The organism is Streptomyces sp. NPDC087906 (assembly GCF_055584925.1).
In genome coordinates, this window is the sequence record NZ_JBVJLC010000008.1 from 141,276 (window position 1) to 195,934 (window position 54,659).

Consider the following 54,659-nt stretch of genomic DNA (forward strand, 5'->3'; position numbering starts at 1 on the left):
GACGGTCCACCGCATGAGCTCAACTCCCTTGTCACAGTGAACTATCCAGCATGTCACTCTGACGAGAATCCGTCCTCCTGGTTGGGGCAGTCGAGCTGCTGCACATGGTGACCCATGACCTGCGGCCGGGCATAAAAGACCGCACCCGGTCCGTCGTGGCCGCCGTGTTCGGCGGCCTGCGGGCCGGGTGCGGGGGTGCCAAGAGGGGGCGCCCAAGTCACGCCTTCTTGGTCTCCCAGAAGATCTTGTCGATCTGGGCGATGTAGTCCAGCGCCTTCTGGCCCGTCGCCGGGTCCGTCGAGGCCTTCGCCGCCGACAGGGCCTTCAGGGTGTCGTTGACGAGCTGGTGCAGCTCCGGGTACTTCTCGAAGTGCGGGGGCTTGAAGTAGTCGCTCCACAGCACCGAGACATGGTGCTTGGCGAGCTCGGCTCGCTGCTCCTTGATGACGGTGGCGCGGGCCTGGAAGTGGGCGTCGTCGTTGCCCGCCATCTTCTCCTGGACGGCCTTGACCGACTCGGCCTCGATGCGGGCCTGGGCCGGGTCGTAGACGCCGCAGGGGAGGTCGCAGTGGGCGCTGACCTTCACCTTCGGGGCAAACAGTCGGGAGAGCATTGAGCTGTCCTTCCTCGTGATCGTCTTCTCAGGTGGGACATTACTCCGTGAGAAGCCTGTTTTCGCGAGTGCCCCCGTGGGCTTAGGACAAAAGTCCGGCGTGAATATGAGACCTGTGGCGGAACATACGGTCGGACCGGGAGGTGCCGCATGACGGAGTCGGGGCGGGAGTCGGGGCGGGAGCCGAGAGTGCCGTTGGGGATCGCGGAGGTGACGGGTCCTTCGATGTACCCGACGCTCAAACACGGCGATCAGCTCCTGGTGCACTACCGGGCGCCCGTGAAGGCGGGCGACGTGGCGGTGCTCAAACACCCGTTGCAGCAGGACCTGCTCATCGTAAAACGGCTGATCGAGCGGCGCGAGGGCGGCTGGTGGGTGCTGGGGGACAACCCGGGCGCCGAGGGCGACAGCAGGCTGTTCGGGACGGTCCCCGAGGAGCTGCTGCTGGGGCGGGTACGGGGCCGGTACCGGCCGCGCGGCGAGGATCAGCGCTCGGTGCGCGGGGCGGTCTCCTGGCTGGTCTCCTCGGTGCGCCCGGTGCTCGCCGACCGCTCCGTCTCCAGGCGCTTGCGGGCCCGGTAGGCGGCGACGTTGGCGCGGGTCGCGCAGCGGTCCGAACAGTAGCGCCGCGAGCGGTTGGTCGACGTGTCGAGGTAGGCGTTGCGGCACGGCGCCGCCTCGCACAGGCCGAGCCGGTCGACGCCGTGCTCGGTCAGATGGAAGGCGAGCCCCATCGCGGCCGTCGCGGCGTACCCGGCGGTCGCGTTCGAGGGGTGCTCGGCGAGGTGCATGTGCCAGTCGGGGAGGCCCTCCTCGTCGAGGAGTTCGTGGCCGGAGATCTGCGGGCTGACCGGGAATTCCAGCAGCAGCGAGTTCAGCAGGTCGACGGCCCGGGTGGGCTCACCCGTGTCGGCGGCGGTGAAGACCGCGCGCAGCCGTGCCCTGACCGACCGGAAGCGGGTGATGTCCGCCTCCGTCGCGCGGCGGGCGAGCTGGGTGCTCGCGCCGAAGAGTGCGCGGACGTCCTCGACCGAGGTCAGGGTGTCCGTGCCACGGGCCGGCTCCTCGGTGTTGACCAGGCGTACCGCGTAGTCCGAGTAAGAGGCCAGTTCCACTTGTAGTCCTTACGGCTGCGTTCTAGAGTCGGGAGGGCCGACCGTAATGGCCGACTGACGTTCCAGGGTATTACTCAGGGGAGGGTTTATGACGGAGGCGACGACCGGCACCGACTGGCGGGCCTGGCAGCAGAGCTGGGACCAGCAGCAGGAGTGGTACATGCCCGACCGCGAGGAGCGGTTCCGGGTCATGCTCGACATGGTCGAAGCGGTGGTGGGCCCGCGGCCCCGGGTGCTCGACCTCGCCTGCGGTACGGGCAGCATCTCGGACCGGCTGCTGCGCAGGTTCCCCGAGGCGACCAGCACCGGCGTCGACCTCGACCCGGCCCTGCTCGCCATCGCCCGCGGATACTTCGCCGGCGACGAGCGGGTCAGCTTCGTGACCGCCGACCTGAAGGACCCCGGCTGGCCGGCCCTGCTGCCGTACGGGACGTACGACGCCGTCCTCACCGCCACCGCCCTGCACTGGTTCCACACGGAGCCGCTGACCACGCTGTACGGGCAGCTCGCCGGGCTCGTACGGGACGGCGGAGTCCTCATGAACGCCGACCACATGACCGACACCACCACCCCCGGGATCAACGCGGCCGAACGCGCCCACCGGCACGCCGCCATGGACCGCGCCAGGTCGGCGGGCGCGCTCGACTGGGCGCAGTGGTGGGACCTCGCGGCCAAGGACCCCGTACTCGCCGGACCCACCGCCGAGCGGTTCCGGATCTACGGGGAGCACGCCGAAGGTGACACACCGTCGGCCGACTGGCACGCGCGTACGCTGCGCGCGGCCGGCTTCGCCGAGGCGAGGCCCGTCTGGTCCTCGCCCGCCGACTCCCTCGTACTGGCGCTCAAGTAGCCGGCCGAGCGGCGCGGGACGGGTGGTACGGGCGTCCCTGCCCGTACCACCCGCGTTCGTGGCACCTACAGCACCTTCGACAGGAACGACTGCGTCCTGGCATGCTGCGGATTGCCCAGCACATCGCGCGGATGACCCGTCTCGACGACGATGCCGTCGTCCATGAACACCAGCGCGTCCCCGACCTCGCGCGCGAAACCCATCTCGTGGGTGACCACGACCATCGTCATGCCGTCGGCCGCGAGGTCGCGCATCACGTCCAGGACATCACCCACCAGCTCCGGGTCGAGCGCCGACGTCGGCTCGTCGAACAGCATCAGCTTCGGTTCCATCGCCAACGCCCGCGCGATGGCCACCCGTTGCTGCTGACCGCCGGAGAGCTGCGCGGGATAGTTGTCCGCCTTGTCGGACAGACCGACCCGGTCGAGCAGTTGCGCCGCACGCGCGCGGGCCGACGACTTCGACTCGCCGCGCACCTGCATCGGCGCCTCCATGACGTTCTCGACCGCCGTCATGTGCGGGAACAGGTTGAAGCGCTGGAAGACCATGCCGATGTCCCGGCGCTTCCTGGCGACTTCGCTGTCCTTCAGCTCGTAGAGCTTCTCGCCCTTCTGCCGGTAGCCGACCAACTCCCCGTCGACGTACAGCCGTCCGGCGTTGATCTGCTCCAGGTGGTTGATGCACCGCAGGAACGTCGACTTGCCCGACCCCGAGGGGCCGATCACGCAGAACACCTCGCGCGGCGCGACCTCCAGGTCGATGCCCTTGAGTATGTGGGCCGTGCCGAAGGACTTGTGGACGCCCTCCGCCTTCACCATGGCAGTCATCAGGCACTCCTCGGGCTGCGCAGGGAGGCCATGTTCGCCTTGACCTTCTGCCACGGGGTGGCAGCGAGACTGCGGCTCGTGCCGCGGGCGTACCGGCGCTCCAGATAGAACTGACCGACACTGAAGACACTGGTCATCGCGATGTACCAGATCGAGGCGACGAAGAGCATCTCCATCACCGCGTACGACGTGGACCCGATGCTCGACGTCGCGCGCAGCAGATCCGGATAGGTCACGGCGACCACCAGGGACGAGGTCTTCAGCATGTTGATGAACTCGTTGCCCGTCGGCGGGATGATGACCCGCAGCGCCTGCGGCAGCACCACCCGGCGCATCGTCTTGGCCTGGGTCATCCCGAGCGCGTGCGACGCCTCCGTCTGCCCCTCGTCGACCGACTGGATGCCGGCCCGGCAGATCTCCGCCATGTACGCGGCCTCGTTGAGGCCGAGCCCCAGCAGGGCGCACATGAACGGGGTCATGACGTCCGTCATCTCGTTCTTGTAGATGAACGGGATGTTCAGGATGGGGAAGATCAGCGCCAGGTTGAACCACAGCAGGAGCTGCACGTAGACCGGCGTCCCGCGGAAGAACCAGATGTACAGCCACGCGACGCCGCTGGTCACCGGATTCTTCGACATCCGCATCACGGACAGGATCACGCCGAGGACCACACCGAGCACCATGGACAGCACGGTGATCAGCAGGGTGCGGCCCGCGCCCTTCATGACACTGCTGTCGAAGAGCTTGTCCGAGACGGCGTGCCACTGGACGTTGCCCTGCGCGAACGCGTAGACCAGCGCCACCAGCAGGGCGACCACGATCACCCCGCTGAGCAGCCGCCCCCAATGCCGTACGGGAATGGCCTTGATGGCCCCCGCCGGGATCGCCGCCGCGCCCCCGGTGTCGGGCGCGGCGCTCCCGCTGTCGGGCGCGGCGCCGGCCGGTATCTTCTCGATCTTGTCACTCACCACGGCTGCCCCTCAGTACCGCGCCGACTCACTTGCCGCCGTTGATGGCAGCGGCGTCGATCGCGCCGGTCTGGGCGCCCCACTTGTCGAGGACCGCCTTGTACGAGCCGTCCTTGATGATCGCGTCGACAGCGAGCTTCAGCGCATCCCTGAGCTGGGTGTTCTTCTTGCTGACCGCGATGCCGAACGGTCCGGCGTCGTACTGCTCGCCGACGATCTCGAACGCGTTGCCGTTGTCGGCCTTGCGGGTCAGGTCGAGGGCGACCGGGTAGTCGTTGACACCGGCCACGGCGCCACCGGACTTCACCCGGGTCTGCGCCTCCGTGTCGTTCTCGAAGGGCTCGATGTTGATGGCCTTCTTGCCGCCGTCCTTACACGCCTTGGACTGCGTGTTCAGGGCCTCCTCGTACGTGGTGCCCTTCTGCACGGCGGCGGTCTTGCCGCACAGGTCCTCGATGGACTTGATGCCCTCGGGGTTGCCCTTCTTCACGTACACGGCGGTACCGGCGATGAAGTAGTCGACGAAGTCCACGCCCTCGCCGAGCTTCTTGCCCTTGTCGTCCAGGCCTTCCTGGCGCTGCTTGTTGTCGGTGATCGACGACATCGCGATGTGGTAGCGGCCCGAGTTCAGGGCGCTGATCAGACCGTCGAACGAACCGGACGTGAAGTCGAAGCGCACACCGAGCTGCTTGCCCAGTGCGGCGGCTATGTCCGGGTCGACACCGATGATCTTGCCGCCGGCCTCGGACTCCATCGGGGCGTACTCGGCGTTGGTGCCGACCTTGATGACACCGGCGTCCTGGATGTCCTTGGGCAGCTTGCTGAAGAGCGGCGCGGTCTTCGCCGTGCTGTCGGCGCCCTTGGAGCTCTTGTCGCCGGCGCTGTCGGTCTGGTCACCACAGGCGGTCAGGAGCAAGGCGCCCGCGACCGCTACGGCGCCGACCGCGACGATCCGGGACTTCGCTGCGGACGTACGGCGAGTGCTGCTTGCGGTCATGATCGGGGACCTCCGGCGGTCAGGGAGCGCTGGCAAGTGAACGGGCACGTACTTTCGGGTTTCGCGACCGTGTGTGATTACCGGCATCTTGCCATTCGGACTGGTCCATTCAGGGGCGCAGCCATGTCAAAATCGGGTAACGGGTCACCCCCGTCCCCCGCCGGCCGGCGCGTCACCACCGGACCATCTGCCGGGATGCCTTCCACCGGCCGGAGAATCTCCGGTTCCGCCAGCCCTTCGCGCGTGCGCGGGCCGGACCGTCCGGTAAGAAGGACGTTCACACCCCCTCATCCGGGGCTCAGGGCGCGTGTGCGGCGCGCCCGCGCGTGGTTGCGCGATGCCTGACGCAGCGACGCGGTGCCCACCCACCCCTCCTCAACCAGGAGTGGCCACCCTCAACTGATGAAGACCTAAGGGGTACGACCATGGCAGCGGAGATCGTCAATCCTCGCAGCGAGACCGATACGGCCGAAAGCGCTCCCGACGAGCCCTTCGATCCGGCCTTCGCGCTGCACCGCGGCGGCAAGATGGCCATCACGGCCACCGTCCCCGTGCGCGACAAGGATGACCTGTCCCTCGCTTACACGCCCGGCGTCGCGAAGGTGTGCACCGCGATCGCCGAGAATCCCGAACTCGTCCACGACTACACCTGGAAGTCCCAGGTCGTCGCCGTCGTCACGGACGGCACCGCCGTCCTCGGCCTCGGCGACATCGGCCCGGAGGCCTCGCTCCCCGTCATGGAGGGCAAGGCCATCCTCTTCAAGCAGTTCGGCGGGGTCGACGCGGTGCCGATCGCGCTCGCCACCACCGACACCGACGAGATCATCGAGACCGTCGTCCGGCTCGCGCCCTCGTTCGGCGGCGTGAACCTCGAAGACATCTCGGCGCCCCGCTGCTTCGAGATCGAGCGGCGGCTCCAGGACCGGCTCGACATCCCCGTCTTCCACGACGACCAGCACGGCACCGCCGTCGTCACCCTCGCCGCCCTGCGCAACGCGGCGCGGCTCACCGGGCGCGGCATCGGCGAACTGCGCGCCGTCATCTCCGGCGCGGGCGCCGCGGGCGTCGCCATCGCCAAGTTCCTGCTGGCCGCCGGGATCGGCGACGTGGCGGTCGCCGACCGCAAGGGCATCGTGAGCACGGACCGCGACGACCTGACCGACGTCAAGCACGAGATCGCCGCGCTCACCAACAAGGCGCGGCTCAGCGGCTCCCTGGAGGCCGCGCTGGCCGGCGCCGACGTCTTCATCGGCGTCTCCGGCGGTACGGTCCCGGAGCCGGCGGTCGCCTCGATGGCGCCCGGCGCCTTCGTCTTCGCCATGGCCAACCCGAACCCCGAGGTCCACCCCGACGTGGCGCACCGGTACGCGGCCGTCGTGGCGACCGGCCGCAGCGACTACCCCAACCAGATCAACAACGTGCTCGCCTTCCCCGGCATCTTCGCGGGCGCGCTCCAGGTGCGCGCCTCGCGCATCACCGAGGGCATGAAGATCGCGGCGGCCGAGGCGCTGGCGGACGTCGTCGGCGACGAACTCGCCGCGGACTACGTGATCCCGTCGCCGTTCGACGAGCGCGTCGCCCCGGCCGTGACGGCGGCGGTGGCCGCGGCGGCCCGCGCGGAGGGTGTGGCGCGGCGCTGAGGCGGCTGGCGCCGCTGACCGTTCTGGCGCCGTCCGTGCCCCCCACCGGGGCGCGGGCGGCGCTATCGTCATGGTCATGTTCGCCGCCTACGCCGCACGCATCGACCGCGACCAGCCCCTCAACGGCCTTGAACTGGGGGAGCGTCCGGCCCCCGAGAAGCGCCCCGGCTGGACGACCGTGACCGTAAGAGCCGCCTCCCTCAACCACCACGACCTGTGGTCGCTGCGCGGGGTGGGCCTCGCCGAGGACAAACTCCCGATGATCCTCGGCTGCGACGCCGCGGGCATCGACGAGGACGGCAACGAGGTCGTCGTCTACTCCGTCGTCGGCGCGACGGGCCACGGCGTGGGGCCGCGCGAGCCCCGCTCGATCCTCACCGAGCGCTACCAGGGCACGTTCGCCGAGCAGGTCACCGTCCCGGCCTGGAACGTCCTGCCGAAACCCCCCGAGCTGAGCTTCGAGGAAGCCGCCTGCCTGCCCACGGCCTGGCTGACCGCCTACCGCATGCTCTTCACCAACGCCGGTGTCCGGCCGGGCGATTCGGTCCTGGTCCAGGGCGCGGGCGGCGGCGTCGCCACAGCCGCGATCGTGCTCGGCAGCGCGGCGGGTCTGCGCGTCTACGCCACGAGCCGCTCCGAGTCGAAGCGCGCCCGCGCGGTCGAACTGGGCGCGCTGGACGCGTTCGAGCCGGGCGCGCGGCTGCCGCAGCGGGTCGACGCGGTCATCGAAACGGTGGGCGCGGCGACGTGGTCCCACTCGGTCAAGTCGCTCAAGCCGGGCGGCACGCTGGTCATCTCGGGCGCGACGAGCGGCGACAGCCCGTCGCGCGCGGAGCTGACGCGCGTCTTCTTCCTTGAGCTGAAGATCGTCGGCTCGACGATGGGCTCGAAGGACGAGCTGGAGGACCTGCTGTCGTTCTGCGCGACGACGGGGGTGCGGCCGGTGATCGACGGGGTGCTGCCGCTGGACGGGGCGCGCGAGGGGTTCGAGAGGCTGGAGCGGGGAGACGTGTTCGGCAAGATCGTCCTGACGACGTAGCGCGGTGTCGCCGTCCGGCGGGGGTTGTGGGTTTTGGCTGCGGTGCGTTTGCGTGTGCCGGGTTTTGGTTGCGGTCCGCTTGTGTGGTGCCGGTGTCCGGGGCCTCCGGAGGGGGGTGTCCGGACTGCTCGATCGCTAGAACTCCTACGCTTTACGTCCGGACACCCCCCTCCTGCGGCCCCGGCCCCCTCCCGCCGGTGGGCCCCCAGCCCGACGTCCGCGTGGACGCGGCTTGCGGGGCCCGTGCGGCCGGGGGCCGCGTCCCTGTCGTGGGCGCCCGGTCCCTTCCCGCCGGTGGCCGGGCACACCCGATCCGTGGCGCGGGCTGAAGGGGGTCGTGCAGGGGTGGTGTCCGGAGCGTAAAGCGTGATTTGTGGCGCATCTTGGCGGTCGCTCTGAGTCCGGGCGCACGCGCCGTAAATCGTGCAGCGCAGGACACGACCCCGGAACGGCTCCCGGCGACAACCGCAACCACGACCGGCAACCCTGACCGCGCCGGACGGCGACACCGCCCCCGGCGACAACCGCAACCCAGACCGGTCACCCCGAACCGCGCCGGACGGCGACACCGCAGCGCAGGACACGACCCCGGAACGGCCCCCGGCGACAACCGCAACCCAGACCGGTCACCCCGAACCGCGCCGGACGGCGACACCGCCCCCGGCGACCACCGCAACCAAGACCGGCCACCCTGACCGCGCCGGACGGCGACACCGTCGGACGGCGACACCGTCGGACGGGGTTACCCGGACGTTCCTACCCTCAGCAGCGCCGTGATGTGGGCCGCCGCCGTTGACAAGTGCCTGCGCGCCTCGCCCAGTTGCGTCTCCGTCACGCCGTTGTCCCGCGCCGCGTCGCGGATGTCGTCGCGGAAGCGGTCCAGCAGGCGGTCCAGGTCGCGGGCCGGGTCGCCCGTTTCCGGGGTGTCCTTCGCCCACTCCGGGCCGGCCGGCGACTCCGGCGCGGGGCGCGGGGCCGGGCCCGGGGGCCAGCTCATGCCGCTCAGTTGGCCCGCCAGTTCCGACAGGCCCTCCCTGACCCCCGTCGGCCAGTCGCCGCGCGCGAAGTGGCCCTGGACCTGGTCCTGGACCTGCTTGGCGATGCGCTGCATCTCCTCGCGCGCTGACTCCTGCGCCTCCTTCGCCTGGCGGCGCGCCTGCTGGGCGTCCTCGCGGGCCCTGCGCGATTCGTCCTTCGCGCGGCGGGCCTGCTCCTTCCAGCCCTGCTTGGCGGCGCGCCAGGACTCCGCGTCGTCCGGGGGCGACTGGCGGCGCGATTCGGACGCCGCCGCGCGCATCTCGTTGCGCAACTGGCCCGCCGCGCCCCGTACGTCGGCGCGGATCTCCGCGGCCAGTTCGGAGACCGAGTCGCGGATCTCCAGCTCCAGGTCGGCGAGTTCGCCGCTGCGGCCCGCCAACTCCTCGCGGCCCGCCTCGGTGATCGAGTAGACCTTGCGGCCGCCCTCGGTCGCGTGGGTGACCAGGCCCTCGGTCTCCAGCTTGGCGAGGCGGGGGTAGACGGTGCCTGCGGACGGCGCGTACAGGCCCTGGAAGCGTTCCTCCAGGAGGCGGATCACCTCGTAGCCGTGGCGCGGGGCCTCGTCGAGCAGCTTGAGCAGGTAGAGCCGCAGTCGCCCGTGGGCGAAGACAGGAGGCATGTCAGTGCTCCTTCGTTTCGGAAGCCGCCGGTCCGTCGGCGGTCGCCGCCGCCGGCCTCCGCAGCAGCGCGATCGAGCCGGAGACCGTGGTCGCCTTGAGCGTGCCGGTTCCGGCGCCGAGGTTGCCGGTGATCTTCTTGGCGCCCCACATGCCGCTGACGCGCAGGTCGTCGAAGGCGTTGGAGACCGAGCCGCTGGCGGTGTTCGCCTCGACCTTGGCGTCCGCGGGATGCGGCAGCCGGATCGCGACCTCGCCGGAGACCGTGGTGAGCTTGATGTCGGTGGGTTTGCCCGCGGGGTCGAGGTCGATGACCATGTCGCCGCTGACCGAGTCGGCCCGTACGGACGATCCGGCGCCCTCGACGAACGTCAGGTCGCCGGAGACCGAGTGGTACTGGAGGTCGCCGGTGACGGCCTGGGCCTCCAGGTTGCCGGTGACCGTGTCGGCGCGTACCGGCCCGGCGAGGCCGACGAGGGTCGTGTCGCCGTTGACGCCGCGGACGTCGGTGCGGCCCCGCATGCCGGAGACCATCGCGCCGGCGCCGACCACGCCGACCTCGACGTCCGCCGTCGCGGGGACGGTGAGCGAGACGACCGCGCTGCGGTGCCTGCCCTTCGGGTCGAGCCAGTCGAGGAACCCCTTCCAGGGCAGGTCCTCGTACGTGACGGTGAGCGCGGAGCCGCTGCGGGTCACGATCAGCGGCGGGCCCTCGATCTGCGAGATCTCCAGCCGGGCACCGCCCTGCGCGGCCAGCGTCGCCTCGTCGGCACCGACGACGTTGACCGTGCCGTTGACGATGCGCACGCTCAGCGAGGCCACCGGCTCCTCGAACGTGAGCTTTCGCGGCTCGGCGACGCGCCATGTCGATTCCGCCATTGCTGACCTCCCCAGTCACGACGCAACATATCGCGTCTTCTGAAAGACACGATATATCGCGGATGGGGGAAGTCAAGGCACGGCTTACTCGTCCTCGTCGTCCAGCCGGGCCAGCCAGGTCGCCAGCCGCTCCACGGGGACCTCGAAGTCGGGGTTGAGGTCGACGAACGTACGGAGCTGGTCGGCGAGCCAGTCGAAGGTGACCTCCTCCTCGCCGCGCCGCTTCGCCAGCTCCTCGATGCCACGGTCGGTGAAATACACGTCAGGCTCCTGGGGGTACGGGCACGGGGCCCGGCCCGCAGACGCTGCGGACCGGGCCCCGTGTGATGTCGGTTCAACCTGCGAGGGGACGCTACGCGTCGAAGACCTCGTTCACGAGCTGCTGCTGCTCCGTCTTGTGACGGTTGGCCGAGCCGACCGCGGGGGACGAGGAGTGCGGCCGCGAGATGCGGCGCAGCCGCTCGCCGTGCGGGACGTCCGCGCCGACGGCCAGGTCCAGGTGGTCGATCAGGTTGAGCGCGATGAACGGCCACGCGCCCTGGTTCGCCGGCTCCTCCTGGGCCCACAGGTACTTCTCGGCGTTCGGGAACTTGGCGATCTCCGCCTGGAGTTCCTTGCCCGGCAGCGGGTACAGCCGCTCAAGGCGGATGATCGCCGTGTCCGTGACGCCGCGCTGCTGGCGCTCCGCGTCCAGGTCGTAGTAGACCTTGCCGGCCGTGAAGACGACCTTGCGGACCGCCGACGGGTCCACGCTGTCGTCGCCGATGACCGGGCGGAACCCGCCGGTGGTGAACTCCTCCGCCTTCGACGCCGCCGCCTTCAGACGCAGCATCGACTTCGGGGTGAAGACGATGAGCGGCTTGTGGTGCGGGTTGTGGACCTGCCAGCGCAGCAGGTGGAAGTAGTTCGACGGCAGGGTCGGCATCGCGACCGTCATGTTGTTCTGCGCGCACATCTGCAGGAAGCGCTCGGGGCGCGCGGACGAGTGGTCCGGGCCCTGGCCCTCGTAGCCGTGCGGCAGCAGCAGGGTGACGCCGGACGTCTGGCCCCACTTCTGCTCGGCGGCCGAGATGTACTCGTCGACGATGGTCTGGGCGCCGTTGACGAAGTCGCCGAACTGGGCCTCCCACATGACCAGCGACTCGGGCCTGGCCAGCGAGTAGCCGTACTCGAAGCCCATCGCCGCGTACTCGCTGAGCAGCGAGTCGTAGACGTTGTAGTGCGCCTGGTCCTCGGACAGGTACAGCAGCGGCGTGTAGTCGTTGCCGGTGTCCTGGTCGACCAGGACCGCGTGCCGCTGGCCGAACGTGCCGCGCCGGGTGTCCTGGCCCGACAGCCGGACGGGGGTGCCCTCCATCAGCAGCGAGCCGATGGCGAGCGTCTCGCCCATGCCCCAGTCGATCGTGCCGTCCTCGACGGAGGCCGCGCGGCGCACCATCTGCGGCATCAGCCGCGGGTGGACGGTCACGCCGTCGGGGATGTTGACCTGGGACTCGGCGATCCGCTTGACGACCTCCTGGGAGACCGCCGTGGTCACCGAGACGGGGAACTCGGCCTGCGCGTCCGGGACATGCGTCGGACCCGGCTGCGAGGTGGCCTCGCGGACCTCCGCGAAGACCTTCTCCAACTGGCCCTGGAAGTCCTGGAGCGCCTGCTCCGCCTCTTCCAGCGTGATGTCGCCCCTGCCGATGAGCGATTCGGTGTAGAGCTTGCGCACCGAGCGCTTCTTGTCGATCAGGTTGTACATCTGCGGGTTGGTGAACTTCGGGTTGTCGCCCTCGTTGTGACCGCGGCGGCGGTAGCAGATGAGGTCGATCACGACGTCCTTGTTGAACGTCTGGCGGAACTCGAAGGCGAGCCGCGCGACGCGGACCACGGCCTCCGGGTCGTCACCGTTCACATGGATGATCGGCGCCTCGATCATGCGGGCGACGTCGGTCGCGTACATGGAGGAGCGCGCGGACTCGGGCGCGGCGGTGAAGCCGACCTGGTTGTTGATCACGACATGGACCGTGCCGCCGGTGCGGTAGCCGCGGAGCTGCGACATGTTGAGCGTCTCGGCCACGACGCCCTGGCCCGCGAAGGCCGCGTCGCCGTGCAGCGCGACGGGCAGCACGGTGAAGTCCGTGCCGGCCTTGTTGATGATGTCCTGCTTGGCGCGGGCGATGCCCTCGATGACCGGGTCGACCGTCTCCAGGTGGGACGGGTTCGCCGCCAGCGAGACCTTGATCTGCTCGCCGTCGAGCCCGGTGAAGGTGCCCTCGGCGCCCAGGTGGTACTTGACGTCGCCGGAGCCGTGCATCGACTTGGGGTCGAGGTTGCCCTCGAACTCCCGGAAGATCTGCGCGTACGACTTGCCCACGATGTTCGCGAGGACGTTGAGCCGGCCGCGGTGCGCCATGCCGATGACGACCTCGTCGAGCCGCGACTCGGCCGCCGCGTCGATGACCGCGTCGAGCAGCGGGATGACGGACTCGCCGCCCTCCAGCGAGAAGCGCTTCTGGCCGACGTACTTGGTCTGCAGGAACGTCTCGAACGCCTCGGCCGCGTTGAGCCGGCGCAGGATCCTGAGCTGCTCCTCGCGCTCCGGCTTGGTGCCGGGGCGCTCCACGCGGTCCTGGATCCACTTGCGCTGCTTCGGGTCCTGGATGTGCATGAACTCGATGCCCGTGGTGCGGCAGTACGAGTCGCGCAGCACGCCGAGGATGTCGCGGAGCTTCATCATCGACTTGCCGGCGAAACCGCCGACCGCGAAGTCGCGCTCCAGGTCCCACAGCGTCAGGCCGTGCTCGGTGACGTCCAGGTCGGGGTGCTTGCGCTGGCGGTACTCCAACGGGTCGGTGTCGGCCATGACATGGCCGCGCACCCGGTAGGAGTGGATCAGCTCGAAGACCCGGGCGGCCTTGGTGACGTCGTCGTCGTGCGAGGCGTCGATGTCCTTGAGCCAGCGGACCGGCTCGTAGGGGATGCGCAGCGACTCGAAGATCTCGTCGAAGAAGCCGTTCTCACCGAGCAGGAGCTGGCTGAGGATCCGCAGGAACTCGCCGGACGCCGCACCCTGGATGACCCGGTGGTCGTACGTCGAGGTCAGCGTCATGACCTTGGAGATGCCCAGCTTGTTCAGGGTGTCCTGGGACGTGCCCTGGAACTCCGCCGGGTACTCCATGGCGCCCACGCCGAGGATCATGCTCTGACCGGCCATCAGGCGCGGCACGGAGTGGACCGTGCCGATACCGCCGGGGTTGGTCAGCGACGCCGTGACGCCGGAGAAGTCGTCCATCGTCAGCTTGTTGGCGCGGGCCCGCCGGACGATGTCCTCGTACGCCTGCCAGAACTCGAAGAAGTTGAGCGTCTCGGCCTTCTTGATGGCCGCGACGACCAACTGGCGGTCGCCGTTGGCCTTCACCAGGTCGATGGCGAGGCCGAGGTTCACATGGTCGGGCTTGACCAGGGTCGGCTTGCCGTCCTTCTCCACGTACGAGTGGTTCATCGACGGCATGGCCTTGAGGGCCTGCACCATCGCGTACCCGATGAGGTGCGTGAAGGAGATCTTGCCGCCCCGCGCCCGCTTCAGGTGGTTGTTGATGACGATGCGGTTGTCGAAGAGCAGCTTCACCGGCACCGCGCGCACGGACGTGGCCGTGGGCAGCTCCAGCGACACCTTCATGTTCTTGGCGACGGCGGCGGCCGGACCACGCAGCGTCACATACTCGGGCCCCGCCGCCGCTTCGGTGTCCTTGCTCGCCGCTCCGCCGTTCGAAGCGGCCTTGGCCGCCGCCGGCTTGGCGACGGGCTCGGCCGGCTTGGCCGGAGCGGGCGCCGTGGCTACGGGCTTCGCGGGAGCGGCCGCCTGGGCGGGAGCCGCGGGCTGCGCCGGGGCCGCGGGTGCGGCGGGCGGAGCGGGTGCGGCTGCCGCCGGCTGGGCCGGGGCGGGCGCCGGTGCCTGCGCCGCGGGCGCGGCGGTCACCGCAGCCCCCGCGGCTGCGGTCTCCGCCGGCTTGTCCGCCGCGCCGGACGAACCCGGCTTGTAGTCGGCGAAGAAGTCCCACCAGGCACGGTCGACTGAGTTCGGGTCGTGGAGGTACTGCTGGTAGATCTCGTCGACGAGCCACTCATTGGGCCCGAAGGCAGCGGCAGGGTTCTTCCCCTGCCCGTCTGCGTCGGTCGAGATGCTCGGGTTACTGGTGGACTGAGACGACACGGCGTGAACCGCCCTCTTCCGCTTCACAAAAAGTAATGGACAGCGGGAATCAAGGCTACGCCTACCGGGCGCGCAGGTGCAGGCCGGGCGTGCCATCGTCGTGCAAGTCACATCCGACAGCGGGTTTCAGCGTATGAAATGGCGGGAAACAAACCCGGTTCACCTTCACCGGGACTGTCCGGAGCCCCCGATTGCGGAGAGTGGCCAGGCTCATGGGCCGCCCGTCCCCGACTCCGTATCCGAAGATCGTGCGCTTTCCTTACGAATTGTACGTCAACCGGGTGTTCTGCGGGACTCCCGGAAGAGTGACCCGTATCCGGCAGCCGCGCGCCGATTCGGCCACTCCGATGCGGCCGCCGTGCAGATCCACCGCCCAGCGGGCGATCGCGAGACCGAGACCCGTACCGCCGTCCGTACCGGGTCCCGGGGCCGGGGTGTTGCCCCGGTTGAACCGCTCGAAGACCCGGCTGCGCTCCGGCTCGGGGATGCCGGGACCCTCGTCCAGCACCTCCAGGTCCAGCGACTCGGGCTGCGGGCCGCGCCGGGCCCGTACCGTCACCCGGCCGTGCGCCGGGCTGTGCTTGACAGCGTTGTCGATCAAGTTGGCCACGACCTGGTGCAGCCGCTCGGCGTCCGCGTGCGCGGTCAGCTCGGGCGGCGAGACGTCCAGATGCAGATGCACGTCCGTACGGGTGTGGTTGCCGGACCCGGAGCTGAGGCCGCGCTGCGAGGCCGCCAGATTGGCCTCCTTGAGCACGCCCGACAGATACGGCCACACCTCGAAGCGGCGGGCCCGCAGCGGCACCACGCCGTTGTCGAGCCGCGACAGGTCCAGCAGGGTCTCCACGAGCCGGCCGAGCCGCTCCGTCTGGCTCAGCGCCGTACGCATCGTCTCCGGGTCGGCGGCCGACACCCCGTCCACGACGTTCTCCAGCACGGCGCGCAACGCCGCGATGGGGGTGCGCAGTTCGTGCGAGACGTTGGCGACCAGCTCCTTGCGGTGCCGGTCGACCGCCTCCAGGTCGTCCGCCATGCGGTTGATCGTGGAGGCCAGGTCGCCCAGCTCGTCCCGCCGGTCGGCGCCGCTGACCCTGCGGGTGTACTCGCCGTGCGAGATGCCCTTCGCGACGGTGTTCATCTCGTCCAGCGGCGCGGTCAGGCCGTGCGCCACGAACTGGGTGATGAGCAGCGTCGCGATCACCGAGAAGACAGTGATGAACCGCAGCTCGGTCTTGGTGCGCAGGGCCACCATCAGCAGCCCCGTCGTGATGAAGACGGAGACCACGACGAGGGTGCCGAGCTTGGCCTTGATGGAGAACGGGCGCAGATTCCTGCTGGGCGGGCGTCTGCTCGGCAGGTTCATGGCGCCGGGGTCTCCAGGGCGTACCCGACGCCGTGCACCGTACGGATCCGCTCGGCGCCGATCTTCCGGCGCAGCGCCTTGATGTGGCTGTCGACGGTACGGGTGCCCGAGGCGTCCGCCCAGTCCCACACCTCGGCGAGCAACTGCTCGCGGGAGAGGACGGCGCGCGGGGTGTTCGCCAGGCAGACCAGCAGGTCGAACTCGGTCGGCGTCAGATGGACGTCCTCGCCGCGCACCCGCACCCGGCGCTGCGCGTGGTCGATCTCCAGCTCGCCCAGGCGCAGGATCCCGCTGCGCGGGGTCACGGCGGCCAGCGCTGCCCGCTCGACGCGGCGCAGCAGCACATGCACCCGGGCGGCCAGCTCCCGCATGGAGAACGGCTTGGTCATGTAGTCGTCGGCGCCGACCCCGAGACCCACCAGCATGTCGGTCTCGTCGTCACGCGCCGTCAGCATCAATACCGGCACCGGGCGCTGGGCCTGCACCCGGCGGCAGACCTCCAGGCCGTCGAAGCCGGGCAGCATGATGTCGAGGACCATCAGATCCGGCTGCCACGCCTCGGCTGCGTCGACGGCCGCCGGGCCGTCGAGCGCCGTCTGGACCATGAACCCCTCGGCCCGCAGCCGCGCCGCGATGGCGTCGACGATCGTCGCGTCGTCCTCCACGACCAGGACCCGGCGCTGGGCGCCGGGCGTCGCCGCGACCCCGTTCTGGCTGGTGTGTGTCTGCTCCATCGCCCCGCCCCTGCTACGTGTTCGCTGTCCGTGCTGCTCGTACCGCGGTCATTCGTGTGCTGGTCTTCGTGTGCTGGTCTTTGTGCTGTGGTCTTTGTGCTGTGGTCGTCGTGCTGTGGTCTTCGCCGCGGTGTGCGCGCCGCGCTCCTCGTACCGCCGGTGTCACCGTCCGCGCGCGTCCGCACACCGTCGGAAGGAACCCTGTGTGGGGAGCAGCGTAGAGGCAGCGAAGGGGTCTCGGCTACGCAGTGCGAACCCCGAGGTGGACCACGTCGGGCACTCCCCGGGCAACCTGGATCTCTTGGGTGGTTACCCCGTTGAATCCGGCATTCCGCAACGCATCGCCAAAGGTCGGAGAGGGTTGCGCGGACCAGACGGCGAGCACGCCGCCCGGGTTCAGCAGCGCCCGGCAGGCGGCCAGTCCCGCCTGTGTGTATAGGCTTTCGTTGCTCTCGGTCACGGTCCAGTCCGGGCCGTTGTCGATGTCCAGGCAGAGCGCGTCGTAGCGGTCCGTCGTGGTGTGCACGTGCTCCACCAGGTCGGTGTGAAGGATCACAGTCCGCGGGTCGACCAGCGCGGCGCCGGAGATCCTGGCCAGCGGCCCGCCGTGGTGCCAGGCGATGACGGCGCGCTCCCGCTCGACCACCGCGATCCGGCCCCAGTGCGGATCGGCCGCCGCGTGCGCGAGCGAGAAGCCGACGCCGAGGCCGCCGATGAGGACCGACGGCATACTGTTGCGCCGCTCCTCGCTCAGCGCGCCGAGCGCGGCGTCGATCAGCAGCCGCTCGGAGCGCCCGTCCGACGTGTCCATCAGGAACGTCCCGTTGGCGATGATCTCCAGCCGGTCGCCGTGCCGCCGCAGCACGACCTCGCCGTACGGCCCGTCCCTGCGGTCCAGCGTGACGGGCACGGCGTCGGGATCGGGAAGGGTGTCGGGCACGGTACGGATCCCTTGTTCGGTCGTCGGAAGCGACATGCTCCCCGCCATCCTGGTACATCCCGGCGCGCCGTCGGCGGCCGGGACGATCCGGTACCCGTGCTTGTGCCCCGCTTACGCGCCGTCAGCGCTTGTCGGGGCGGGCGCCGCGCCACGCGTACAGCGCGGCGCCGCAGACGTACGTCCCGCACGCCGCCAGCCAGGCACCCGGCTGCGGTCCCGGCTGCATCGGCCAGGCCCAGAGCGTGGCGACACCGCCGTGCGTACGGGGCGCCGACAGATAGGTCCCGCTGAGGTAGACGGTCGTCGGCAGCCAGCTCAGCCGCGCCCCCAGCAGCGCCGCCGACCCGGCCGCGATGCCGGTCGCGCCCAGTACGTTGCGGACCATCGCCTGCGCCCCGAACACGTCGGTACCGCCCGGCACGGCCGCCGCCAGGCCGCCGGCGGCCAGTGCCGTCAGTGCCAGCAGATGGGCCAGCCTGCGCGGCCACCAGGCCCGTACCGCCGTCCGGTCCAGCTCGTCGCTGGGGGAGTACAGCCCGGTCCCGACGATCCCGGCCGCCAGCATCGGCGCGAGCGTGACGACCGGGATACGGGCGGTGTCGCCGTACCGCCGGGCCGCCTGGAGTTCGTACGCCGCCCAGCCGGCCAGCAGCGCCGCCGCGACCAGCGAGGCGGCGCCCGCCGGCAGCGCACGGGAGCGCAGGTACAGCGCACGGCTCATGGGACGGGCACCTGGGCCGGGTCGCAGCGGTCGGCGGCGAGATAGCGGGTGAGGTAGGTGCGGGTCTGCGCGGCGTCCATCGCTTCCAGCCGTTTCAGGTAGGGCCTCGCGCTCCGCCCCCAGGGGGACGTCGCGAACCTGCGGCGTGGCACGAGCCATTGCAGGACGGCCGTCTCGATGTCGGCGGCGCGCTCGTTCAGCGGCGTGTCGACCGTCTTCGACGGGCAGTCCGCGCTGCTCAGAAGCGCGCCCGCAGCCCCCTCGGCGAACTGCTCCGAGTGGGTCAGCCGTCCCCGTACGGTGTCGTCGATCAGGTCCGGCAGCTCCACATCACCGGGACGTCGCGGGACGGGGTAGTGCACCCAGCGCTCGGGCGCACCCGGCACCCCGCGCAGCTTGGCGTCGACCCCGGCGAGCGCCTGCCGCATCTCGGGCAGCATGTTCCGGTCGACCGCAGGCACGCAGAGCCGTGGCACCCCGTCGTCGCAGACGGGCCGGACGGCCGCCGGATCGTCCCGCCACAAGCCGTCGCCGGTCGTCGCGATCGGTACGGCCGCCGCGACGGCGAGCGCGAGCGGGAGCAGTGCGGTGAGTCGGCGCCGCGCGGCGAACGCCAGCAGCGCGGTGGCCGCCAGCCCGCCCGTCCACAAGCTGCTGGCCGGACCGAACCACCACAGGGGCTCCTGCAACGAGGAGTCGTACTCAAGGGCAGGATCCAGCCAACGGGCGCTCGACCGCACGTACCCCGGAATGCCCAGTGCGACATAGGTGAGGACAGCGAGCACGGGTGCGACGAGCCGCCAGGGCAGCAGCCGGCCGATGACGAAACCGAGCGTGCCGAGTGAGCCGATCGCCACGGCGTCGGCCGCGATCAGCGACACGTACGGATGCCCGCCGCCGGTGTACGGCCAGGTGGCGGTCAGACAGCAGGCCGCCGCTACGAGATAGCCGGCGGCCGGCCACAGCGCGGCGGGGGCGGCAGCGACGAGGGTCTGCCGCAGCCTGCTCCTCGGAAAGGTGGCGCGCAGCTTGTCCGTGCCGCGCCGGTGCTCCCTGCCGCCCTGCCAGCAGCCGGCCGCGACGGCCAGCGGTCCGCCCAGCAGCAGACCCGCGACGCGCAGCAGATCGGTGGTCTCCGCCCAGTGCTGCTGCCACTGGTCCGCCTTGCTGTACATGGTGACGCCGACGAGGACGGCGAGGGCGACCCCGGTCCATGGCCCGGTGCCGCGCAGCAGCTCAGGACGGAGTACGCGGGTCACGCCGCCGGTCTCCCGGCCTGCGGCCGGAGCTGCCACGGGGGCTGTCACGAGACTCATCGCACGCCCGCCCGGTGGGTCCGCAGCGCCGCCGTATAGCCGCGCTCGATCGGGTTGGCGTCGCGTTCGTCGGCGCCGGTCGGGTCTGCGCCGCTGCCCTCGGCACCGGCGGCGGTCAGTTCCGCCGTGGTGCCCCGGAAGGCGACCCGGCCCGACTCCAGCAGCGTCACTTCCGAGCAGGCGGCGGCGACGTCCTCCACCAGATGCGTCGAGACGATCACCGTGGCCGCGCTGCCCACTTCGCGCAGCAGCGCCCTGAACTCCACGCGCTGCTCCGGGTCGAGACCCGCCGTCGGCTCGTCGAGCAGCAGCAGATCCGGGTCGTTGACGATCGCCTGCGCGATGCCGACGCGGCGCACCATGCCGCCCGACAGCGTCTTGATCTTCGCGTCGGCGCGCGCGCCGAGTCCCACCCGCTCCACGGCGCGCTCGACCGCCTCGGCCACCCCGTGCGCGGGCATCTCTTTCAGCCACGCCACGTACGAGACGAACTCCCGCACGGTGAAGCCCGGGTAGTAGCCGAACTCCTGCGGCAGATAGCCGAGCCGCCGCCGGAGCGCCGAGCGGGCCCGCCGGTCCGCCACGTCGTGCCCCAGCAGCTCCACGTGTCCCTCGGCCGCCGCCGAGACCGTGGCGAGCACCCGGATCAGGGACGTCTTGCCCGCGCCGTTCGGACCGAGCAGCCCGTGCACCCCCGTGCCGAAGCCGAGCGTCACGGCGTCGAGGGCGACCGTCCTTCGGTGTCTGACCGTGAGCCCCCGCACGGCGACCGTCTGTTCCGCCACTGTCCGCTGTCCCTTTTCTTCCATCTTTCGTGACCGGTCTCTCGTGTCTCGTTCCGTCATGAGGACCCCGCCCAGTCGTACGCCTGCCGCCGCAGCGCCAGCAGTCCCGCGCAGAGCAGGGCCGCCACCGCCCAGCCGCCCTGCGCCGCCGCGCCCGCCAGGAGCTGCGACAACTGCTCGGCGAGCGCGCGGGTCGGCGGCAGCGGTAGGTCGTCACCCGTGCGTGGGTGTACGGCGGGTGCCGTCGCCACCACCAGCAGCCATCCACCACCCACCACGGCCGTCGCCGTCCGGCAGCCGGTGTACGAGCCGAGCGCCAGCGCGGCCAGCGTCAGCGTCAGCCCCGGCAGCAGCCAGGCGGCGGCCCCCGGTACCCCGGCGTACGCGGGCAGCAGGGCCCCGGCGAGCGTCAGCAGCGGCAGGCTCGCGGCCAGTACGGCGGCGGTGCGGGTGAGCAGCAGCCGCAGCCCGCCGCCCGGGGTCGAGGCGGTGATCTCGTGCATCGGGTCCGCGTACGGCCCGTACGAGACGGCGACGCCCGCGAGCGGCAGCACCGGCGCGAGCGCCAGCAGCACGGGGCGCCCCCCGGCGTACCCCGCGCCGTACGCGAGAGCCACCGCCCCCGCCGCGACCAGCACCAGCGCCACCGCCCAGGCCCCGCGCAGCGCGGGGCCCGCCGCCCACAGCAGGCGGGCGACGGCGCCGGTCCTGCCTGCCGGGGGAGCGGGCGCCGCGGCGAGCGCGGCGGCCCGCACCTGCGCCAGTACGGGTCCTGCGGCGCCCGCCCGTACCGCCGCCGACACCCGTACCGCGCACGGCCCGCACGACTCGACGTGCTTCTCCAGCGACCAGGCGTCGGGCTCGCGCGCCGCGCCCGCCGCGTACACCTCCGCCAGGCGATCCGTCACATGCCAGGTCGTCATGCGATGCCTCCCAGGCCCGGTCCGGGCGCGACCCGGCCGAGTTCCAGGCGCAGTTCCCTGCGGGCGCGCATGGCGCGGGTCTTGACCGTGCCCTCCGGTATGCCGAGCAGCCGCGCGGTCTCGCCGGTGGTCAGCCCGTCGACGACGGTGGCGCGCAGCACGTCGCGCAGTTCGGGGGAGATCCGGTCGAGGGCGGCGCCCACGTCCCCGTACTCAAGACCGGTCAGCACCCGGTCCTCGGCCGAGGGGGCGGCGTCGGCCGGTTCGTACGCCACGCGCGTGGCGCGTTCGGTGCGCTCCTGGGCCCGCCGGGCGTCGACCAGCCGACGGGCGGCGATCACCCACAGCCAGCCGCCGGCCTCACCGCCGCGGTGTCCTGCGGCGGAGCGCCAGACGGCGACGAAGGTGTCCTGGAGGACCTCCCGCACGATTTCGGGATCGGCGCAGCGCCGGGTCAGCCGCGCGTGCAGCCAGCCCGCGTGCCGGTCGTAGAAGACGCCGAGCGCCTCGGCGTCCCCTTTGGCGACGGCGCGCAGCAGCGCGTCGTCGGCCAGGTCTCCCCCCACGGGGCGGAACAGTCTCACGCCCTGTCTGTCGCTCGCGGGCGCCCGGCCGGTTCACGACAGCGCGGTCCGGTCGGTGCCGGTCCGGTCAGTGCGTGTGGTCGCCCGGGTGGGGTGCCGGGGCTGCCGGGCGGGTGTTGGTGTGGCCGCAGATCCAGGCCAGCGCTTCGTGGACGCCGTGGATGTAGTCGCGCGGGACCGTGCGCTGGGTGGCGTCCTCCAGTTGGACGACCGCCGCGTCCGTCTCCGCCGTGAGCAGGGGAAGGTCGGGGGCGCCGGAGCTGACCGCACCGGTGACCGGGGCGGTCTCGCCGCGGCCGAGGGCCCACAGGTAGGCCGTCAGGGAGCCGCGGGAGAGCTGCGTCTGCTGGGCGGTACCGGCGGCCACGTCGGCGAGCGCCCGATACGCCTCCTCCACCTCTGTGCGTGGCCGGGCGCCGACGCGCAATTCGTCGGGGGGTCCTGTCTGTTGAGTACTCATACCTGTTCACTTGTCCCCGCAGGCGCGGTAAATGTCTCGCCGAAACAGGTATGGCCGAGTCACACCCGGCGCTCGGCGGGGGCGTACGGCGGGGGTGATCAGGCGACCCGCAGGACGCCGGTGACCGGGCCGTGCAGCCGCCATCCGAGCGCGCTGTACAGGGCGCGTCCTTCGGTCGTGCCGGCGAGGATCCCGGTGGTGGCGCCGGCGTCGGCAGCCGCCGTTTCGAGGGTGCGCATCACGAGCCGGCCGAGGCCCTTTCTGCGATGTCCCGCGTCCGTCTCGACCTGGTCGACCACGGCACTCTCCCCGGCCAGCCCGACCTGCCCCCGCGCGGCCGGCTCTGGCAGAACTTGCCGCAGTACGTGCCCCGGCTGTCCGACGTCGATGCGACAGCCCCGGGGTTGCTCGACGGGAGTCGCTGTGGAACGGGAGACGGCCGCGGGCCCGGCCACTCGCGGCGCCGGTGTCCGGTCGTGGCGGCGGCCGTCAGTCCAGCCAGATGACCATGGCGTCCCCTGCGTGGGCCGCTGCCTGGAAGAACCGAGCCAACGCCTGGTAGTGGCTGGTCACGGAGTCGAGCGCCTCTCCGCGCTCCCAGACGATCGTGGGGTAGATGTCGGCCTTGGCGAGGTCCGCCGGACCCACACCTTCGACGAGCGTCTCGTGAGGGGTGGCGGCGAGTGCCGTGGCCGCGACGCTGACGCGTTCCGGGCTGAGAAAGCGGGGCGGCCCGTAGCCCCAGTCCGCAGCATCCGGTATCTGTTCCTCGCCGTGAATGATGTCGACGGGGAAGTCCACGCGGCGCAGCAGGAAGTCGAGCGCGTGCCACATCTTGTCGACGTCGTGGCAGCGCGCTTCGGACGATTCTGGTCTTGCTTCCGCCTCCGCCTCGATGAATTCATAGACGAACTCCTGCGCCCGGTCGGGGTCCTGGAGGGCCCGGTCGAGCTCGGCAGCGGTCAGGCGGGCGTACTCGCCGATGATGCTCATGGCCGGATGCTAAGGGCGGCCACTGACAGGCAGGTCAGGACAGGCGGAGCTGTTCGCCCGCCGGATCCGGCGCGAGTGCGGTCCGCAGCCGGTCGATGCCCGCCCGCCAGGGGCCGGCCTCCGCCTCCTCTTCCCACAGCTCAAGGAGTTCCGACGGCTCGCTCGCGACGCGATCGAGGCTCCGGAGGGCGAGGGCGCGCAGCCCGGTGAGGTCGGGGAGAGGCTTCTCCGGTCCGTAGTGAGAGTGCGCGGGCTCCCCGCCGGGACACTGCGCGGCGACCAGGGCCGCCGCCGCGACGGCCTCGTCGGCGACGTCCGCGTCGAGGTAGTCGGCGGTGTCGGCGACCCGGGTGAGCGCGTCCCTGACCAGCTCCTGGCGCGCGTCGGGGGCGGTGTCGTCGAGCTTGCCGCACCAGTCGGCGGCGGTGTCGTTGTCGAACGGGCCGATGTCCCAGGTGCCCATGTGTTCCTCCTGATCACGATGGCGTGCGGGCATCGTGGCAGGCACCACTGACAGTGGCGTCCGGCGCCGGACATCAGCGCCGTGACGAGGGGATTCGCGGGGTCGGACCGCTATCGCTCAGAGCGAACGGCCGTTGGGGAACATTGGCGGGCTCACTTGCATTGAGTCCACATAGCTCAACCTAACTGCCGAAGGGGAGATCATGGCCTCCATTTCCACCCCGCTCACGCTTCCCGTGCTGCCGCTCGACGACGAGGTCGTGCTGCCCGGCATGGTGGTTCCGCTCGACCTGTCCGACGCCGAGGTCCGCGCCGCCGTGGAGGCCGCTCAGGCCGCCGCGCGTTCGGGTGGGGCCGGTGCCGGGAAGCCTCAGGTGCTGCTGGTGCCACGGATCGACGGGTCGTACGCCGCGACCGGTGTGCTCGGCACCGTCGAGCAGGTGGGCCGGCTGTCCGACGGGGATCCCGGTGCGCTGATCCGCGGCAGAGGCCGCGTACAGATCGGCTCCGGTACGAGCGGACCCGGCGCCGCCCTCTGGGTCGAGGGCATCGCCGTCGACGAAGTGACCCCCGACCCGCTGCCCGGCTCGGTCACCGAACTGATCAAGGAATACAAGGCGCTCGCCACCGACTGGCTGAAGAAGCGCGGCGCCTGGCAGGTCGTGGACCGCGTCCAGCAGATCGACGGCGTGTCCGCGCTCGCCGACAACGCCGGTTACTCGCCCTTCCTGTCCACCGCCCAGAAGGTGGAGCTGCTGGAGACCACCGACCCGGTGGCCCGGCTGAAGCTCGCCATCAGCCAGCTCCGCGAGCACCTCGCCGAGCAGGACGTCGCCGAGTCCATCGCCAAGGACGTCCAGGAAGGCGTCGACAAGCAGCAGCGCGACTTCCTGCTGCGCCGCCAGCTCGAAGCCGTGCGCAAGGAACTGCGCGAGCTGAACGGCGAGGGCGACGAGGACGAGTCGGACGACTACCGCACCCGCGTCGAGGCCGCCGATCTCCCGGAGAAGGTGCGCGAAGCCGCGCTGAAGGAGGTCGAGAAGCTGGAGCGCTCGTCGGACCAGAGCCCCGAGGGCTCCTGGATCCGCACCTGGCTGGACACCGTCCTCGAACTGCCGTGGAACGAGCGCACCGAGGACGCGTACGACATCCAGGGCGCCAAGACGATCCTCGACGCCGAGCACGCGGGCCTGGAGGACGTCAAGGAGCGCATCACCGAATACCTGGCGGTGCGCAAGCGCAGGGCCGACCGCGGGCTCGGTGTGGTCGGCGGCCGGCGCGGCGGCGCCGTCCTGGCCCTCGTCGGGCCGCCCGGTGTCGGAAAAACCTCGCTCGGGGAATCCGTCGCGCACTCCATGGGACGCAAGTTCGTCCGGGTCGCGCTCGGCGGTGTCCGGGACGAGGCGGAGATCCGAGGGCACCGGCGCACCTACGTCGGCGCGCTGCCCGGCCGTATCGTCCGGGCGATCAAGGAGGCCGGTTCGATGAACCCGGTCGTCCTGCTGGACGAGATCGACAAGGTCGGCTCGGACTACCGCGGCGACCCGGCCGCCGCCCTGCTCGAAGTCCTGGACCCGGCGCAGAACCACACGTTCCGCGACCACTACCTGGAGGTCGAGCTGGACCTGTCCGACGTGGTGTTCCTCGCCACCGCCAACGTCCTAGAAGCCATCCCCGAGGCCCTGCTCGACCGGATGGAGCTGGTCAGGCTCGACGGTTACACCGAGGACGAGAAGGTCGTCATCGCCCGCGACCACCTGCTGCCCCGGCAGTTGGAGCGCGCGGGCCTGGAGACCGGCGAGGTCACCCTGGAGGACGGCGCCCTGCGCAAGCTGGCGGGCGAGTACACCCGCGAGGCGGGCGTACGGAACCTGGAGCGCGGCATCGCGCGGCTGCTCCGCAAGGTGGCGGCCCAGCACGAACTCGGCGAGCGCGAGCTGCCGTTCAGTGTCGGACCCGACGACCTGCGCGGCCTGATCGGCCGGCCGCACCACGTGCCCGAGTCGGCGCAGGACCCGGCCGAGCGGCGCACGGCGGTGCCGGGCGTGGCCACCGGCCTCGCGGTCACCGGCGCCGGCGGTGACGTCCTGTTCGTCGAGGCGTCGCTGGCCGACCCGGAGACGGGCGGCTCGGGTCTGACCCTGACGGGCCAGCTCGGTGACGTGATGAAGGAGTCCGCGCAGATCGCGCTCTCCTTCCTGCGCTCGCGCGGCGCCGAACTGGAGCTGCCGGTCGCCGACCTGAAGGACCGGGGTGTGCACATCCACTTCCCGGCGGGCGCCGTCCCGAAGGACGGTCCGAGCGCGGGCATCACGATGACGACCGCTCTCGCCTCGCTGCTGAGCGGGCGCCAGGTCCGCACGGACGTCGCCATGACGGGCGAGGTCTCGCTGACCGGGCGGGTGCTGCCCATCGGCGGTCTGAAGCAGAAGCTGCTGGCCGCGCACCAGGCGGGTATCACGACGGTCGTGATCCCCAAGCGCAACGAGGCGGATCTGGACGACGTACCGGCCGAGGTCCTCGACCGGCTGGAGGTCCACCCGGTGACGGATGTCCGCCAGGTGCTGGAGATCGCGCTGTCCCCTGCGGAGGTGCCGGTCCAGGCCGCTGCCTGAACCACCCCGCACCGGCGGCCGGGCACGGAACGATCTGTTCCGTGCCCGGCCGCCGCGCCGTGCGCCGTGCTGTGGAAGGAAGGGTTCCTGACGATCAACGGGCCATGGCCCCAGGTCAGTTGGTATGTCAGACTGACCGGTACGCAGGTGCAGTCCCGAGTGAGAAGTGTGATGTGAGCGAGCCCCGTTCCGCCCCGACGATCGGTCAGCTCGTCCTCGGCAGACAGCTCCAGGCCCTGCGCGAGAAGGCCGGCCTGTCCCGGGAGGACGCCGGCCGGCTGCTGCGGGTCACGGCCGCGACCGTGCGCCGGATGGAGATGGCCGAGGTCGCGCTGAAGATTCCGTACGTGCAGCTCCTGCTGCCCGCCTACGGGCTGCTCGCCGAGGACGTCGAGGTCTTCCTGCGGCTCGCCGACGAGGCCAACCAGCCCGGCTGGTGGCAGCGGTTCCACGACATCCTGCCCGACTGGTTCAGCGGCTACGTCAGCCTGGAGGAGGCGGCGAGCACCATCCGCTGCTACGAGCCGCACTTCGTACCCGGGCTGCTCCAGACCGAGGACTACGCGCGGGCGATCCTCACCACCGGCTCCGTCGGCCAGCGCGACCCCGCGCGGATCGAGCGGCACGTCGCGCTGCGGATGGAGCGCCAGAGCCTGCTCACCCGCCCCGACGCGCCGCGGTTCTGGGCGGTGCTGGACGAGACGGTGCTGCGCAGGCCCGTCGGGTCGGCCGAGGTGATGCGCGGTCAGCTCGACCGGCTGCTCGACGTCTCGGCCCAGCCGAACGTGACGCTGCAGATCGCCATGCTCTCGGCGGGGCACCACGCGGGGACGTACAGCCCGTTCGTGCTCTTCCGGTTCGACGTGCCGGAGATCCCCGACATGGTCTACATCGAGTATCTGACCGGCGCGCTCTTCCTCGACCAGCGGACCGAGGTCATGGAGCACCTGGAGGCGATGAACCGCATGGTGGCGCACGCGGAGTCCGCCCGCGACACCCGGGAGTTCCTCACCGACCTGCGCGCCCTGTACGGATGACGCCAAGCGCGGCGATGGCGGCGGGCGCGGCGATGGCGGCGGGCGCGGCGATGGCGGCGGGGGCGGGGGCGGGGGGGGGGGGGGGGTGGGGGGGGGGGGGGGGGGGGGGGGGGGGGGGGGGGTGGGGGGGGGGCGCGCCCCGGGCGGGGGGGGCGGGCGGGGGCCGCGCCGCATGCGGGGCGAAGGGCCGGGGTCAGCCGTTCGCGAGGGCCTGGACGCGGTCCAGGGCCCCGTTGAAGCGGTCGTGGTCGCCGACGGTCGGGCCCGTCGACGTGTACTGCCAGATCGTCTGGACGCCCCAGCCGGCCGGCAGGGCGCCGACCGTCGTGTTGTAGCGGGCCACCCAGAGCGGGTTCGTGCCGCCGAAGCCCGCGTAGTTGCCGGTGCAGGAGCTCCACCAGCTCGTCGCCGTGTAGATCACGGCGTCACGGCCGGTGCGCGACTTGTAGGTGTTCAGGAAGTCCCTGATCCAGCTCACCATCTGGCTGGGCGACTTGCCGTAGCAGGAGTCGCCGTACGGGTTCCACTCGATGTCGAGCACCCCCGGCAGCGTCTTGCCGTCGCGTGACCAGGCGCCGCCGTTGTCGGCGAAGTAGTTGGCCTGGGCCGCGCCGCTCGTGCTGTTGGGGGTGGCGAAGTGGTACGCCCCGCGGATCATCCCGACGCTGTACGCACCGTTGTACTGCTGTGCGAACGACGGGTTCTTGTACGAACTCCCTTCGGTTGCCTTGGTGTAAGCGAACCGGACGCCGCTGCTCCACAGGGCGGCCCAGTTCACGCTGCCCTGGTGGCTGGAGACGTCCACACCGTGCGTCTGGGTGACGCGGGTGTCGGGCGGCAGCCCGCCCTGCCCGTCGTGCGCGAGCACGCCCATGCCCATGTAGGCGGAGCCGGGCGCGGGCAGATCGGGGGCCGGCTGGGGGACAGGGACCGGCTGGGAGCCGGGTACCGGCTGCGTACCGGGTACAGGGCGGGTACCGGGTGCGTGCTGCGCACCGGGTACCGGTTGGGGGTCGGGGGTTGCCGCGGCCGCCGCACCGGGAAGGGTGAGCAGGAGCGCGAGGGTGGCCAGGAGAGCTGTGGTCGCCGCGACGAGCGGGCGGCCGGGTGTCACGGATCTGTGCACGGGCATTGCGTGCCTCCGGAAGACCTGGTGGGGGGATCTCATGGACGTGTCGACAAGTCGTGGTATGGACATGTCAGTGGTGACGCTACGCACGTAGACGTGACGATGGAAGGTTGCCACGCTGCTGCCGTTGGACTAAACCTGCGAAATAATGACGGAGCTGCGGCAATGGCCGCCTGTGAAAGAAACTTTCAGGAGCGGGAAAGCGCGTGATGGGTGCTGACGTGCACGGGAGTAAACCGGGAAATCAACCGGGCCCGGCCGGTACGAGTGGTGTGGACCACGAATTCCTCGCCCTGGAGCGGGAGCTGGCCGTGTTTCTGCGCCGGGCCAGATCGAATTCCGGCGAGATGGCGCGCGAGGTCCATCCCGAACTCGAACCGGCGGCTTATGGGCTGCTCGTCCGGCTGGAGGAAACCACCTGTCAGCGGGCCACCGAGCTGTCCGCCTATTTCGGCGTCGGCAAGGCGACCATGAGCCGCCAGCTCCGGGCGCTGGAGGACCTCGGGCTCGTCACCCGCGAGCGTGACCCCGCCGACGGGCGCGCTTCCCTCGTACGCCTCACCGGCGAGGGACTGGCCCGCTTCCAGCGGGTGCGCGACGCGCGCAGAGGCAGGTACGTACGCCAGCTCGCCGACTGGGACCGCGCCGAGATCGCCGAGCTGGCCCGGCTGCTGCACCACATGAACGCGCGCACCGGGAGCTGACGGCTCGCCCCGGGAAGGGCGCCAGGCGCGCTCGCTCACACCTCCACGTACGTCGCCGTCGCGTCGTCGCTCTTCTTGTGGCGGCGGAAGGCGGCGCCGTCCGGGTCGGTGTCCTCCGTCGCCCGTACGCGGTCGATCAGCTCCTGCGGACCGCTCTTGCGCACCAGCGCCAGCGCGTCGGCCCAGTCGCCCTCGTGGAACATCTCCACCCACCGCGCCGCGCCGTCCGTCAGGGCCAGCAGGGCGCGCACCTCGGCGGCCGGGGTGCGGCCCGTCACCGCCTTCGCCGCGGCGGACGGGTCGGCCGCGGCCGTGAAGAAGCCGCCCTCCGCGTTGCGCAGCGCGTCCGCCGACGCCGCCGACCGCAGGGCCGCGCGCGGGACGCGGTGCAGCCGGTCGTCCACGACGGCCCGTACCGCGCCGTCCGGCGCCTCCAGCAGCAGCGTCGAGTCGGAGAGCACCAGATGCTCGACGGTGTCGGCGCCCCAGCGGGCCAGCACCACGGTTGCCTGCGGGGTGCGCACGTGAGAAAGGTCACAAGTGTCACGATGTGCGTCGGCAGTGCGCCGGATGGCCTCGGCCAGGATCTCCGCCAGTGTCAGATCCCGTCGCGAAGCGGACAGTTCGGCCAGCGCGCCGCCGAGCCGGGCGGTGAACCAGGGCACACCGTGCACACATCCGACCTCGCCCGCCGGGGGCGTCACACCGTCCAGGACGATCAGCGAGCCGCCCTCGCCGGACGCCGGGAGGACCACGGATGTCCAGTCCTCGTTGGGCCGTTCGGTGACTCCGGGTGCTGTGGCGAGTTCGATGCGCATGGGCCAAGTCTGCACGAGTCCGCCGCGGCTCCCGCCGACTCCTTCACCGCGCCTGCACGTGCCGGGGAATTCCCGTACCGCCTGGTCAGCGGGACCGACCGAGCGGAATGATCTGTTCCGCGGAGCTGCGGGCGGGCATCCTGCCAAAGCGCGGGCGTAAGGTCCACCCGGCGCTCCGGGGCGGCACGCGGAGCGCTGATCCGGAAGTTGTTCGTCAACTCCTCCGTGATGTTCACTCGTTCAGGTGGCGGAGCGGCCGATGCGCGCCCCCCTCCCGGATGCGCTGGGATGGTCTGAAGCCGTGCCAGGGGTGGGGGTTGTCTCGTAGTGACCGGTCGTCACCTCTGCTTCATGGGCGGACGAGTCAAGAATGCGAGCACCGGTGCAGAAGAAGCGGCCTCGGGGCAACGGCGGCATGACAGCTAACCCTCCGGGCGAAGGGCGCCGTAAGCGGGTACGCGGCCGGCTGTTCGCCGGTGTGGCGGTCATCGCCGTCACGGTCGTCGCCGCGGGTGGGCCCGGCGTACTCGACGCCTCCACCCGGCTGAGCGACGCACAGCGGCTCGTCACCCTCGCCGAACTGAACCGGCAGACCGTGACGCTGGCCCACTCGCTGGCCGACGAACGCGACGAGGCGGTCGTGTACGTGGCGGCGGGACGCCCGGCGAAGGACGGCTCCGACGAGGAAGCCAAGAAAAAGGACGCGGACGGCCATCAGGTCTCCCGCGAGACCCGCGCCCGCGTCGACCGGCAGATCGACGAGATCCGCGCCACCGGATCCGCCTCGGCCGGGCTGCTCAGAGACCTCTCCACCGTGCCGTCGGTCCGCGCCTCCGCCCTCACCGGCAAGGACGCGGCCCCCGACACGTACCGGGCCTACTCCGACGTCATCGACGACCTGCACGCTGTCGCCGAGCGGCTCGCCGAACGCGCCCCCACCGAGGTGGCGGGAGACGTACGCGCCTCCGTCGACCTCGACAGCGCGGTCGACCGGGCCTCGGGCACCCGCGCCCTGCTGCTGGGCGCCCTGGCCGTCCCCGCCGACGCGGAGCCCACGACGGTCATCGACCCCGTCACCGGCCTCTCCGTGCCGTCCTCGGACGACGTGGCGGCCAACAAGAAGAACGACGCGGCGCGCGACGCGCTCAGCTCCGCCGCCCAGCAGACCCGTACGGGTGAACTCGCCGCGCTCGCCGACTTCGACCGCACCGCGGACAGCCAGGCGCGCGACTCGCTCGCCCGGACCGTCACAGGGCCGGACATCACGGCGGCCGACGGATATCTGAAACGGCTCACCGACCGCCCGGAACTGTCCGAGTCGGAACGCTCCACCGACCAGGAGAAGGTCAGGACCGCGCTTTCCGCCCGCATCGACCAGATGCGCGGCGTCGAGGCGGGACTCGGCAGCGCCCAGCTCACCGCGCTCGAAAAGATCCGCGACGACGACGTCACCGCGCTGGAGCTGCGCTTCGCGCTCCTCGGCGGCCTGCTGCTGATCGCCGTCGGTGTCGCGACGGCCGTCGCCCGCACCCTGACCCGGCCGCTCGCCGTGCTGCGCATCGGCGCCGCCCGGCTCGCCGAGGCGCCCGAGACGGCCGAACCGGTACGGTTCACCGGCCGCAACGACGAGTTCGCCCAGGTCGTACGGTCCCTCAACACGCTGCACAGCAAGGTCGCCGGCCTGTCGGCCCGGCCCCATCCCGCGGGCGGGGACACGACCGTCCCGATCGGCGCCAGTGCGAAGGCCGCGGCGCAGCGCGCCGAATCCCAGGAGCGCGCCGAATCGCACGGGGGCACCGACCTCCAGGAGCACGCGGAACTGCGGGAGCACGCGGACCGGCTCACCGCCGAGCTGGCCCAGCTCCGGCACACCGTCGAGCACACCTTCGTCAACCTCTCGCTGCGCTCCCTCGGCCTCGTCGAGCGCCAGCTCGGCGTCATCGAGTCGCTGGAGGAGCGCGAGCAGGACCCGGACCGGCTCGCCACGCTCTACAAGCTCGACCATCTCGCGACGGTCATGCGCCGCCACAGCGAGAACCTGCTGGTCCTCGCCGAGCACGAACACGGCCACAGCCACCCGGGCCCGGTGCCGCTCGTGGACATGCTGCGCGCCGCCGTCAGCGAGATCGAGCGGTACGAGCGGATCACCATCCAGTCGCTGCCCGCGCACGCGCAGGTGGCCGGCTTCGCCGCCGACGACCTCAGCCATCTCGTCGCCGAACTGCTGGAGAACGCCACGTCGTTCTCGCCGCCCGAGGCCGGGGTCGAGCTGTCCGGCTGGCTGCTGGAGAGCGGCGAGGTGATGGTCTCCGTCCAGGACCAGGGCATCGGCATGCCGGAGGACCGGCTCACCGAGCTGAACGCCCTGCTGGACGAGGCCACCCAGAGCGATCGGGGCGAGCAGGGCGCGCGTGACGCCTGGGGCACGCCCGGCGCACCGGCCGAGAGCGAGGGCCTGGGACTGCGGGTGGCGGCCCTCCTCGCCGCGCGGCACGGCGTACGGGTCCATCTGCGCAAGCACGAGGACGGCGGGCTCGCTGCCGTCGTCGTCCTGCCGCAGGCGCTGCTCCCCGCGACGCGGCCCTCGACCGGTCCGGTCCCGGCCGCCGCTTACCCGCCGCCGGTGGCGGGACCCGCGCCCGCCGTCCACCAGCCGGGCTCGGTCGCGGAGGCCAACTCCAACGCGCTGCCGACCCGGCAGACCGCCCCCGCCCCCGACCCGGACCCGCTGATCGCGGCGGCCGAGGAGACGATCCGCGCGGCGGAGAGCGGGGCGGCGGCGCCCGCACAGGTCCGTCAGGACCCGTACGCCGTCGGCCCCGACACGCACGAGCGGGCCGACGTCGACCAGGACACCTTCACCATGCGGCTGCCCCGGCAGCAGAGCGCGGAGCGGGCGCCCGAGCCCGTCGCGGCGGCACCCGAACCCGAATCCGCACACGCACCCGCACCTGAATCCGCACCAGAACCCGCACCCGAACCCGAATCCGAATCCGCACAGACAGGACCGGAGTCCGATCCGGTCACCGACAAGGGACTGCCCAAGCGAACCCCCAAGGTCGTCAAGGCGGCGACCGAGCCGACCGGACGCACCGGCAGCGTCGACGCCGAGGAGCTGCGCCGCCGGCTCGGCGGCTTCCACCAGGGCGCGAAGGACGGCCGGCGCGATGTCGAGGCCGAACTCACCGAGCGTTCCGACCAGGCGGACGTCACCGACCCGATAGCGTCCGGAGCGCGGGACGGGGAACGTGACGAAGAGGCGGGGGAGACAGTCGAGGAGGCACGCAGTTGACAGCGACCGGCACATTCGGACTGAGTAGCGAAGCCCGAAACATGCACTGGCTGTTGAGCAACCTCGTGGAGGAGGTGCCAGGAGTACGTTCCGTCGCCGTCGTCTCGTCCGACGGACTGCTGCTGCTCTCCTCCGCCCAGGAGCACAACAGCGCGGCGGCCGAGGCGGCGGGCGGTGCGCCACGCGGCGAAGGACCGCGCGGCGCGGGCGCCGATCTCGCCACCATCGTCTCGGGCATCGCCAGCCTCACCATCGGCGCGGCGAAGCTCATGGACGGCGGCGGGGTCAAGCAGACGATGGTCGCCATGGAGGAAGGCAGTGTCTTCATCATGTCCATCAGCGACGGCTCGCTGCTCGGCGTGCACGCCGCGCCCGACTGCGACATGAGCGTCGTGGCGTACCACATGGCGCTCTTCGTCGGCCGCGCCGGACACGTACTGACGCCCGAACTCCGCAGCGAGCTGCGCAAGTCCATGGAGAACGCCCGATGACCGCCGCCACCGGGTCCACCGGCGCCCAGGCCCGCAGACTCCCGGTGCGCGGCGGCGACCGCCGCCCCGCGCGGGTCCGCCCGTACTCGCTCACCGGCGGCCGTACCCGCTTCGGGCACGTGCTGCTCGTCGAGACGCTGGTCGCCGCGATCGAAGCGGCGGACGAGCGCAGGGAACTGACCGACGGCGGGGCCGCTTCGCGGGTCATGCCGGAGATGCGGGCCATCGTCGAACTGTGCCGCCGGATGCGCACGGTCGCCGAGATCTCGGCGCTGCTGAAGATGCCGCTCGGGGTGGTCAGGGTGCTCCTCAGCGACCTGGCCGACCAGGGAAAGATCCGTGTGTACGGGACGGGGCACGGCACCGGCCAGCCCGACCGCGCGCTGCTGGAAAGGGTGTTGGATGGACTCCGCCGTCTCTGAGGTCACCGCTGCTGCCCCGGCGGCCGAGGAACAGCTCCAGGACTGGCAGTTGGACCACACCCGCGCACCCGTCGCCACGAAGATCGTCGTGGCGGGCGGCTTCGGTGTCGGCAAGACGACCTTCGTCGGCTCCGTCTCGGAGATCACGCCGCTCCAGACCGAGGCGCTGATGACGCAGGCGAGCGAGGGGACCGACGATCTCAGCGCGACGCCCGCCAAGCTCACCACGACCGTGGCGATGGACTACGGGCGGATCACGCTCTCCAGCGACCTCGTGCTGTACATCTTCGGCACACCCGGCCAGCAGCGGTTCTGGTTCATGTGGGACGACCTGGTGCGCGGCGCGATCGGCGCCGTCGTGCTCGCCGACACCCGGCGGCTGTCCGACTGCTTCCCTGCTCTCGACTACTTCGAGAGCTGCGGGCTGCCGTACGTCGTCGCCGTCAACCACTTCGAAGGCAGCGAGCTGTTCGAGCCGGCCGACGTACGTGAGGCACTGTCCGTCCCCGCGCACATTCCCGTGCTGACCATGGACGCGCGCAACCGGGCCACGGCCGTCGAGTCGCTTCTCACGCTGGTGCAGCACGCACTCGACAACACCCGAGAGTAGCCTGCGGACCGTCCGAACCCCCCTCGCGACGCCGCCCCCCACCCGACCAGTTCACGCACCGCGCACAGCGCGCCACGCACCCGACGGAGACACCGCCATGCGGAAGATACTCATTGTGGGAGCCGGCCAGTCCGGTCTCCAACTCGCCCTCGGACTCCAGTCCCAGGGCTACGAGGTCACCCTGATGTCCAACCGCACGGCGGACGAGATCCGGACCGGCCGGGTCATGTCCACCCAGTGCATGTTCCACACCGCGCTCCAGCACGAGCGCGATCTCCAGCTCAACTTCTGGGAGTCGCAGGCCCCGAGGATCGAGGCGCTCGGCGTCTCCGTCGCGGCGCCCGACGCGACCCGGGCCGTCGACTGGGTCGGCACGCTCGACGGCTACGCCCAGTCCGTCGACCAGCGGGTCAAGATGGCCGGCTGGATGGAGACCTTCGCGCAGCGCGGCGGCCAGTTGGTCATCCACGGCGCCGCCGTCTCCGACCTGGACTTCTTCGCCCGCACGTACGACCTGGTGCTCGTCTCCGCGGGCAAGGGCGAACTGGTCTCCATGTTCGGCAGGGACGCGGCACGCTCCCCGTACGACGCCCCGCAGCGCGCCCTCGCTGTCGCCTATGTGCACGGTCTCGGCCCGCGCCCGGAACACCCGGAGTTCGACGCGGTGCGGTGCAATCTCGTGCCGGGCGTCGGCGAGCTGTTCGTCATGCCGACCTTCACCACCAGCGGGCGCGCCGACATCCTCTTCTGGGAGGGCGTGCCGGGCGGCCCGCTCGACGCGTTCCAGGGCGTCAAGGATCCGGCGGAACACCTCTCGCTCACCTTGGAGTTGATGGAGCGCTTCACGCCGTGGGAGTACGCGCGCGCCACCAAGGTCGAGCTGACGGACGCCAACGGGACGCTCTCCGGGCGGTACGCGCCGACCGTACGCAACCCCGTGGGGCAACTGCCCGGCGGCGGGCTCGTCCTCGGGGTCGCCGATGTCGTCGTCGCCAACGACCCGATCACCGGGCAGGGCTCCAACTCGGCGGCCAAATGCGCCGCCGCGTACCTCGAAGCGATAGTGGCGCACGGCGACGGCGAGTTCGACGAGGCGTGGATGCGGTCCGCGTTCGACCGCTACTGGGACACCGCCCGGCATGTCACCAAGTGGACCAACGCCATGCTGGGCGCGCCGCCGGAGCATGTGCTCAACCTGATCGGCGCCGCCGGCCAACTCCAGCCGGTCGCCGACCGGTTCGCCAACGGCTTCAACGATCCGGCCGACTTCGAGAACTTCTTCTACGAGCCCGACCGGGCCAACGCCTATCTCGCCGAGGTGGCGGCCACCGCCTGACGGCGCCGCTTCCCGGCCGGGGTCACAGCGCCGCGTCCGGGCGTACGGCGCCGAGCAGCGGGCTCGACGCGATCGGCGACACCTTGACGGCGGCGCCGGGGCGCGGCGCCTGGACGACCTTTCCGTCGCCCAGGTAGATCGCCACGTGCGTGGCCTTGGGGAAGTACACCACCAGGTCGCCGGGGCGGAGCCGGTTCAGCGGCACCCGGGGGAGCCGCCGCCACTGCTCCTGGCTGGTGCGCGGGATGGTCCGCCCCGCGTGCGCCCAGGACTGCGAGGTCAGCCCGGAGCAGTCGAAGGCTTTGGGCCCCTCGGCGCCCCACTCGTACGGCTTGCCGACCTGCCCGACGGCGTACCGCACGGCGGCGCCGCCCTGCGCCGACGGCGCGATGCGGGGGGTTCCGCGCGTCTGGCTCTGCGGGCCGAGGGCGCCCGAGTCGACCAGTTGCCGCTGGGCCGCCTCCGTGCCGCTCCGCTCAAGGGAGTTGAGCTGGGCGACCTGGTCGCCGCTGAGCCCGGCGAGCAGTGCGGTGACCTGGCGGAGCTTCGCCGCGGCCGTGTCGCGCTGCTGCTTCTTGCGCGCGGTGAGCGCCTGCTGCGTGGCGAGCGCCTTGCGGGACGCGGTGGCGAGGGCGTCGGCGCGCTTCTCGCCCTCGGCGAGACCGGAGAGCGTCGCCGCCCTGCCGCGTGCGGCGCGCGCCAGCAGCCGCCCCTGGTCGACCGCGTGCTGCGGGTCGTCGGCGAGCAGCAGCCGCAGATAGTCGGAGAGGTCGGACTGGCCGTGGTACTGGGCGCGGGCGAGCTGTCCGACGTCGGCGCGGTTACGGGCGAGGGCCGCGCGGGCCTGCGCGAGCGAGGCGGTCAGCTTCTTCGTGGCGGCGCGCTGGCGGGTGAGGGCCACCTCGGTGGCGTTGTACGCCTCGCCCGCCTCCTCCGACTGCTGGTAGAGCTGCTGAAGCCGGGTGAGCATGGCGGGGACGGACTCCGGGACGGCGGCGGGCGCGGCGGGTGCGCCGGGTGCGCCGGGTGCGGGTGCGCCGGGTGGCCCCGGTGCCGGGGTCGCGGTGGTCGCGGCGGGGGACGGGGCCGCGCCGCCGCCCGGCGGCTCGGCGACGGCGGGCGCGGCGAAGGGCACCGCCGCCAGCACGGTCGCGGCGGCCAGCGCCGCCGTACAGACGGATCGCAGAAGTCTGCCTGACACGTCATCACCTCCGGTTGCGGTGCGGAGTGTCCAGTCCTAGGTGATGATCATCCGATAAGTGGGGTGATCGGGCCGTAGGTAGGCAGTACGGCCCAACGGAGTCACCCCGGGCGGGCCGATCCGTATGCCATGCGGCGTGGCGGGTGGCGGCCGGGGCGGCGGCCTGCGGACCCGGTCAGCCCAACGGCAGCAGATAGAACATGCGGTCGCGTCCGACGACGACGTCCTTCCCTGCGGCCAGGGCGCGGTAGGACGGCGGTGCGGACGAGGTACCGGGGGCTGACGCGGTACCGGGGGCATCGCCCGCGTTCTGGAACTTCCACAGCCGCCGGCCGTCCGCCGCGTCGAACGCGGTCAGTTGACGACCGTCCCCGGCGAGCAGCGTCCTGCCACCGGCGACGGGTGTCACCGCCGGCACCCCGCTCCACACGGCGGCCTCCGTGGACCGCTTCCAGCGCGTGTCGCCGGTGGCCGGGTCGATCGCGTACACGTCCTGGAACCGGTTGGCGACATACAGCGTGGAGCCGTCCACGGCCCCGGTCCCGAAGGCGAGCGGCTCTGTTCCGGCGCCGGCGGCCTTGCCCTTCAGCAGCCAGCGCTGTTTGCCGCTGCCCGCGCCGACGGCGTACAGGTCGGCGCCCGCCGCGCCGAACAGCAGCCCGGTCTCGTCGCCCGCCACGGCGCCGCCGGGCGGCACGGCGCCCAGCACCTTGGACCACGTGCGGGCGCCGGTGGCCCGGTCGAAGGAATGGAACATCGAGCGGCCCTTGGCCGCCTTGAGCTGGGCGGGCGTCAGCGACTTGCTGTCCTGCCGTACGACGATCTCGTCGGGCAGCAGCGCGACGAGCTGGTACCTCGGGACGTACGGCGCACGGCCGTTGGAGACGGCGGCGCGCCACAGCAGTTTGCGTCCGGTGACGTCGTACGCGAACAGGTAGCTGCGGACGGCCGGTTCGGCCGCCGTACCGGTCTTCACCGCGCCGGTGAGCCAGACGACCGAGCCGGACTGCCCGGTGATCCCGGACAGCTCCAAAGCCCCGCCGTCGGCCAGTTGGTCCGCGAACGGGACGCGGTGCCGGACCGCGCCGTCGACCGGCGAGAGCCAGCGGAACGCGTCGGCCCCGACGACGAAGACCAGCCCGTCGGGCGTCGGCTGCGCCCGCAGCACCGACCCCGCCTCCGGCCGCTCCCAGCGGACCCGCCCGGTGTGGACGTCGACCAACGTGGTGGCGGCGGACGCCGTCAGGACGAGATACCGGTCCTGCAGCACGGCCGCGGCCGCCTCGCCCTGATGCTGGTAGGCCCACCGGGGCTCGGGCGGCACCCCGGGAACGGCGACCCGCCGTGCGACCGGCTTCGCCGCGACGGGAGCGTCCTCTCCACCGGAGCCGAACGCCAGCACCCCGCCCCCGCCCACCACGAGCCCAGCGGCCCCGGCCAGCGCACCGACCAGCAGCGAACGCCGGTCGAGCCGCGCGAAAGGGGAGGCGCCGGCGGGTGGCCGACCGGGCACGGGCGGCGGAGTGGGCCGAGCGACGGGCGGCGGCCCGGCGGGCGGCAGGGCGGCGTGCGCGGGGGCCACCGGCGGGGCGGCGTGCGCGGGGGCCACCGGCGGGGCGGCGCCCGGCGGCTGCGACCCCGCCAAACCCGCCAACCCCGCCACTCCCGCCGCCCGTTCCGCGACCGCCGCCGTCAGGCGCTCCGGCAGCCAGCCGTCCGCTACCAGTGCTGCCGCGCCCTCCAGGGCCAGTGCCGCTGCCACCTGGCCCGCCGTCGGGCGGCGGGTCGGTTCCTTCGCCAGGCAGGAGGCCAGCACCTTGCGCAACTCGGGCGGTACGGCGTCGAGTCGGGCCTGCGCCGCGCCGATTTCCGTGCTGTCGGCGAACGGGGTCGTGCCGGTCGACGCGTACGCCAGCAGCAGGCCCAGGACGAAGATGTCGGAGGCCGTTCCCGGTTCGCCGCCCGCGACCTGTTCCGGGGTGAGGTAGCCCAGCCGTACCGACAGCCGGCCGCCCGTGTCCAGCCGCGCGGACGCCGCCGCGCCCAGCGCGCCGAAAGCCGTGAGGCGCGGGCCGTCGGCGGCGAGCAGGACGGTTTCGGCGGACAGGCCCTGCAGGACCGTGCCCGCCGGGTGCACGCGGGCCAACGTCTCGGCCAGGGCCGCGCCCAGGACCCGTACCGACCGCTCGGGCAGCGGCCCGGCGACGGCGATGGCCTCCGCGAGCGTCAGCCCCGGCACATAGGCGCTGGCCGCCCAGGGCGCCGGGTCCGCCGACTCGTCCGTACGGGAGTCGAGCGGCGGCCGCACCCAGCCGCCGGCCAGCCGCTCGGCCGTGCGCACCTCGGCCTCGAAGCGGCGGCGGAAGGCCGCCGCACCGGCCAGTTCGGGGCGGGCCACGGACAGGACGACCACCGGGGCGCCCTCGTCGGCGCGGCGCGCGAGATACTCCACCGCGCTCGCGCTCCCGCCGCCGCGCGCGAGCAGTGTGTACGGCCCGACCCGGCCTAAGACATGGCCTACCGGCTCCATGACGAGCCTCCCCCTGGTGACACGGTCTCGCGATCTTATGGCGTGCTGTTCGGTTTCGACCAGGGCCACTTCAGGGTGCGGGGTTCGTGTCCCTCGGGCACGTACTCGTACGTCCAGCCGCGCTGCAGCCCGAGCCGCTTGGTGTAGCCGGCGGGGGTGCGCCGGTACGAGTGGACGGTGGGCGGCCCGCCGCCGGCGTCGGGGACCGGCAGGTCGTACCACTTGGGCGGCTGGCCCGTAGGACCAGGCATGACGGGCAGCACGCGCCCGTCCAGCGGCCCGCCGACAAAGAGGGTGTCTTCGCTTCTCACCCGCCCAGTCTCGCTCAGCCCGCCCCGATCGCCTCGCCCACGAGCGGCACCACCCGCCGGGCCAGCGTCCCCACCGGACCCTCCGGGTCCTCGTGGCGTACGAGCACGCGCACCGCGAGCGCCGTCTCCTCGTCCGTGGCGGCCGTGGCGACGAGCAGCGCGACGAGATGGTCGACCAGCCAGTCACGCAACTCGCCGGCCGGCGGCTGCTTGTCCTCGTCCAGCCATATGAGTGACGCCGACTCGACCGCGGCGATCCACGTCCGCACCATCATCCGCATCCGGGGCCCCGGCGCCGACCCGCCGGCCGGCGCGATGTGCAGCAGGATCTGCCCGGCCGCCGCCCTGCGCACCTCGTCCACGATCGCGGTGGTGCGGGAGGTCTCGCAGACGCTGCCGCCCCGCAGCAGCGCGCTGAACCCGGCGTCGTGCTGGTCGACGAAGGACAGGTACCGGTCGAGGACCCGCTTCAGCCGCTCGGTGGGCGGCCCGGTCTGCGGTTCGGTGAAGCACAGCTCCAACTGGTCGGCGGACGAGCGCAGCGCGGCCTCGTACAACTGCTGCTTGCCGCCGGGGAAGTAGCGGTAGACCAGCGGCCGGGACACCCCGGCCGCCGCCGCCACGTCGTCCAGGGCGACCTCCTCCGGTGCCTGGTGCGCGAAGAGCGTCAGGGCCGCGTCGAGGAGCTGGGTGCGGCGCGCCTCGACGCTGAGCCGTCGGTACGCGGGCGTGGCTGGCGCGGTCATGTTCCGCAGCGTAACGGCATCGCCCGCGTCCGGTACCGCGAGCGACCGGGTCCGCGCGGTCAGGCGAGCAGCCCGGAGGAGCGCCACATCTTGCGTCCGGGGCCGCGCAGCACCCCGATGTCGTCCAGGAAGTCGGTGAGCTTCTTGGCGCCCGACTGCATGACCTCGCGCCGGTGGCCGCTCGCCCGCACCTGCGCGACGGCCTCGCGGCGGTCGAGACCGACGTTGTCGTACACCTGCGGGTTGACGAAGCAGACGGAGAAGACCTTGGCCGCCTGGCCGCTGCTGAGCCGGGTGAACTCCTGCTCCCAGCGCGGCGCCGTCACCATCTGGCGGCGCAACTCCTCCCGGGCGTACCGGACATGGCGGGCCTCCTCGATGACATGGATCCGGGTCACCCCGCGCACCAGTGACTGCACCCGCTCGTCGGGGAAGGTCAGCCGCTGCATCCAGTCGAGGATCTCCTCACCGAGCAGGGTCGCGGCGAACGAACCCGGCGTGGTGGAGGCGGTCTTGAGGACCCGCGCCAGATTGTGGTGGAAGCGCGGCACGGGGTACGAGGGGGCGCCGCCCTTCTGGATCATCCGCGCGAACATCATCGAGTGCCGGCACTCGTCGGCTATCTCGGTGAGCGCGTACCTGACGTGGTTGCTGGTCACCGACTTGTCGTAGATGTGCCGGACCAGGAGCTGCATCAGGATGATCTCGAACCAGATGCCGAGCGAGGCGAGCGACGCCGCCTCGTGCCTGGCCAGGTCCATCCGCCGCTCCTCGGGCATCTTCCGCCACAGCGGGGTGTCGTAGAGCGAGACCAGCTCGGGCGGCCAGAACCACTTGCCCTCCTCGATCGGCGCGTCCCAGTCGAGTTCCTTGTCCGGGTCGAAGGAGTGCCTGGCCGACGATTCGAGCAGCCGCTGGGCGACCTGCTCGCGGTCGCGTAGCGGGCCCAGAGCGTCGCTGAGCAGCCGCATGTCGCCTTCGGTCACTGCTGTCATGGCTGAGCGCACCTCGCACCTCGGGACGGGACCGGTGGGTGTTACCGGCGGTACCCTTATGAGACCTCGTGTCAGTAAGGACGTCAATCCCCCCGGCGCGACGGGTGCGCCGGCTGTCGGCGCGGCCCGGCGCCGACTTGTTGACTCCGGGTCTACCAACGTGTGAGCCTGCCAACAGTCCAGCCGACGAGGGTACTTACACCACCGTGAGGCCCGTGAGGCCGAGGAGCTGCTGCCTGTGTCGACGCGCGACCTCTACACCGACGCCCCCGAAGAGACCGTCTGGCAGGTCCCTGCCGCGGGCTCGGCCCGCTTCCAGTGGGACTACGACAACGGCCGTGACCGGCTCCTCGCCCTCTACCAGAAGGGCAAGGACAAGCAGTGGGACGGCGCCCGGCGCATCGACTGGGAGCTGGAGGTCGACCCGTACGACCCCCTCGGCACCCCCGACGAGGCGCTGAACCTCTACGGCACCCGCTACTGGGCCAAGATGACCGACAAGGACAAGGGCGAGCTGCGCAAGCACTACACGGCCTGGCAGTTCAGCCAGTTCCTGCACGGCGAGCAGGGCGCGATGGTGTGCGCGGCGCGGATCGTCGAGTCGGCGCCCGACCTCGACGCGAAGTTCTACTCGGCCACCCAGACCATGGACGAGGCCAGGCACGCCGAGATCTACGGCAGGTTCCTGCACGAGAAGGTCGGGATGCTCTACCCGATCAACGACAACTTGCAGGCCCTGCTGGGCGATACCCTCCGCGACTCCCGCTGGGACATGCCGTACCTCGGCATGCAGGTCCTCATCGAGGGCCTGGCGCTCGCCGCCTTCGGCATGATCCGCGACACGACCAACAAGCCGCTGCCGAAGCAGATCCTGGCGTACGTCATGCAGGACGAGGCCCGGCATGTCGCCTTCGGCCGGATGGCGCTGCGCGACTACTACAAGCAGCTCACCGACGCCGAACTGCGCGAGCGCGAGGAGTTCGTCATCGAGGGTTGCTACCTGATGCGCGACCGGCTGCGCGGGGTGGAGGTGCTGGAGAACTTCGGCGTACCGAAGGCGGAGGCCGAGGAGTTCTCCGAACAGTCCGAATTCCTCCAGTTGTTCAGGAAACTGCTGTTCAGCCGGATCGTGCCGTGCGTCAAGGACATCGGCCTGTGGGGCGAGCGGCTGCAGAAGGCCTATCTGGACATGGGCGTCTTCGACCTCGGCGACTCCAACCTGGACCTGCTGATGACCCAGGACGAGGAGATCGCCGAACAGCTCGACAAGGACCGCTTCGCCGCCGAGGAGCGGGAGCGGGTCGCCGAGGTGACGGACGCGATAGCGGAAGGCGGGAGTTGACGAGGCAGGGGCGGGCAGCCGGTAAAGGCACGTGCAGTTGACCGGTCGGAACACCAGGATGGTTCGCATGCCTGCCACTTCGGGATACACCCCGCTCCCCGGTTCGGCCGCCGCGTCCCGTACGGCCGCTCGCCGCAGTCTCGAAGGGCTGGCGACGGGCGACGCGTTCGGCGAGCGCTGGTTCCCGCTCTTCCGCGCGCCCGACACGGCCGCTGCGGAGATCAAGGCCCGCCGCACTCCGCAGGAGCAGCGCTGGCCCTGGACGGACGACACGGCCATGGCCCTCGCGATCCAGCGGGTCCTCGAAGAGCTGGGCGCCGTCGACCAGGACCGGCTGGCCGCCCACTTCGCCCTCGCCTTCGAGACGGACCAGGCGCGCGGCTACGGCCACGGCATGCACCTGCTGCTGCCCGCCCTGCTGCACGAGCCCGAGAGCTGGCGCACCCTCGCGCCGCGGCTGTTCGACGGCGGGAGCCTCGGAAACGGCGCGGCCATGCGGGTGGCGCCGCTGGGCGCGTGGTTTGCCCACGACCTCGGCCAAGTGACCGAGCAGGCCACGCTGTCCGCCGAGGTGACCCACAGCCACCCGCAGGGCATCGCGGGCGCCGTGGCGGTCGCCGTCGCCGCCGCGCTGTCGACCCGGCACGAACTGTCGCTGGACGCGGTGACGGACGCGACACCGCCGGGTGCCGTACGGGACGGCCTCGCCAGGGCCGCGAAGCTGCCGTTCGGCACGGCACCCGCCGAGGCGGCCGAAGTGCTCGGCAACGGCAGCCGTATCCGCGCCGACGACACCGTCCCCTTCGCGGTCTGGACGGCGGCCCGGCACAGCGACGACCTGACGGCCGCCCTGTGGTCGACGGCCGAGGCGCTCGGGGACGTCGACACGACCTGCGCCATCACCGGCGGCATCGTGGCGGCGCGCACCGGGACGGACGGCCTGCCGGGGGAGTGGCTGGAGCGCCGCGAAGGACTGCGGTCCGTCTGACGGGGGCCGGTACGGTACGCCGCGTCCGGTACGCCCCGTCCCGTACGCCGTGCCCCGCCCGCCCGCCGGTCAGCGCAGCGCCTCCTCCATCACCGCCCGCGCGATCGGCGCCGCGTCCCCGCCGCCGCTGATGTCCGCCCGGTCGGCCTGCGCGTCCTCCACCACCACGGCGACGGCCACCGCCGGCTGCGCCGCGTCGTCCGCCTGCGCCCAGGCGATGAACCAGGCGTACGGCGTACCGGAGTTGCCGATGCCGTGCTGCGCCGTGCCGGTCTTGCCGCCGACCGTCGCGCCGTCGATCGCCGCGCTCGTCCCCGTGCCGTTCTCCACCACGTCCACCATCATCTGCCGCAGCCGCTGGGCCGTTCCCGGGTTCATCGGCCGGTCGTAGGTATGCCCGCCGGTACGGGAGACGACGTCGCCGTCCGCCGCCGTCGTCCGGTCCACCAGATGCGGGGAGCGCAGTTCGCCGCCGTTGGCGACCGCGGCGGCGACCATCGCCATCTGCAGCGGGGTGGCCCGCGTGTCGAACTGCCCGATCGAGGACAGCGCCAACTGGTCGTCGCTCATGTGCGTGTCGAAGTTGGAGGCGGCGACACCCGAGGGGATCTCGATACCGGTGTCGTTGAAGCCGAACTTCTCGACCGTGTCCACCATCTTCGAGAGGCCCACCGTCACCCCGAGCCCGGCCATCACCGAGTTGCAGGACCAGGTGATCGCGTAGTCCAGCGACGCGTCGTCGCAGCCCTCGGCCTCGTTGGGCAGCGTCGTGGCCGTGCCCGGCAGGACGTACGGCTCGCCGATGCCGGTGGGGGCCGCAGGGTCGCGCACCTTCCCCGACTCCAGCGCGGCGGCGGCGGTGACGATCTTGAAGGCGGAGCCCGGCGGATAGGTCTGCCGGATCGCGCGGTTGAGCATCGGCTGGGTGATCTCGCCGTTGAGCCGGGACCAGGCGGTCGTGACGGCGGGGCCGGTGCCGGAGAGCTGCGTCGGGTCGTACGAGGGGCTGCTGACCAGCGCCAGGATCTTGCCGCTCGCCGGTTCGATCGCGGCGACGGCGCCCCTGCGGCCCGCGAGCCCGCTGAAGGCGACCCGCTGCATCGAAGGGCGCACCGTGGTGACGACCCGGCCGCCGGGCTGCCGGCCGTGGGTGGTCTCGTTCCACAGCGGCAGCGGCGCCAGCATCGGATCGGTGCCGGACAGCACGCCGTCCTCGGCGTTCTCGATCAGCGTCGTACCGTACGTCTGGGAGGCGTAGCCGGTGACCGGGGCGTACAACGGGCCCTGTGTATAGGTCCGTTCGAAGCGCAACTGCTGGCCGGTGTCCCTGGACCCGGTGACGGAGACGCCGCCGACCAGGATGTCGCCGCGCGGCTGCGCGTAACGGGCCACGATGTCACGGCGGTTGGCGGGGTTCTTGTCGTACGCGTCTGCCTCGAAGACCTGCACCCGGGCCGCGTTGACCAGCAGGGCGACGAGCAGCAGCAGGCAGAACGCGGCGGCGTGCCGGATATGACGGAGCATCACTCACCCGCCGACGGGGGTACGGCGTGCTCGACGACCCCGGGTTCCACGGGTGCGGGCGCCGGTCTGCGCGCCGAGTCGCTGAGCCGGATGAGCAGCGCCACGATGATCCAGTTGGTGACGACGGACGAACCGCCCTGGGCGAGGAACGGCAGCGCCATGCCGGTGAGCGGGATAAGCCCCATCACCCCGCCCGCGATCACGAACACCTGGAGGGCGAGGATCGAGGAGAGCCCGACGGCCAGCAGCCGGCCGAAGGAGTCCCGCAGCACGAGCCCGGCCCGGAAGCCGCGTGCCACGAGCAGCGCGTAGAGCAGGAAGATCGCGGTGAGACCCGCGAGGCCCAGCTCCTCGCCGGCCGTCGCGAGGATGAAGTCCGACTTGGCGGCGAAGCCGATCAGGATCGAGTCGCCGGCGCCGAGGCCGGTGCCGAACATCCCGCCGGCCGCGAAGGCGAACAGCGACTGGGCGAGCTGTCCTGGGCCCTGACCGGCGTCGATGGAGGCGAACGGGTGCAGCCAGTCCTCCACCCGGCCGTGCACATGGGGTTCGAACGAGCCGACCGCGTACGCGCCGACGACGGCCAGCAGCAGCCCCACCGCGATCCAGCCGAGCCGCCCCGTCGCGACGTACAGCAGGATCACGAAGAGCCCGAAGAAGAGCAGCGAGGTGCCCAGGTCGCGCTCCAGCACCAGGACGATGACGCTGAGCAGCCAGATCGCGACGATCGGCCCGAGCACCCGCCCGGTCGGCAACTGGAGGCGCCAGGCGGTGCGTCCGGTGTAGGCGAGGGCGCCGCTGTTGGCCGCCAGATAGGCGGCGAAGAAGATCGCGAGCAGCACCTTGGCGAACTCGCCCGGCTGGAAGGAGAATCCGCCAACCCTGATCCAGATCTTCGCCCCGTTCACTGCGGGGAAGAGGATCGGCACGATCATCAGGATGAGCGCGGCGGCGACGCACACGTACGCGTAGCGCTGGAGCAGCCGGTGGTCGCGTACGAAGAGCACGACACCGACGAAGAGCGCGACGCCGATCGTCGACCAGACGAGCTGGGTGGGCGCTGCCTGGTCGTGCGGGGTCTCCAGGTCGAGCCGGTAGATCAGCACCAGACCGAGACCGTTCAGCAGCACGGCGATGGGCAGCAGCAGCGGGTCGGCGTACGGGGCGCGCACCCGGACGGCGAGATGCGCGAGCAGCGCGAGCAGGCCGAGCCCGGCGCCGTAGCCCGCGGCGTCCGGCGGTACGGCGTCGTTCTTCGCGAGGCCGACCGCCGCGTAGCCGAAGACGGAGATGAGGACGGCGCAGACGAGGAGCGAGAACTCGACACCCCGGCGCTTGGGGATGCGTAGCTCGGGCGGGGGAGTGTCCACCGTCGTCGGTGCGGTCATGGCAGGCAACGTAGCAATTCGACATGCCTTATGTCCGGCTATGTAAAGACATAAGGCATGTCGAACTTACTCACCATCAAACGGTGTCAGCGGTGTCAGCACCAGCGCGGCACGGCGCCGATGTTGGCGATGTAGGCCGCCGAACCCCAGGCCCAGGTGCCGTCGGTGAGCAGGTACCAGCTCGTGTTCCCGTTCACGTTCCCACCGCGCGTGCGGCAGAAGATGTGCACGACGGCGCCGTACGGCTCGCTGCGTACGACACGGCTGCTGCGGGTCGGCTTGTCGCGCAGCAGCAGGCCCGTCCTGGCCGTGACCTTGCCGAGGTAGCTGCGCGCGATGTGCTCCGCCGCCGGGCTGTCCTCGCGCGCCACCGGCCGCTTCGACGGGGCGGACGGGGTGTCGACGGCCGCCGGGCTGTCCGACGCCGTGGACGGCGCGGGCGGCGCGGCGAGCGCTGCGGGGGCGGTGGTGAGCGTCGCTGCGGCAATGGCGGCGATTGCGGCGGCGCTGAGGCCGAGGGAACGCAGGGGCATGCTGACTCCTGGTGACCTGGGTGCGAGGAGCCGGCCGTTCCGGCATACGGCTCGCCCGATTCACCCTAGTTTGACCACGAAGAGTCCGCAAAAGATCACTATGGGTCACTTTGCCCCGGAGGGTGGCTCAGCTCTGGTACGGGTTCTGCTGCGGCTGGCCGCCCGTGCCCTGCTGGCCGGACCCCTGCTGGCCGTATCCCGGGGTGACCGGGGCCGCGCCGGGGCCCGCCGCCGGGGCGACCTGCGCCAGCAACTGCTCGGCCTGCTCCTTCTCGATCCGCTGCTCGGCGCCGCAGAACGTGCACTGCGTCGCGTACTTCGTCGAGACGGGGAACAGCGGCACGAAGAACAGCGTGAACTTCGTGACCCGCTTCCTGAGCGTGTGCGCCGACGGGTTGCCGCAGCGACCGCACACCAGCGTCAATATGGCGAGTTGGTAGAGGTAGCCCCTGGTACCGAAGATGATCATGAGCGGGATTCCTTCCGGGAAATATCGGCGAGCGCCTGCGACGGTGCCTGGTCAGAGTGTGCCGTACGCCACCGACACCCGGGACGGGCCGGGTACTTCGGACGCCCCGCCGTTTCCGTCCCGCCGCCCGCTCGACGGCGTTTCGTTACGGAATCCGGCGTCCGCGTACGGTTGGCGGATGGTTGCCATGAATTGGTTCTTGCCCCACGGCCCGCGGGCTGTTCCCATGGGCAAGGGGTGATGGCATGACCCGTCTTCGCGTCACACCGGCGCACCACCACGGTCAGGACCGGCTCTATGTGAGCCTGCCGGACGGCACCGGTGTCGCCTGGTACGACAAGAGCGCGGGCCGCGTCAGTCTCGTCTACGCGGCGCGCCGCGAAGCCGTACTGGCCGCGCTCGCGCCGTATCTCACCGGCGAGGTGACGGTCGGACCGCCGCCGGTGCCCACCCCCGCCGACCTCGACCGGCTCTCGCTCCATCCCGACGACGACCTCGCGCCCAACCGGCCGGGGGAGTCCCTGCACGTCCAGCTCGACGCGATGCCGTCGCCCGGCGCCTCGCTGCGGCTGCGGCTGCGGCAGGACGCGCGGCGCGGCGCGCTGCTGGCCCAGCAGTTCGTGGGCGAGCAGGTGGACCGGCTGGAGAGCGCGGGCTGGCGGGTGCTGCACTCCGTACCGCTGCCGGGCGCCGCGTCCGTCGACCATCTGGCGATAGGTCCCGGCGGGGTGCTGGCGATACGGACCCTGCCCGCGCGCAAGCAGCGCGTGCGGATCGAGGACCCGATGGTCAGGACGGGCCGCGCCGAGCCCCTTCCGCATCTGCGCTGGGCCCGGCAGGCCGCCGAACGGGCCACGCTCGCCCTGGCGGGCGCGGTGAGCCCGGTGCTGGTGGTGGCGGGCGCCGCCAGTCTCGACGTACGGCCGGCGCCGCAGGACGTCCGGATCCTGCACGACACGGAGGTCGCCTCGCTCGCGGACCTCGGCGGCGTACTGAAACCGGCGGACGTCGATGCCCTGTACGCGGCGGCCCGCGACCGGCACACCTGGCTGCGGGTCTGACGGTCCCGCACCAGCCGGACCGGCTCAGGGGAGTGGCGCCGCGCGAGCGGGGTCGTTGAGCGGGGCCAGCAGCTCGCCGTGCCGGTCGAGCCGGTCCGCCATGTCGTGCAGCGTGAAGACGAGCCGGGTCTCGCCCGCCGCCCCCGCCCGCGCGCAGCCCTCGACCTCCTCCCAGGTCACCGGCGCCGACACGGTCGGCTCCTCGCGCGCCCGCAGCGTGTAGGGCGCGGCCGTCGTCTTCGCCGCCGCGTTCTGGCTGTGGTCGACGAAGACCTTCCCGGGCCGCAGCGCCCGCCGCATCCGGTGCACCACCAGCGCGGGCAGCGCCGCCTCCGCCTCCACGGCGAGGCCCTTCGCGTACGCCGAGACCTCGGCGGACGGGGCGGGCTCCAGCGGTACGAGCAGATGCAGCCCCTTCGACCCGGACGTCTTCGCGTACGCGCCGAGCCCGTCCGCCGCCAGCCGCTCGCGCAGCCAGAGCGCGACCCCGCAGCACTCCACGACACCGGCGGGCGCCCCGGGGTCCAGGTCGAGGACCAGCCGGTCGGCCATGGCGGGCGCTTCGGCCCGCCACTGCGGGGTGTGGAACTCCACCACGAGATTGGCCGCCCACATCAGCGTCGCCAGATCGTCCACCACCACCTGCGAGGCGACCTGGCTCGCCGAGCGCGGCACCTCGGCGATCCGTACCCAGTCGGGTGTACCGGGCGGCGGGTTCTTGGTGAAGAAATGCTGGCCGCCAGGACCGTCCGGATAGCGCAGGAACGAGATCGGCCGACCAGTGAGATGAGCCAGCAGAGGGGCCGCCGTACGGGCGTAGTAGTGCAGCACCTCGCCCTTGGTGGTGCCGGTCGCCGGATACAGCACCTTCTCCAGATTGCTGAGCGACAGCCGCCGCCCCTCCACCTCTGTGATCGGCGTCATACGATGAGAATCCCACGAATCCCGGATGAAAGGGATGGAACGTGCGATCCATATGGAACGGCGCGATCTCCTTCGGGCTGGTCAGCATCCCGATCAAGCTGGTGAACGCCACCGAGAACCACTCGGTCTCCTTCCGGCAGTTCCACAAGGAGGACGGCGGCCGGATCCGCTACCGCAAGGTCTGCGAGATCGACCAGCAGGAGGTCTCGGCCGCCGACATCGGCAAGGGGTACGAGGAGGCCGACGGGACGATCATCCCGATCACCGACGAGGACCTGGCGGCGCTGCCGCTGCCCACGGCCAAGACGATCGAGATCGTCGCCTTCGTCCCCTCGTCGTCCATCGACCCGCTCCAGATGGACACGGCGTACTACATCTCGGCGAACGGCGTACCGGCCGCCAAGCCGTACACCCTGCTGCGGGAGGCGCTGAAGCGCAGCAACAAGGTCGCCATCGCCAAATTCGCCCTGCGGGGCCGCGAGCGGCTGGGCATGCTGCGGGTCGTCGACGACGTCATCGCCATGCACGGACTGCTCTGGCCCGACGAGATCCGGCAGCCGGAAGGCGTGGCGCCGGAGACCGACGTCACCGTACGGGACGCCGAACTCGACCTGGCCGACGCGCTGATGAACACCCTGGGCGAGGTCGAGATCTCGTCGCTGCACGACGACTACCGGGAGGCGGTCGAGGAGATGATCGCCGCCAAGGCGGAGGGCCAGCCCGTACCGGAACGGGAGCCGTCCGGCGGCGGTGGCCAGGTCATCGACCTGATGGCGGCGCTGGAGAACAGCGTGCGCGCGGCGAAGGACGCGCGCGGCGACGGCGCCGAAGCGTCGGACGCCGAGGTCACCCACCTCAAGGACCGCCAGCCGGCCGAGAAGGGCACGGCCAAGAAGACGGCGCGGAAGAAGACGGCCGAGAAGAAGACGGCGGAGAGCGAGACCGCCGAGAAGAAGGCGCCCGCCAAGAAGCAGGCGGCGAAGAAGACGGCGAAGACGGCGGCCAAGAAGTCCACGGCGAAGAAGACCACCGCACGGAAGTCGGCGCCGTCGAAGCGCAGCTCCGCCTGAGGCCGGCACCCCACCGACCGGCCCCTGAATACCTGTTCACGGCCACCCCACCGGAGCTGGTAGGGTTTCTCCCGTCGCCGCAAAGACGACATGCCCCCGTAGCTCAGGGGATAGAGCATCGGCCTCCGGAGCCGGGTGCGCAGGTTCGAATCCTGCCGGGGGCACTTCCGGAAAAAAGGCTCTGACCAGCAGAAATGCCGGTCAGAGCCTTTCTTGTTGCCTCGCGGTCAGGCGGGGCGGCGCGGCCGTCAGTTTCCCCAGCCGCCGCCGGTCGGGAGGAGCGCTGCGATGGAGGTCTGGAGCGCCTTGCGCAGGCCCGGAATGGTCTTGTCGAACTGCGCTCCGTACGCCTTGATTTCCTTCTTGTACGCGCGGGCGTCGCTGCGCGAGAAGATGTGGTGCGAGTAGTCGCTCTCCGTGGCGAGCACCGTCAGGGCGAGGTCGTCCAGGGGGATGTTCGCCGGGTCCAGGCCCTTCAGGATCGGCTCCTGGCTCTTTTCGCGCAGGGCCAGCACATGGTCGGGGTGGTTGACGGTGACCTGGTGCTGGGAGAGCAGCGACAGCTTCTTCTTGGCCTTCTCGCCCAGGCTGATCTCGCCCAGTTCCAGGAGCTGTTCGCGTACCGCCGACTCGGCGGTGTGGGCGCGCAGGTGCACCAGGTTGAGCCAGTGGTGGGGCTCCGGTTTCACCTCGTGCCAGACCTCGGCGAGGAACGGGTCGTCCGGCGGCGAAGCGGCCTGTCGGGCCACTTTCTCCTTGCCCGGTACGACGCTGACGAGGCCGGCGTCGAACAGTTCGACCAAGGCGGCCGCGCGGAGTTTCTGGCCGCGGAACTGGAGGTTGTTCGCCTCGAACTTCTCCTTCTCCACGGTGTAGCTGAGCAGGTAGAGCCGCTGCGGGAGCGTGTCGAGCATGGTCTCTCCTATGCGTGGGTGCGGACGGCGGGGGCGCACTCCTCGGCGAGTACCGCCGCCAGTTCGGGCAGGAGGGCGGCGACGGGGTCGTGGGTCAGTTCCGTCATCCGGAGCTGCCCGCCGGCGGTGACGACACCGAGGATGTGCTCCCCGCCGAGCTGGGTGATCTGCGCCGGGCCCCACAGGGCGCAGACCGCGCTCAGGTGCTGTCGCCCAGGATCCACCGCGCCGAGGTTGGTTATCTGGATGTCGGCGGCCGTGGCGGCCGTCATCATCGCCTCGGCCTCGCTCCCGTTCGCAGGGGCGTGCGCGGCGAGAGCCGCCGAACCGGCCTGGAGGGCGTCCGGCGCGCGCTGCCCCGACAGCGCCGCGTGGGTACTGCGGGCGAGCGTCCAGAAGTCCTTCGCCTCGTCCGCCGTGCTGCCGGTCCTGGCTCCGGCGAACCTGACCACCACGTCGTCGGCCAGACCGGCGGCGCGGCGCAGGTCCACCGGGCTCAGGACCCGGACGAACTCACGGCCCCGCCGGTGGAACACCACGGCGGCCGCGGCGCAGAGCGCGGCATGCACCGACGTCCGCTCCAGGCGGGAGCGCCGGACGAGCCGCTCGGTCAGTTCCGGGTCCAGGGCGAGCGCGTCCACATGGGGGGTGCGCCCGGCGAACGCCACCAGCTCGCCGGGCGCGTCCATGCGCTCGTCGCCCTCAGCGGGCGCGCCGGGTGCCGGGACTGCCGCCGGCGCTTCGCGGCGGGCGAGGAGATCTTCCTGCGCGGCCGGTACGCCGCCGGCCGCCAACTCCGCGCCGTCGAGGGCCGCCACGAGGTCCAGCAGCGCCCGCAGCGCGCCGGTGCCGTCGGTGATCTGGTGGGCGAAGGTGAGGACGACCTGGCAGTGCGCACCGCGGGGGAGCAGGACGGCGCGGACCAGCGGGCCCGGTGTCGCCGGGATCGGCCGGGTCTGCTCGGCGGCGACGACGGACTGCCACGGCGTCCCGTCGGCGGCCGTCTCGACGGGGATCGCGCCCTCGGCCTCGCGGAACACGGCCTGGGGGCCCGAGCGGTCGACGGCGACCCTGAGCAGCGGATGCGCCTGCTGGAGCCGGGCCAGGGCCGAGGTGAGCGCCGGTGCCGTTACGGGGTGGGCCACCTCGGCCACCAGCGAGAACTGGACCGGGTTGCGGCGCATGTAGAAGTCGATGGTCCGCTCGAAGGCGCCGAGCGTGCGGACCGGTTCGCCGTGGCTGTCGTTCGTCGTCCGGGGCATTCTTCCCTCCCTGTCCATGGAAGTGCTGTGCGTCAGGCGGTCGGCCGGATCGCGCCGATCGCCCGGAGCCGCTTGCCCGAGCGGCGGGCCGCCCACAGCACGACCAGGAAGGCCAGGGCAAGCAGCGGATAGCCCATCACGATCTTCGCGAAGGCCAGCCAGCCGGTGGCGTCCTTCTCGTACAGCCACTGCTGCACGGCGAACCGGACGGCGAAGACCGCGGTGAACGCGAGGGTGGCGATGTCGTAGTAGTGGGTCGACGCCTTGTCCTTGAGCCAGGCGGTGCCGGTGCCGTTCAGGGCGCCCCAGACGATTCCGGCGAGCGGCCGGCGTACGAGCACGGAGAGCAGGAAGATCGCGGCGAGCACCAGGCTCGCCCAGATGCCCAGCAGGAAGTAGCCCTTGGCCGACCCGGTCTTCCAGGCGACGAACGAGGCCACGGCCACACCGAACAGCCCGGAGAGGGCCGGCTGGAGCGATTCCCTGCGCACCAGCCGCAGTACGGAGATCGCGACCGCGACGGCGACGGCCGTGATGATGGCGCCGGTCAGCCCGAACGAGGCGTTGCCGAGCACGAAGGCCACGACGGGCAGCATCATGTACACCACGCCGGTCGAGCCGCCCATCTGTTCCAGCGCCGTGGGCTTGGGCTTGGGGTCGGGCTTGGCCCGGGGCGTGGGCTCGGGGGCCTGGGGCTCGTCGAGTACGGGGATGCGGTTGTCGGGGTCTGCGGAACGTATGTACTTCGTCATGCGGGTTCAACTCCCTCAGTGGTATGGGTCGTTCGGACAGGCCCTAGCTGTCCGCGTGCGGCCGCCCGCCCAGGTGCCGGGCGAGGAAGGCGTCGGCGGCGCGGTACATGTCGATGGTGTTCTCCGGGTT

53 protein-coding genes and 1 tRNA gene (1 of these 54 only partly in view) are annotated in these 54,659 nt (G+C 71.5%); 17 read left to right on the forward strand and 37 right to left on the reverse strand.

The genetic code is table 11. The features are described 5' to 3' along the window. Positions 1-15: the beginning of an NUDIX hydrolase gene (locus ACZ63I_RS23780; protein ID WP_041984484.1), read on the reverse strand. Its footprint begins 525 nt before the window's first position; the window shows 15 of its 540 coding nt (coding positions 1-15); it begins with the start codon at positions 13-15; its stop codon lies off the left edge, out of view. A gap of 202 nt (positions 16-217) precedes the next feature. After that, entirely contained in the window at positions 218-613 is a 396-nt protein-coding gene (gene sodN, locus ACZ63I_RS23785; RefSeq protein ID WP_041984481.1) for a superoxide dismutase, Ni, read from the reverse strand. A gap of 150 nt (positions 614-763) precedes the next feature. On the opposite strand from sodN, the gene sodX reads away from it, so the two are divergent. Further along, positions 764-1,195, forward strand: coding sequence for a nickel-type superoxide dismutase maturation protease (gene sodX, locus ACZ63I_RS23790; RefSeq protein WP_469340998.1), 432 nt, complete (start codon positions 764-766; stop codon positions 1,193-1,195). On the opposite strand, the gene ACZ63I_RS23795 is transcribed toward sodX, so the two are convergent. Further along, complete coding sequence (locus ACZ63I_RS23795) at positions 1,099-1,728, reverse strand: CGNR zinc finger domain-containing protein (protein WP_469340999.1); 630 nt, start codon at positions 1,726-1,728, stop codon at positions 1,099-1,101. The genes sodX and ACZ63I_RS23795 overlap by 97 nt on opposite strands. A gap of 88 nt (positions 1,729-1,816) precedes the next feature. Between ACZ63I_RS23795 and ACZ63I_RS23800 the strand changes: the two genes are divergently transcribed. Further along, a complete protein-coding gene (locus ACZ63I_RS23800) occupies positions 1,817-2,578 on the forward strand; it encodes a class I SAM-dependent methyltransferase (protein ID WP_469341000.1) in 762 nt (253 codons plus the stop codon). 65 nt (positions 2,579-2,643) lie between these two features. Here ACZ63I_RS23800 and ACZ63I_RS23805 read toward each other — a convergent pair whose 3' ends face one another. From ACZ63I_RS23805 to ACZ63I_RS23815, 3 genes are read right to left on the reverse strand one after another with little or no spacing between them, the layout of a single operon-like run. Then, entirely contained in the window at positions 2,644-3,396 is a 753-nt protein-coding gene (locus ACZ63I_RS23805; protein ID WP_469341128.1) for an amino acid ABC transporter ATP-binding protein, read from the reverse strand. An 8-nt stretch (positions 3,397-3,404) separates the two neighbouring features. Further along, complete coding sequence (locus ACZ63I_RS23810; protein WP_469341001.1) at positions 3,405-4,373, reverse strand: amino acid ABC transporter permease; 969 nt, start codon at positions 4,371-4,373, stop codon at positions 3,405-3,407. Positions 4,374-4,401: 28 nt separating this feature from the next. After that, positions 4,402-5,370 carry an ABC transporter substrate-binding protein gene (locus ACZ63I_RS23815; RefSeq protein ID WP_469341002.1) on the reverse strand — a complete coding sequence of 323 codons (969 nt, stop codon included), beginning with the start codon at positions 5,368-5,370 and terminating at the stop codon, positions 4,402-4,404. 425 nt (positions 5,371-5,795) lie between these two features. Between ACZ63I_RS23815 and ACZ63I_RS23820 the strand changes: the two genes are divergently transcribed. Both ACZ63I_RS23820 and ACZ63I_RS23825 read left to right on the forward strand, forming a co-directional pair. Further along, on the forward strand, positions 5,796-7,010 hold the full coding sequence (locus ACZ63I_RS23820; protein ID WP_469341003.1) for an NAD(P)-dependent malic enzyme: 1,215 nt from the start codon (positions 5,796-5,798) through the stop codon (positions 7,008-7,010). Between the two features lie 76 nt (positions 7,011-7,086). Then, positions 7,087-8,049 carry a zinc-binding dehydrogenase gene (locus tag ACZ63I_RS23825; protein WP_469341004.1) on the forward strand — a complete coding sequence of 321 codons (963 nt, stop codon included), beginning with the start codon at positions 7,087-7,089 and terminating at the stop codon, positions 8,047-8,049. A 742-nt stretch (positions 8,050-8,791) separates the two neighbouring features. Here ACZ63I_RS23825 and ACZ63I_RS23830 read toward each other — a convergent pair. From ACZ63I_RS23830 to ACZ63I_RS23905, 16 genes are all read right to left on the reverse strand, one after another. Further along, positions 8,792-9,706: a PadR family transcriptional regulator gene (locus ACZ63I_RS23830; RefSeq protein ID WP_469341005.1), complete on the reverse strand. Its 915-nt coding sequence runs from the start codon at positions 9,704-9,706 to the stop codon at positions 8,792-8,794. Position 9,707: 1 nt separating this feature from the next. After that, positions 9,708-10,583, reverse strand: a complete 876-nt coding sequence (locus tag ACZ63I_RS23835; RefSeq protein ID WP_469341006.1) for a DUF4097 family beta strand repeat-containing protein — start codon at positions 10,581-10,583, stop codon at positions 9,708-9,710. An 84-nt stretch (positions 10,584-10,667) separates the two neighbouring features. Continuing rightward, complete coding sequence (locus ACZ63I_RS23840) at positions 10,668-10,844, reverse strand: DUF6104 family protein (protein WP_469341007.1); 177 nt, start codon at positions 10,842-10,844, stop codon at positions 10,668-10,670. Between the two features lie 91 nt (positions 10,845-10,935). After that, positions 10,936-14,784 carry a multifunctional oxoglutarate decarboxylase/oxoglutarate dehydrogenase thiamine pyrophosphate-binding subunit/dihydrolipoyllysine-residue succinyltransferase subunit gene (locus ACZ63I_RS23845; protein WP_469341008.1) on the reverse strand — a complete coding sequence of 1,283 codons (3,849 nt, stop codon included), beginning with the start codon at positions 14,782-14,784 and terminating at the stop codon, positions 10,936-10,938. Between the two features lie 259 nt (positions 14,785-15,043). After that, positions 15,044-16,147 (reverse strand): HAMP domain-containing sensor histidine kinase, encoded by a 1,104-nt coding sequence (locus tag ACZ63I_RS23850; protein ID WP_469341009.1) that lies wholly within the window; start codon positions 16,145-16,147, stop codon positions 15,044-15,046. Next, positions 16,144-16,881: a response regulator transcription factor gene (locus tag ACZ63I_RS23855; RefSeq protein WP_469341010.1), complete on the reverse strand. Its 738-nt coding sequence runs from the start codon at positions 16,879-16,881 to the stop codon at positions 16,144-16,146. The genes ACZ63I_RS23850 and ACZ63I_RS23855 overlap by 4 nt, the downstream gene beginning before the upstream one ends. Before the next feature lie 241 nt (positions 16,882-17,122). After that, the gene (locus ACZ63I_RS23860) at positions 17,123-17,857 is read right to left on the reverse strand and encodes a spermidine synthase family protein (RefSeq protein WP_469341011.1); all 735 of its coding nucleotides are present in this window, start codon (positions 17,855-17,857) and stop codon (positions 17,123-17,125) included. 85 nt (positions 17,858-17,942) lie between these two features. Beyond that, entirely contained in the window at positions 17,943-18,542 is a 600-nt protein-coding gene (locus tag ACZ63I_RS23865) for a hypothetical protein (RefSeq protein WP_469341012.1), read from the reverse strand. Continuing rightward, entirely contained in the window at positions 18,539-19,801 is a 1,263-nt protein-coding gene (locus ACZ63I_RS23870) for a hypothetical protein (RefSeq protein ID WP_469341013.1), read from the reverse strand. Before ACZ63I_RS23870 ends, ACZ63I_RS23865 begins: the two co-directional genes overlap by 4 nt. 53 nt (positions 19,802-19,854) lie before the next feature. Beyond that, positions 19,855-20,667 (reverse strand): ABC transporter ATP-binding protein, encoded by an 813-nt coding sequence (locus tag ACZ63I_RS23875; RefSeq protein WP_469341014.1) that lies wholly within the window; start codon positions 20,665-20,667, stop codon positions 19,855-19,857. A 32-nt stretch (positions 20,668-20,699) separates the two neighbouring features. Further along, entirely contained in the window at positions 20,700-21,566 is an 867-nt protein-coding gene (locus tag ACZ63I_RS23880; RefSeq protein ID WP_469341015.1) for a zf-HC2 domain-containing protein, read from the reverse strand. Next, positions 21,563-22,150, reverse strand: coding sequence for an RNA polymerase sigma factor (locus ACZ63I_RS23885; RefSeq protein WP_469341016.1), 588 nt, complete (start codon positions 22,148-22,150; stop codon positions 21,563-21,565). The genes ACZ63I_RS23880 and ACZ63I_RS23885 overlap by 4 nt, the downstream gene beginning before the upstream one ends. Before the next feature lie 67 nt (positions 22,151-22,217). Then, positions 22,218-22,610 (reverse strand): hypothetical protein, encoded by a 393-nt coding sequence (locus ACZ63I_RS23890; protein WP_469341017.1) that lies wholly within the window; start codon positions 22,608-22,610, stop codon positions 22,218-22,220. Positions 22,611-22,708: 98 nt separating this feature from the next. Further along, on the reverse strand, positions 22,709-22,909 hold the full coding sequence (locus tag ACZ63I_RS23895) for a GNAT family N-acetyltransferase (protein ID WP_469341018.1): 201 nt from the start codon (positions 22,907-22,909) through the stop codon (positions 22,709-22,711). Between the two features lie 190 nt (positions 22,910-23,099). Then, the gene (locus ACZ63I_RS23900; RefSeq protein ID WP_469341019.1) at positions 23,100-23,603 is read right to left on the reverse strand and encodes a YfbM family protein; all 504 of its coding nucleotides are present in this window, start codon (positions 23,601-23,603) and stop codon (positions 23,100-23,102) included. A 34-nt stretch (positions 23,604-23,637) separates the two neighbouring features. Further along, a complete protein-coding gene (locus tag ACZ63I_RS23905; protein ID WP_469341020.1) occupies positions 23,638-24,066 on the reverse strand; it encodes a DUF4259 domain-containing protein in 429 nt (142 codons plus the stop codon). Positions 24,067-24,268: 202 nt separating this feature from the next. Between ACZ63I_RS23905 and lon the strand changes: the two genes are divergently transcribed. Together lon and ACZ63I_RS23915 are read left to right on the forward strand one after the other, a co-directional pair. After that, the gene (gene lon / locus ACZ63I_RS23910) at positions 24,269-26,680 is read left to right on the forward strand and encodes an endopeptidase La (RefSeq protein ID WP_469341021.1); all 2,412 of its coding nucleotides are present in this window, start codon (positions 24,269-24,271) and stop codon (positions 26,678-26,680) included. 173 nt (positions 26,681-26,853) lie between these two features. Next, positions 26,854-27,717, forward strand: a complete 864-nt coding sequence (locus tag ACZ63I_RS23915; protein ID WP_469341022.1) for a helix-turn-helix domain-containing protein — start codon at positions 26,854-26,856, stop codon at positions 27,715-27,717. A gap of 193 nt (positions 27,718-27,910) precedes the next feature. Here the strand turns inward: ACZ63I_RS23915 and ACZ63I_RS23920 are convergent, their stop codons facing one another. After that, the gene (locus ACZ63I_RS23920) at positions 27,911-28,849 is read right to left on the reverse strand and encodes a lysozyme (protein ID WP_469341023.1); all 939 of its coding nucleotides are present in this window, start codon (positions 28,847-28,849) and stop codon (positions 27,911-27,913) included. A 206-nt stretch (positions 28,850-29,055) separates the two neighbouring features. Between ACZ63I_RS23920 and ACZ63I_RS23925 the strand changes: the two genes are divergently transcribed. Continuing rightward, on the forward strand, positions 29,056-29,550 hold the full coding sequence (locus tag ACZ63I_RS23925; protein WP_469341024.1) for a MarR family winged helix-turn-helix transcriptional regulator: 495 nt from the start codon (positions 29,056-29,058) through the stop codon (positions 29,548-29,550). A gap of 35 nt (positions 29,551-29,585) precedes the next feature. Here the strand turns inward: ACZ63I_RS23925 and ACZ63I_RS23930 are convergent, their stop codons facing one another. Further along, positions 29,586-30,368 carry a protein phosphatase 2C domain-containing protein gene (locus tag ACZ63I_RS23930; protein ID WP_469341025.1) on the reverse strand — a complete coding sequence of 261 codons (783 nt, stop codon included), beginning with the start codon at positions 30,366-30,368 and terminating at the stop codon, positions 29,586-29,588. A 415-nt stretch (positions 30,369-30,783) separates the two neighbouring features. Here ACZ63I_RS23930 and ACZ63I_RS23935 point away from each other — a divergent pair, with 415 nt between their 5' ends. The 5 genes from ACZ63I_RS23935 to ACZ63I_RS23955 all read left to right on the forward strand — a co-directional run bounded on the left by ACZ63I_RS23935 (position 30,784) and on the right by ACZ63I_RS23955 (position 36,519). Then, positions 30,784-33,660, forward strand: a complete 2,877-nt coding sequence (locus ACZ63I_RS23935) for a sensor histidine kinase (RefSeq protein WP_469341026.1) — start codon at positions 30,784-30,786, stop codon at positions 33,658-33,660. After that, positions 33,657-34,151, forward strand: a complete 495-nt coding sequence (locus ACZ63I_RS23940; protein WP_469341027.1) for a roadblock/LC7 domain-containing protein — start codon at positions 33,657-33,659, stop codon at positions 34,149-34,151. Before ACZ63I_RS23935 ends, ACZ63I_RS23940 begins: the two co-directional genes overlap by 4 nt. Then, complete coding sequence (locus tag ACZ63I_RS23945) at positions 34,148-34,573, forward strand: DUF742 domain-containing protein (protein ID WP_469341028.1); 426 nt, start codon at positions 34,148-34,150, stop codon at positions 34,571-34,573. Before ACZ63I_RS23940 ends, ACZ63I_RS23945 begins: the two co-directional genes overlap by 4 nt. Continuing rightward, the gene (locus ACZ63I_RS23950; RefSeq protein WP_469341029.1) at positions 34,554-35,183 is read left to right on the forward strand and encodes a GTP-binding protein; all 630 of its coding nucleotides are present in this window, start codon (positions 34,554-34,556) and stop codon (positions 35,181-35,183) included. The genes ACZ63I_RS23945 and ACZ63I_RS23950 overlap by 20 nt, the downstream gene beginning before the upstream one ends. A gap of 97 nt (positions 35,184-35,280) precedes the next feature. Continuing rightward, entirely contained in the window at positions 35,281-36,519 is a 1,239-nt protein-coding gene (locus ACZ63I_RS23955; RefSeq protein ID WP_469341030.1) for a styrene monooxygenase/indole monooxygenase family protein, read from the forward strand. Positions 36,520-36,541: 22 nt separating this feature from the next. On the opposite strand, the gene ACZ63I_RS23960 is transcribed toward ACZ63I_RS23955, so the two are convergent. From ACZ63I_RS23960 to ACZ63I_RS23980, 5 genes are all read right to left on the reverse strand, one after another. Next, positions 36,542-37,720, reverse strand: coding sequence for a C40 family peptidase (locus ACZ63I_RS23960; protein WP_469341031.1), 1,179 nt, complete (start codon positions 37,718-37,720; stop codon positions 36,542-36,544). Between the two features lie 175 nt (positions 37,721-37,895). Further along, positions 37,896-40,250, reverse strand: coding sequence for an outer membrane protein assembly factor BamB family protein (locus ACZ63I_RS23965; protein WP_469341032.1), 2,355 nt, complete (start codon positions 40,248-40,250; stop codon positions 37,896-37,898). A gap of 35 nt (positions 40,251-40,285) precedes the next feature. Continuing rightward, positions 40,286-40,561 carry a hypothetical protein gene (locus ACZ63I_RS23970; protein ID WP_469341033.1) on the reverse strand — a complete coding sequence of 92 codons (276 nt, stop codon included), beginning with the start codon at positions 40,559-40,561 and terminating at the stop codon, positions 40,286-40,288. Between the two features lie 14 nt (positions 40,562-40,575). Beyond that, on the reverse strand, positions 40,576-41,307 hold the full coding sequence (locus ACZ63I_RS23975; RefSeq protein WP_469341034.1) for a TetR/AcrR family transcriptional regulator: 732 nt from the start codon (positions 41,305-41,307) through the stop codon (positions 40,576-40,578). 59 nt (positions 41,308-41,366) lie between these two features. Further along, positions 41,367-42,302 (reverse strand): AurF N-oxygenase family protein, encoded by a 936-nt coding sequence (locus ACZ63I_RS23980; RefSeq protein ID WP_469341035.1) that lies wholly within the window; start codon positions 42,300-42,302, stop codon positions 41,367-41,369. Positions 42,303-42,540: 238 nt separating this feature from the next. Here ACZ63I_RS23980 and ACZ63I_RS23985 point away from each other — a divergent pair, with 238 nt between their 5' ends. Beyond that, entirely contained in the window at positions 42,541-43,644 is a 1,104-nt protein-coding gene (locus ACZ63I_RS23985; RefSeq protein ID WP_469341036.1) for a ferritin-like domain-containing protein, read from the forward strand. A 67-nt stretch (positions 43,645-43,711) separates the two neighbouring features. Continuing rightward, entirely contained in the window at positions 43,712-44,632 is a 921-nt protein-coding gene (locus ACZ63I_RS23990) for an ADP-ribosylglycohydrolase family protein (protein ID WP_469341037.1), read from the forward strand. A gap of 69 nt (positions 44,633-44,701) precedes the next feature. Here ACZ63I_RS23990 and ACZ63I_RS23995 read toward each other — a convergent pair whose 3' ends face one another. The 4 genes from ACZ63I_RS23995 to ACZ63I_RS24010 form a co-directional block, all read right to left on the reverse strand. Further along, a complete protein-coding gene (locus tag ACZ63I_RS23995; RefSeq protein ID WP_469341038.1) occupies positions 44,702-46,156 on the reverse strand; it encodes a penicillin-binding transpeptidase domain-containing protein in 1,455 nt (484 codons plus the stop codon). Further along, entirely contained in the window at positions 46,156-47,544 is a 1,389-nt protein-coding gene (locus ACZ63I_RS24000; RefSeq protein WP_469341039.1) for an FtsW/RodA/SpoVE family cell cycle protein, read from the reverse strand. Before ACZ63I_RS24000 ends, ACZ63I_RS23995 begins: the two co-directional genes overlap by 1 nt. 95 nt (positions 47,545-47,639) lie before the next feature. Continuing rightward, positions 47,640-48,077 (reverse strand): SH3 domain-containing protein, encoded by a 438-nt coding sequence (locus ACZ63I_RS24005; RefSeq protein ID WP_469341040.1) that lies wholly within the window; start codon positions 48,075-48,077, stop codon positions 47,640-47,642. A gap of 127 nt (positions 48,078-48,204) precedes the next feature. Then, complete coding sequence (locus ACZ63I_RS24010; protein ID WP_469341041.1) at positions 48,205-48,546, reverse strand: zinc-ribbon domain-containing protein; 342 nt, start codon at positions 48,544-48,546, stop codon at positions 48,205-48,207. 245 nt (positions 48,547-48,791) lie between these two features. On the opposite strand from ACZ63I_RS24010, the gene ACZ63I_RS24015 reads away from it, so the two are divergent. Next, entirely contained in the window at positions 48,792-49,607 is an 816-nt protein-coding gene (locus ACZ63I_RS24015; protein ID WP_469341042.1) for a nuclease-related domain-containing protein, read from the forward strand. Positions 49,608-49,631: 24 nt separating this feature from the next. Here the strand turns inward: ACZ63I_RS24015 and ligD are convergent, their stop codons facing one another. Continuing rightward, the gene (gene ligD, locus ACZ63I_RS24020; RefSeq protein ID WP_469341043.1) at positions 49,632-50,531 is read right to left on the reverse strand and encodes a non-homologous end-joining DNA ligase; all 900 of its coding nucleotides are present in this window, start codon (positions 50,529-50,531) and stop codon (positions 49,632-49,634) included. 41 nt (positions 50,532-50,572) lie between these two features. Here ligD and ku point away from each other — a divergent pair, with 41 nt between their 5' ends. Next, entirely contained in the window at positions 50,573-51,601 is a 1,029-nt protein-coding gene (gene ku / locus ACZ63I_RS24025; protein ID WP_469341044.1) for a non-homologous end joining protein Ku, read from the forward strand. A 92-nt stretch (positions 51,602-51,693) separates the two neighbouring features. Further along, a tRNA-Arg gene (locus ACZ63I_RS24030) sits at positions 51,694-51,765 on the forward strand. Positions 51,766-51,849: 84 nt separating this feature from the next. Here the strand turns inward: ACZ63I_RS24030 and ACZ63I_RS24035 are convergent. The 3 genes from ACZ63I_RS24035 to ACZ63I_RS24045 are packed head-to-tail and all read right to left on the reverse strand — an operon-like array spanning position 51,850 to position 54,529. Beyond that, complete coding sequence (locus ACZ63I_RS24035; RefSeq protein ID WP_469341045.1) at positions 51,850-52,515, reverse strand: GOLPH3/VPS74 family protein; 666 nt, start codon at positions 52,513-52,515, stop codon at positions 51,850-51,852. A gap of 8 nt (positions 52,516-52,523) precedes the next feature. Then, positions 52,524-53,777 (reverse strand): phthiocerol/phthiodiolone dimycocerosyl transferase family protein, encoded by a 1,254-nt coding sequence (locus ACZ63I_RS24040; protein ID WP_469341046.1) that lies wholly within the window; start codon positions 53,775-53,777, stop codon positions 52,524-52,526. A gap of 32 nt (positions 53,778-53,809) precedes the next feature. After that, a complete protein-coding gene (locus tag ACZ63I_RS24045; RefSeq protein ID WP_469341047.1) occupies positions 53,810-54,529 on the reverse strand; it encodes a DUF3159 domain-containing protein in 720 nt (239 codons plus the stop codon). Positions 54,530-54,659 lie beyond the last annotated feature (130 nt).

Bases quoted from the DNA above. Each gene is read 5' to 3' on its own strand.
- sodN (WP_041984481.1), bottom strand. From the start codon at position 613: ATGCTCTCCCGACTGTTTGCCCCGAAGGTGAAGGTCAGCGCCCACTGC.
- sodX (WP_469340998.1), top strand. From the start codon at position 764: ATGACGGAGTCGGGGCGGGAGTCGGGGCGGGAGCCGAGAGTGCCGTTG.
- ACZ63I_RS23800 (WP_469341000.1), top strand. From the start codon at position 1,817: ATGACGGAGGCGACGACCGGCACCGACTGGCGGGCCTGGCAGCAGAGC.
- ACZ63I_RS23805 (WP_469341128.1), bottom strand. From the start codon at position 3,396: ATGGTGAAGGCGGAGGGCGTCCACAAGTCCTTCGGCACGGCCCACATA.
- ACZ63I_RS23815 (WP_469341002.1), bottom strand. From the start codon at position 5,370: ATGACCGCAAGCAGCACTCGCCGTACGTCCGCAGCGAAGTCCCGGATC.
- ACZ63I_RS23820 (WP_469341003.1), top strand. From the start codon at position 5,796: ATGGCAGCGGAGATCGTCAATCCTCGCAGCGAGACCGATACGGCCGAA.
- ACZ63I_RS23825 (WP_469341004.1), top strand. From the start codon at position 7,087: ATGTTCGCCGCCTACGCCGCACGCATCGACCGCGACCAGCCCCTCAAC.
- ACZ63I_RS23830 (WP_469341005.1), bottom strand. From the start codon at position 9,706: ATGCCTCCTGTCTTCGCCCACGGGCGACTGCGGCTCTACCTGCTCAAG.
- ACZ63I_RS23835 (WP_469341006.1), bottom strand. From the start codon at position 10,583: ATGGCGGAATCGACATGGCGCGTCGCCGAGCCGCGAAAGCTCACGTTC.
- ACZ63I_RS23850 (WP_469341009.1), bottom strand. From the start codon at position 16,147: ATGAACCTGCCGAGCAGACGCCCGCCCAGCAGGAATCTGCGCCCGTTC.
- ACZ63I_RS23855 (WP_469341010.1), bottom strand. From the start codon at position 16,881: ATGGAGCAGACACACACCAGCCAGAACGGGGTCGCGGCGACGCCCGGC.
- ACZ63I_RS23860 (WP_469341011.1), bottom strand. From the start codon at position 17,857: ATGTCGCTTCCGACGACCGAACAAGGGATCCGTACCGTGCCCGACACC.
- ACZ63I_RS23865 (WP_469341012.1), bottom strand. From the start codon at position 18,542: ATGAGCCGTGCGCTGTACCTGCGCTCCCGTGCGCTGCCGGCGGGCGCC.
- ACZ63I_RS23875 (WP_469341014.1), bottom strand. From the start codon at position 20,667: ATGGAAGAAAAGGGACAGCGGACAGTGGCGGAACAGACGGTCGCCGTG.
- ACZ63I_RS23880 (WP_469341015.1), bottom strand. From the start codon at position 21,566: ATGACGACCTGGCATGTGACGGATCGCCTGGCGGAGGTGTACGCGGCG.
- ACZ63I_RS23890 (WP_469341017.1), bottom strand. From the start codon at position 22,610: ATGAGTACTCAACAGACAGGACCCCCCGACGAATTGCGCGTCGGCGCC.
- ACZ63I_RS23900 (WP_469341019.1), bottom strand. From the start codon at position 23,603: ATGAGCATCATCGGCGAGTACGCCCGCCTGACCGCTGCCGAGCTCGAC.
- ACZ63I_RS23905 (WP_469341020.1), bottom strand. From the start codon at position 24,066: ATGGGCACCTGGGACATCGGCCCGTTCGACAACGACACCGCCGCCGAC.
- lon (WP_469341021.1), top strand. From the start codon at position 24,269: ATGGCCTCCATTTCCACCCCGCTCACGCTTCCCGTGCTGCCGCTCGAC.
- ACZ63I_RS23920 (WP_469341023.1), bottom strand. From the start codon at position 28,849: ATGCCCGTGCACAGATCCGTGACACCCGGCCGCCCGCTCGTCGCGGCG.
- ACZ63I_RS23925 (WP_469341024.1), top strand. From the start codon at position 29,056: ATGGGTGCTGACGTGCACGGGAGTAAACCGGGAAATCAACCGGGCCCG.
- ACZ63I_RS23930 (WP_469341025.1), bottom strand. From the start codon at position 30,368: ATGCGCATCGAACTCGCCACAGCACCCGGAGTCACCGAACGGCCCAAC.
- ACZ63I_RS23935 (WP_469341026.1), top strand. From the start codon at position 30,784: ATGACAGCTAACCCTCCGGGCGAAGGGCGCCGTAAGCGGGTACGCGGC.
- ACZ63I_RS23945 (WP_469341028.1), top strand. From the start codon at position 34,148: ATGACCGCCGCCACCGGGTCCACCGGCGCCCAGGCCCGCAGACTCCCG.
- ACZ63I_RS23950 (WP_469341029.1), top strand. From the start codon at position 34,554: ATGGACTCCGCCGTCTCTGAGGTCACCGCTGCTGCCCCGGCGGCCGAG.
- ACZ63I_RS23955 (WP_469341030.1), top strand. From the start codon at position 35,281: ATGCGGAAGATACTCATTGTGGGAGCCGGCCAGTCCGGTCTCCAACTC.
- ACZ63I_RS23965 (WP_469341032.1), bottom strand. From the start codon at position 40,250: ATGGAGCCGGTAGGCCATGTCTTAGGCCGGGTCGGGCCGTACACACTG.
- ACZ63I_RS23975 (WP_469341034.1), bottom strand. From the start codon at position 41,307: ATGACCGCGCCAGCCACGCCCGCGTACCGACGGCTCAGCGTCGAGGCG.
- ACZ63I_RS23980 (WP_469341035.1), bottom strand. From the start codon at position 42,302: ATGACAGCAGTGACCGAAGGCGACATGCGGCTGCTCAGCGACGCTCTG.
- ACZ63I_RS23990 (WP_469341037.1), top strand. From the start codon at position 43,712: ATGCCTGCCACTTCGGGATACACCCCGCTCCCCGGTTCGGCCGCCGCG.
- ACZ63I_RS23995 (WP_469341038.1), bottom strand. From the start codon at position 46,156: ATGCTCCGTCATATCCGGCACGCCGCCGCGTTCTGCCTGCTGCTGCTC.
- ACZ63I_RS24000 (WP_469341039.1), bottom strand. From the start codon at position 47,544: ATGACCGCACCGACGACGGTGGACACTCCCCCGCCCGAGCTACGCATC.
- ACZ63I_RS24005 (WP_469341040.1), bottom strand. From the start codon at position 48,077: ATGCCCCTGCGTTCCCTCGGCCTCAGCGCCGCCGCAATCGCCGCCATT.
- ACZ63I_RS24010 (WP_469341041.1), bottom strand. From the start codon at position 48,546: ATGATCATCTTCGGTACCAGGGGCTACCTCTACCAACTCGCCATATTG.
- ACZ63I_RS24015 (WP_469341042.1), top strand. From the start codon at position 48,792: ATGACCCGTCTTCGCGTCACACCGGCGCACCACCACGGTCAGGACCGG.
- ligD (WP_469341043.1), bottom strand. From the start codon at position 50,531: ATGACGCCGATCACAGAGGTGGAGGGGCGGCGGCTGTCGCTCAGCAAT.
- ACZ63I_RS24035 (WP_469341045.1), bottom strand. From the start codon at position 52,515: ATGCTCGACACGCTCCCGCAGCGGCTCTACCTGCTCAGCTACACCGTG.
- ACZ63I_RS24040 (WP_469341046.1), bottom strand. From the start codon at position 53,777: ATGCCCCGGACGACGAACGACAGCCACGGCGAACCGGTCCGCACGCTC.
- ACZ63I_RS24045 (WP_469341047.1), bottom strand. From the start codon at position 54,529: ATGACGAAGTACATACGTTCCGCAGACCCCGACAACCGCATCCCCGTA.